Here is a 41,836-nt window from a genome sequence, read left to right as displayed (position 1 = left end):
GAGGGATCACTTAAAGACAAGCAAAAGTCTTTCAAATAAAATCAGCAACGATTCCTTAGCTCAGCTGGTAGAGCACATCACTTTTAATGATGGGGTCCTGGGTTCGAACCCCAGAGGGATCACTTAAAGACAAGCRAAAGTCTTTCAAATAAAATYAGCAAYGATTCCTTAGCTCAGCTGGTAGAGCACATCACTTTTAATGATGGGGTCCTGGGTTCGAACCCCAGAGGGATCACTTAAAGACAAGCGAAAGTCTTTCAAATAAAATTAGCAACGATTCCTTAGCTCAGCTGGTAGAGCACATCACTTTTAATGATGGGGTCCTGGGTTCGAACCCCAGAGGGATCACAAAAGACAAGCGAAAGTCTTTCAAATAAAATTAGCAACGATTCCTTAGCTCAGCTGGTAGAGCACATCACTTTTAATGATGGGGTCCTGGGTTCGAACCCCAGAGGGATCACATAAAGACAAGCAAAAGTCTTTCAAATAAAATTAGCAATGATTCCTTAGCTCAGCTGGTAGAGCACATCACTTTTAATGATGGGGTCCTGGGTTCGAACCCCAGAGGGATCACAAAAAGACAAGCAAAAGTCTTTTAAATAAAATTAGCAACGATTCCTTAGCTCAGCTGGTAGAGCACATCACTTTTAATGATGGGGTCCTGGGTTCGAACCCCAGAGGGATCACTAAAAGAACCATCAAATTATTTTGGTGTTTTTTTTTATATCCTATAATAAATCTCCCCAGATCTCATTTTATGTTCAGAATTAGATTTTAAACAAGAGATTGCAAAATGTTTAAACTAAGCTCTTTTTAAAGCGGGAACCCAAAAGGTATTTTTTGAAATTAGGTTCAAGTGGTGATTCCATTCGTTTACTTTTTCAATATTCTATCTGACTCTAATCTTCTTTTCAACATTTCTAAATAAACGTCCTCAACATGTGCTCGAGCCCAAGGTGTTCGTCTTAAAAATCCGAGACTCGATTTCATTGTAGGGTTGTATTTAAAACAGCGAATATTGACACGATCTCCAAGATATTCCCAACCATAATTTTCTACCAAACGTTCTAGAATTTCAACTAATTTCACGCCATGCAAAGGATTACTCAATTCTTCTTCGGTAGCTTGTCTCCTATTTCGTCTAGCAGGCCTCTTTTCATTTAGCTCTTCGTTTGTCTTGGGCTTGAACTCTATATCTGATTGCTCCTGTGATTTCTTCTGTTTATCAGTCGACTCGTTCTTGTTATTATTTTCTATGTCCATTGTTGGTAAATGTGTTCTTGTATTCGTTTATAAAATGATGCACTAGTTTATAATATTGACATTAATAGGGAAATTTTGAACATGTATAATTCCACACTTAAAACACCTACAGTGGTCTAAATATAAGGTGTTTGCTTTTCACAACACCAACTTTTCAAGTTTCTATAATGTATATAAATTACTATCATCAACAAAATTAGTACTATCTGCCAAATGCACTATAATTTTTGTTGAGAGTAGTTATTCATTAAATGTATCAAATATCATTTGCAATAATTCACGCATTTCTTTCCAATCTGCATCATTAATTTTACTTCTATCATTTCTACACTCTTTTATTTTCTTCTTAAAATCCTTTTGTACTTTAATTTTATCTATAATCTCGCCCTGGTACTTTTTAAGCTTAGAATCATATCCTTTCCACTGAATTGGAATAAAACTATCCTCGTGTAGAAGAATATCTGTCCCCAAATACATTTCAATACTACCAGCTAATCCATTTATATCCATATTAGTTATTCCAGTCGGTCCAATTGTTGGATAATCATTAGCAATTTCGATTTTAGGATATTGCTTAATTTTAATATTAGGTGGAATTTTTGTTCTAGCTAAGCCACCTATCGCTGACTCAGCTGCTGTATCATTATCAAATAAAGCAATAATTTTATTCCTAATGTCAGCACCAACAAAAGATTTTATACTTGCAACTAAAGCACTTGCACTCCCAGAAGCATTTGAAGCACCAAAATCCATAAAAGAATAATAACCTGTCAAATGTGGATATAATAATTCCAATGAATCTCTTATTATATTAATATCGGTAGTGCCCTCTGTGAGAATTAAAAATTTATCTCCAAGTTCATAATCAAATGATAAATTTCCAATTACTTCATCATAAACCTCTTTGGGCTCTTCTTTGTAATATCCATGTTCAATCAATTCAGTAATGTCATAAGTAATCAAAACATCAGGTGGTGTCACTTCTAATAAAGCTCTTAAAAGAGTTCTTTGGTCATAACTATACGGAAACCTATCAAGTCCATTACCATACTCTATTAAATAAGGAATAATTGGGTTGATGTCTTTGGGTAAATTTTCTTTTTTTACATCGTAGCCATAATTATGCTCAAATATCTCTTTAACAGCCTCAATAAAATCATCAAATGAATTATTTTGAAGAATTTGAATTTCATTAGTTATTGTTGCATTCATTTCGGAAGAATCATTGAACCTATCAGTTTCAAGCCATTCTTTAAACTGACTTAACGATTCCTCTTTTGACTCTTCAAATCTTTCTTTCGTATAATCCAAAGTAAAACCCATGACATTTAATCTGTCACGTATGTTTCTTGCTGAATTTATATATTGTACTGCTTGTTCTTTCTCATCTTCTTCATCTTCTCTTCCAAACAATACTTGAATTCTTTCTCCAACCTTTCTCTCGTAAACCTTTAAATCCTCTGATTGAAATAAAGAAAGTAAAAATGGATCTATTTCATTCTTGGTTGTTGCTATTGGATAATCTTTAATATATAATTCGCAATATGAACCCATTTTTTTATATTATTTAGTAATGTTGCATTTTAACTGCCCCGACTAATTTATAACAACTATATGGCTCTTATTTCTTGTCTATCTTTTGAAAAGATGTAGTTATCCTACCCTATTAAAAGCTAACAACAATAAAAGTTTAAGTTCGCTAAAATTAAAGATAAATTCGACTAAATAAGATTCAAAAACCAAATAAATATTCTACATAATATATACTTTGGCATAATTTGAATTGCTATCAGTATATATTCTCTTCTTATAAAAAAGAGATTAGCTTTGTGTTTATACATTTCTTAAACGCATATCATATATTAATGGAAGTTTTTATCAACCATACATCAGTCCAAATATTCAAAGGTGCACGTCTTAAGCATGCTATTTTAAAGTATTCTAAAGAAAGTTATAAGCAGCTCATGAATAAACAAATTGAGTTCGAAGATGAAAAAGGCAACCTAATGGATGAAGATGGGCAAGTTTGGAAAGGCATAAAACTATTTACAAAAATAAAGCAAAATGATTAAATCGATTAAAAGCCTATTATTACTCTCTCTTCTACTTATACTTGCGTCGTGTAGTAACGATTCATCCAATACAATTCCACAAGAAGTAGAAAAGGTAAGTGAAAATATTATCATTCTACATATGAATGATATACATGCAGACATTAGTCATTTCCCTAAAATAGCAGCATATGTTAATGAGCTAAGAGAAACAAATGATAATGTTTTCTTATTCTCAGCTGGAGATTTATTTAGTGGCAATCCTATTGTAGATCAACACAGTAAACCTGGATATCCCATGATTGATTTAATGAACAAACTTCAGTTCGATGTCTCAACAATTGGGAACCATGAGTTCGATTATGGACAAGAAACTTTGAATGATCGAATAGACCAAGCTAATTTTCCATTTATATGTGCCAATATAGATGCTGAAAATGCAGAATTAAATCAACCTGATGCATACACAACAATCACAAGCAGCGAAGGATTTAAACTTATAGTTTTAGGTCTTATAGAAACAGGAACTAAGATTGGTGATCGCTATATTCCGTCCACACATCCTAATAAAGTAGAAGGAATCAATTTTCCATATTATAAAACGGAGATCAAGAATTATACAAATCTAAAAAAGAATGATAATCTATTTATTGTATTATCACATTTAGGTGAAGGTTCTGATGTTAAATTAGCTAATGATAACGATGAGATTGACCTTATAATTGGTGGACATTCACACACGGCTATCAAAACGCCTTATGAAGAGAATAATGCTTTAATCTGCCAAGCTGGATCTAAGGGAAGATATATAGGTCGTATAGATATAGAAATTAAAGATGGACTTGTACTTTCAAAATCAGCTAAACTAATAGAAGTAGAAAAACTGACTGAAACAGATTCAGAAATTGCTTCATTAGTTAGCAAATACAATAACAATCCTGATCTAGACAAAGTAATCGTTCAAAATTTAGCCAAATTCAATAATAAAGATGAGATAGGTGCACTAATGACTGATGCAGTTAATTGGAAATTGAATACAGATATTGCTTTTCAAAATTCAGGTGGAATTAGATCGTGGCTACCTCTTGGTGATATTACGGTTAAGCATATTTACGAATTAGATCCCTTTAATAATGAGATTATCATTTATGAAATGACCTGTGATGAAATTCGTTCACTAATTAGTGGCACAGGAAGCGGTGATTTAAAAGTAGCTGGGATAAATTATCGCTACATGGACCAAAATACAATTCAACTTGAAAACTATAATGGAACTAAATTGGATGAAAGCAAAACCTACAAAGTTGGCCTAAGTTCTTATATCGCAAGTGCATATACTTTTGATCATACCGATGAAGGACAAAATTCATTTATAACAAGTGCTAATTGCTTAATTGATTTTCTTAAAAATGAAAAAGAGATTAATTATTCAGGCGTAAAACGAATTTTTGGTACGAAGTAAATTTCCACTGAGGCCTCTATAATTAACCCTTTGGGATAAAAAATATGAACGAGACAAAGACATATGAAAAGGGGATAAACTAAACAGCTTATCCCCTTCTCTTATAATTAGGTCATTATTGTTTTTAAGACAAACCTGTAATTACACCATTTTCGTCAATATCCATTCCTTCGGAAGCTGGTACAGAAGGTAAACCAGGCATACGCATCATTTTACCTAAAATTGGAATAATGAAACCGGCTCCTGCTGCTATCTCAAATTCACGCACTGTCACCACAAAACCTTTAGGACGACCAATTAGCTTTGCGTCATCAGAAAAAGATTTCTGAGTTTTAGCCATACAAATCGGTAATTTATCCAAGTTTAGTTTTTCAATCTTTTTGATATCTATCAAAGCTTGTTTTGAAAAATCAACACCATCTGCGCCATATATTTCACGTGCAATTGTTTCGATTTTCACTTTAATACCATCGCTGTGCTTATATAGAGGCTTAAAATTATTCTTATTGGCTTCCACTTCATCAACAACAGCTTGTGCTAGAATTAAAACACCATCTCCCCCCATTGCCCAAGCTTTGGTAGGAACGGCATTCACGCACACTTCGGCACAAAGTGCTTTTACCAATTCGACTTCTTCTTCAGTATCTGAGATAAAATTATTAATTGATACAATTGGGTTTAAACCAAATTTCCGTGCATTTTCAATATGCTTTTCAAGATTAACAAAACCTTTTTTCAAACGATCTAAGCTTGGGGTATTCAATTCATCCAACTTAGCGCCACCATGATAACGTAGAGCTCTAATCGTAGCAACAATAACCATCGCCTTTGGCTTTATATCGCCTGCGACACATTTAATGTTCAAGAATTTCTCAGCGCCAAGATCTGCACCAAAACCAGCTTCAGTAACAACATATTCTGATAATGAGAGTCCCATTTTTGTCGCAATTATAGTGTTAGTTCCTTGAGCAATATTTGCAAATGGACCGCCATGAATAATAGCTGGATTTCCCTCAAGTGTTTGAACAAGATTAGGCATAATAGCATCCTTTAAAAGTAGAGCCATTGCTCCTTCTGCCTTTAAATCACGTGCATAAATGGGCTTTTTATCGTAAGTATATCCAATAAATATATTAGCTAATCTGGTTTTAAGATCAGTAATACTTGTTGCCATACATAAAATTGCCATCACTTCGGAAGCAGCGGTAATATTGAAGCCATCCTGACGAGGAACACCATTAGCCGTCCCTCCCAATCCGATCACTATATCGCGAAGTGTTCGATCATTCATATCAATCACTCTTTTCCAAACAACCGTACGCGGATCAATATCTAGATTTCTAGTTTTGCTATGAATATTATTATCGATTAGGGCTGCTAACAGATTATTTGACTTCTCAATAGCAGAAAAGTCACCTGTAAAATGCAGATTGATATCTTCCATTGGTACAACCTGAGAATTACCACCACCAGTAGCTCCTCCTTTTATACCAAAAACAGGACCTAAAGAAGGTTCACGCAACACAACAGTCGCTTGTTTCCCAATTTTATTAAGACCTTCGGTTAAGCCAATAGAAACAGTTGTTTTTCCTTCTCCTGCTGGCGTTGGAGTAAGCGCCGTAACCAATATTAGATTACTATCATTAGCCTTCTTATTATCTATTAAATGCAAAGGCAACTTAGCTTTATACTTTCCATAAAGCTCTAAATCATCTTCATTAATATTTAATTTATGTGCAATTTTAGTTATTAGCTTCATTTGAGATGCTTGAGCAATTTCCAAATCACTTTTCGCTGCAATTGAATTATCTAGAACTGTCCTCATATGTGAAATTTTAACTTTACAATTAGTATTTACTTTATTAGCATATTACTTGCTAATTGTCTTTGTGACACAAAATGCCGAATTTAAGAAATTAATAAATGAGCACAGCCATGATATCTAATCTAAAAAGATTTAAAATAAGCTAAAAATATCCTCAACAAGGATAAGATAAATGTGAAAATTTATTTGATTATTCACTTCCTTAAGAATTATGAAGTACATTCAAAAAACAGAGGATTAATTAAGAATAATATCATACAAAAAAAGGGATAAACATCATACGTTTATCCCTTACTATACTTAACAAATATTCTTATTTCTTGAATAATGGATCAGCACCAATGGTTCCAACCAAACTCTTAAGATAAGCTTCTGTTTTCACATGAGCTAGGTTCTGTTTACCTTTCTCTAAACGAGTCTCAAGATCCATTTTAGCATTCCATTCGATATTCTTTTTATCAGTAATAAACTGATTTAAATACTCAATTTGATTTGTATAATATTGAATATCGATCTCTTGCTTACGCTTCAATCGAGCCTTATACCAATCAGAATTAAGAACCACATCTCGATCGAACATCTTACGCAATTCCGGATCACTAATATCCTTACCATCATACTGACCAAAAGCCATAATGCTTAATAAGACTTGTAATGGTGGAATTGCAGCAGAAACACTATCATCTTTAAAATAATTGATAGCTACTTTTTCTTGAGCTTCAACAATATTATTGATACCATCAGCAAAATCATCCATATCCTGAAGTTCTGGTTTCAACATTTTTTCGTTGAATACATTCTGAGGCTCAACAAAAATTCTATTCAAATAACGGAATAAAAAAGCTTCAGTAATACGATAACCTAAACGACTAGCTTGAATTGTTTTTCCTTTATATTCAAAATCATCTATCTTCTCAAGAGAACCTTCTTCAATTAAACGTTTTGGATCTCTACTTTCTTCACTCAAACGACACCACAATTCTGGAATCAATAAAGAAACATCATGATCGAAACGGTTTTCGTTTCCAACGTAGCCTGCTGCTGAAGAAAAGCCCTGATATCCTGTAATGATATAAGATAATAAAGCATTATTCAAGTCGGTAGTAGGACTCAACATGTTAAAAGGTCCTTTGGTTAAGGCTCCCTCGGTTCCAGCTCCTGTAGTTGATGGAGATTTACCTGTTAAAGAACAAATAAAATCCATAAATAACTCAGGTAACTCTTGGTAATGAATTGGATTGTAAACACTCAAAGCACGAATCCCAGCCTTCTTATCAGCAGGATTATTACGACGTCCTGGTAAAACGGCATTTACAGGATGATGAACAGGCTGATCCATTGGAATCTTTCTAGCCAAACGAACACCAATTTCGGCCAATTTATCATCAATAGGATTTACCAAATCAGGACGAATTTGAAGATAACGTGGATTCTGAGATGGTTTTCCATCTACAATTCGAGTATGAGATGGTGTTATAAAATAATTATCCTTCTCGCTTGTTGCACCCTTTTTAATTAGCTCTTGAATTGGCTTGGTGTACATATCGAAATTAATAGCATCAGACATTAAATTCTGACCATCTTTTTTGGTCATAGGCTCGTAATTCGAAGTAAAGTTACCTCTCATCGATAAATCAGACTCTGCTTCCTTATCGTAACCTCTATTAACCGCTTCATCGGGACGTTGGAAAAAACGACGTTCACAATTCGTTGTAATCTTAACCGACTTATTATCGTAAGCCTTATTCAAATTAGGCAAACTGCTTACAGGCAACACAATGGAAGCTGTAATATCATCTTCCATCTGAATTTTAGCCGAAGCAATAAAATCTTGACGAAGCTTATGTAGAAACCATGAATTGTCAGTAGCAAAACCAATACGTAAATAACTGGCTACAATCTTACGGTTATTATAAAGTAATTCGTGACCTTTTTTACCATTAACCATATCAACCGAGAAATAATCTCTCCAATTGTTTCCCATACGTCCTTCACGATAAAAACGTTTAATAAACAAAACCAATCCTTTTACATGATCAGGAATAGATGTTAAATAATCGTTGTAATCATCAGTATAATATTTGGATGGTGTTAGAAGTTTTACAACCGAACCTAAAGATCTTTTTGAATCTAATACAGAACGAGATGGCTCTACACGTTCAGCATGATTTATCCATCTATGTGTGTAATCGTATCCAAAAACCTTATCAGCCATATCGAAATCCTTATCCATATCTTGAATAAAGAATGAACTATAAATAATAGCATTCAATAAAGATTTTGAAATTTCGGATTTACCTCCTCCAGAAACAGTACATGGTTTATGACAGAATGTACCTTCAGCATAAGTACTTACCAATCGCCACGATGGAGCAGCTGGATGTTTCTCCATAAGTAACTTATAGCCTGATGGATGAACGTAATGATGATCAGGCATTAATCGGATAGACTGGTCTTGACCGTCTTTTACCCAACTTATAGTACTCTTATATAAATCAATTTTGGCATTTTCATCGATATAAATAATATTACTATACTCCTTATCGATAGCATATCCTTCTGATTTTACAATAAGACTTTCACCAAATTGTTCAACGACATCTTTTAAACAAAACTGTTTTTTAAGAATATTCTTCATAAAAAGAGCTCCATCGAAACTATCTCCTAAATTCTTACGTGGAAATGCAATGGCTCCTCCAGAATGCTCCTCTTCTGCCAAACCATAAAGATTTGCAGAGAAACTAATCTGAGTTTTAATCTCTTTCTTAGAATATCCAAAGTAATTATCAGCAATAAGCGTAATAACAAGCCCCTCTTCACTCCTACAAGTTACTTTAAAAGGTTGTCCTCCATTATAAAGTTCACTTTCTTCTTTCCAACAAACACCATCAGTACGTTGTCGCTCTGTAGCATCATCATAATGAGGTAAACCAATCTCCTTTTTAGTGAGTTGTAAAAGCTGCGGTGCTAAAACAACACAACCCGAATGACCTGTCCAATGTTCAATATCTAAACCAGCATCATTCGATGGAAGAGATGGATCGCCAGCATTACCAAAAATAGATTCAACAAAATCAAGATTACTAACTAAAGATCCAGGCGCAAAAAAACGAACTTCCATTGCCTTCTCAGAGATGACACCTTTAACCTCAGGGCAAACTACTGGACGCAATAAAAGAGAAACCATGATTTTAGCTTTCTCATTCTGTGCCGAAGTAAACGGAAGTGTATTTAAGTCATCTGGTGGGTTAAATGCAGATTCTAAGAATTTTACAAATGCGGCCTTAGGTAATTCTATTTTATCAAGCGGTGCAGGTAAATTACCCTCTACAATATGAAAAGAACCTTTAGTTGTTCTTCTATCATGTTTCGGATTATGCAAAACACCTTGTGCTATACGATATGAACTTAAATATTCAGTTATATATTCATTTTTATTAGGTGGCAAACTTAGTTCGCGAGCAATTCCCTCTTTATCCAAAGTAAACGTAGATGTAGGAATCTGAGGTATTTTTTGATCTATATCCTTAAAATAGTTATTCAAAAAATTCTGAATTCTTTGATCTGAAGGACAAAGATGATCAGAAAGCAAACGTGACTTAGCTCGATAGCTTTGAATCAAACTATCTGTTAATTCAATAAAATTATCATCGCACAATCCTTCTTCTTTATGAGTAAAGATTGGTTCTCCCATTGCTGCCAATTGCAGATTAATGTAACGAATCATATTTTTCTGATCTTCCTCTCCATTATGAGATTGAATTTCACGATAAGTAGTTTTAATATTATCCATATATTGAATTTTAATTCTTTTTTAATATGTGTCCGTACCAAATTTACAGAATTTTAAGCTCTAATAAAATGCATATAGAAATTCTTTAACTCAGTTTATCATTTTAAAATTCAATATATTTTATTATATTATAAGGAATTGAATCGAAAACGATTTAATAGAAAGAAATAATTCTAGATTTTATATTCTTTTATATCAAAAAAGGAGTTTACCCATCTAAAACGATGAATAAACTCCTTATTTATAATATTAAATTTGATATTTTAAATCAAATTAAGACTTTTTTCCCTTTTTTAAAAGCTTGATTAAGCCAACAAATAAAGTATATGTAGCAAAAATTACGATCAATAATCGTAATATCAATTTCAAATCGTAATTGCCTTCAGCTACCAAAATATCACGAGATAATGCAGGAATCATAAATACAATTATAAGGAATAAGACTACAACTTGAAGCCAAAGAAAAAAACTTTTTATTTTAGGATATTTGGACTGTTTTTCCTGTGGTAACTCTTGTGCTTGTTTAGCAAATTTAGATCGTTGAGATTTATGAATTTTAGGTGCTTCAACTTTTTTCTTAGAGAATTTCTTTTTTAACTGTATTCCAAGTAAAAAAGCAAAAATACTCATTCCAACTACGATATAAATTTCCTTATTCATTCTGAATTTATTTTAACATATTTCACTTAAAAATGTGTTGTATAAGATTTCATTTCTTTACGCTTAGAACTTACATTATCACAAACCTTATCCAGTAAATTCCAAAACGATTTCGAATGGTTTTTCTCAATAGTATGGCACAACTCATGAAGCAATACCATATCAATTAAATGTTCAGGTAAACGCATTAAATGGAGATTTAAACTAATATTATTGTCTCCTGAACATGAGCCCCAACGTGTACTTGCATTTCGAATTGACACCTTCTTGTATTTAAAACCACATCGCTGTGCCAATTCTTCTAATCTTTTGGGTAAAACATCCTTAGCTTCCCTACGTAAAGTTTCAATTATAATTTTCTTAACAAACTCCTGAAACCCTTTGGTCTTCATATCAAAGTTCTCAGGATAGTTGATATGAATTATGCCTTGTTTCACACTTGCTTTCACTCCATTTACCCGAGTAGGATTCATCTTTAATTCATGGTACTTTGTCTTAAATACAGTATTAGAATCAAAAAATACATCTTGCTTTTCTTTATCTTTAATTCTTATACTTTGTTTTAATATCCAATCTTTATGTTTAAGAGCAAAATCTATAGCCGTTTGCCAATCAATTTGAGGTGGAACATTAAGCCAAATACCCTTATTAGGTGCCATTCTTATGGATAAACGTTTAAATCGTGTATCTTTTTTAAGGCTTAATTCACCTAATCCTTCTATTTGAATTTTCTTCTCAATTTTCATGTGTTCATTATTTGATCTTAAAGTATCACATAGAAGTTGTAATATAAAATCGCTAGACTGTTTTAAATTAACAACAAGCTTGTCTCATACATATAAAAAAATAGCTTTACCAAAAAGGCAAAGCTATTAGAATTATTTTGTTTCAAAAAAAGCTTATGCTTTAATCAATTCACTTAAATTAGTGAATGATGTATCAATATTCGAAATTAAATCATTGAATATTGACTTATAATAAGCTTTCACCAATTTTGGATTATTCTTACCATCAGGATGGTTCACACGAGCAACAAGGCTATTGCGATTTGCAACCGTTTCTTTAATGATATCTATTACTTTTTCTTCATTTTCTGAATGTAGGTATATATGATTGTAGCAATCAGAAATAACTTCAAAAGTCAAAAAATCAATATCTTTTTTTAATTTTCTTCTACTCGCCATAGCTTATTTATTTATGTTCTTATTCTAAATTCTCTGCAAATATACTAAAATTGATAAAATAAGCATCACCTAAATTAGCTATATAAATATAGAATATTTGAAAAAGATTATTATAAATTTCATAAAAAAAACGCTACACAAAGCCTATGTTTACTGCTATTACAATACTATGCCTAGTTCTAATTAAAAATAAATTAGTCAATCACATTTGTTTTTGTAAATATTATTTTAATCTTTGTGACAGAATAAAACACAAAAACATGCTATTTTCAATTTTACATCGTCATCATCATTTTTACTTACCTCAGGTGAGCCGATGATGTTATGTGAAAATTTTAAATCATAAATTTATAACTATCAACGCCAACCTGACATCAGGTTGGCGTTTTTGTTTTGTCAACTTTTATAATTAAACAAAAATAAAACACAAAATTAAAATCACATAATAATGACTTTCATAACACGACATCATCGCCATCATCATTTATACTTACTTCAGGTGAGCCGATAATGTTATGTGAAAATATTAATTCATAAATTCATAACTATTAACGCCAACCTGACTTCAGGTTGGCGTTCTTGTTTATAGCTATTTCTGAATTCAGGTTTTATAACAAAAAAGACAAAATGACTACAAAATTAAAAATTGCCATTCAGAAATCAGGTAGACTTCAAGACGATTCTCTTAAAATTCTTAAAGAATGTGGCATCTCAATTGATAACGGTAAAGACCAATTAAGAGCACAAGCACAAAACTTCCCATTAGAAGTTCTTTATTTGAGAAATTCAGACATTCCTCAATATGTAAAAGACGGCGTAGCTGACATTGCCATTATTGGTGAAAATGTTGTTATTGAAAAACAAAAACAAGTTGAAGTTATACAGAAGCTTGGTTTCTCGAAATGCCGATTAAAAATGGCTATTCCAAAAGATGAAGATTACACTGGATTAGATTATTTTAATGGTAAAAAAATTGCGACTTCCTATCCAAATTCACTGCAAGCCTTCTTAGATGCTAATAATCTAGATTCAGAAATCCACGTTATTTCAGGTTCTGTAGAAATTGCTCCAAATATTGGACTTTCGGATGCTATTTGCGATATTGTAAGTTCTGGAAGTACATTATTCAAAAATGGACTTAAAGAAGTTGAAGAAATTCTCTCATCAGAAGCTTGTTTGGTAAAAAATGCAGACATTTCAGATGAAAAGAATGCAATTCTCACTGACTTACTATTTAGAATGCGTGCTGTATTAGCTGCAAAAAACAACAAGTATTTACTACTTAATGCACCTAACGATAAAATTGAAGCCATTAATAAGATTTTACCAGGAATGAAAAGTCCGACAGTAATGCCTCTTATGGATAAAGGTTGGAGCTCTATTCACACTGTGATTAACGATAAAGATTTTTGGGAAGTTATTGAAAAACTTAAAGCCAACGGTGCTGAAGGTATTTTAACCATTCCAATCGGAAAAATGATTCTTTAATTCTAAAATTTCAAGACAATGCAAACTATAAAATACCCAAAGAAAACCGATTGGAATACAATTTTAGCTCGTCCAAATATAGAGTTAGAGGAAATGGATGAAGTTGTAAATCAAATTTTCAAAGAAGTTAAAGCTGACGGTGATGCAGCTTTAAAAAAATACACCTGGTTTTACGATAGAATAAGGATTAATGAGTTAGTTGTAAGCCAAGAAGAAATTGAGGAATCAGAACAATTAATTTCAGAAGAACTAAAGAATGCAATTCAATTTGCGGCTAAAAATATTGAAAAATTTCACAAAGCTCAAAAAGTAGAATCAAAAGTTATTGAAACGACTGAAGGTGTGACTTGTTGGAGGAAATTTACACCAATCGACAAGGTGGGTTTGTATATCCCTGGAGGATCTGCTCCCCTATTCTCTACAGTACTCATGTTAGGTATTCCTGCACGCATTGCAAATTGTAAAGAAGTCATTTTATGTACACCTCCAAATAAAGATGGTAAAATTAACCCCGCAATTCTTTATGCCTGTAAATTGGTTGGTATTAAACAAGTTTTCAGACTAGGAGGTATTCAAGCTATTGGTGCTATGGCTCTAGGAACAGAATCTGTACCTAATGTATATAAAATTTTTGGTCCGGGAAATCAGTTTGTGACAGCTGCGAAACAAACTGCCAGCAAATTAGGTGTTGCCATCGATATGCCAGCTGGTCCTTCTGAGGTTCTTGTAATGGCTGATGAAAGTGCCGTTCCTGAATTTGTAGCTGCCGATCTTTTATCACAAGCAGAACACGGTCCTGATAGCCAAGTTGTATTGCTTAGTTGGGATGAACAACTTTTGGATTCAGTTCAACTTGAATTAGCCAAACAGCTAAAAAACATTTCGAGAGTAGCTATTGCAACAAGAGCTTTAGATAATTCTAAGATGATACTTGTTAAATCATCACAAGAGGCTCTTGAAATCAGCAATCAATATGCGCCAGAACACTTAATCATTTCGGTTAAGAATGAAGATGAGATTATAAATGGCATTCAAAATGCAGGTTCAGTCTTTATTGGTAACTACACACCAGAAAGTGCCGGAGATTATGCATCTGGAACCAATCATACACTACCAACTAATGGATACGCCAAATCATTTTCAGGTGTGGGACTTGGCTCATTTATGAAGAGTATAACTTTTCAGAAAATTACGCGTAAAGGTTTAGAAAACTTAGGCCCTAGTATCGAAATTATGGCAGAAGCAGAACAATTGGAAGCTCACAAAAATGCCGTTAGTGTTCGTCTAAATAAAATTTGTCAAGAATAAGCTTAAAATTAAAACAAGATGAATTCAAATTTCAAACTAGAAGATCTAATTAGAAAGAACTTAAGAACACTCACTCCCTACTCTTCTGCGAGGGATGAATTTTCAGGTACAAGTTCTGTTTTTCTAGATGCAAACGAAAATCCTTTTAACAATGGTGTTAATCGTTACCCCGATCCTCAGCAATGGAAACTGAAAGAACGTTTGGCTGAGATTAAAACCATTTCTGCCAAGCAAATGATTTTGGGTAATGGTAGCGATGAGATTATTGATTTATTGATGCGCGTTTTTTGTCAACCATCTAAGGATAAGGTTATTTTATGCAAGCCCAGTTATGGTATGTATAAAGTAGCCGCACAAATAAATGATCTAAAAATAATAGAACTTGAGTTAGATGCCAATTTTCAACCTGATGTTGAAAAAATACTACAAAACAATGATAGTAAGCTCCTATTTCTTTGCTCGCCAAATAATCCAACGGGCAATCTAATTGACAAAGAAGTATTCGCAAAATTATTATCCGAATTTAAGGGTCTTATTGTTTTAGATGAAGCCTATATCGATTTTGCTGGTGATGCTAGTATGGTCAAAGATCTTAGTAAATATCCAAACCTAGTTATCCTACAAACTCTATCAAAAGCTTGGGGAATGGCTGGTATTCGTTTGGGTATTGGCTTAGCATCAGTTGAGATTATCCAGATCTTAAACAAAATTAAACCACCTTATAATGTTAACGTTCTTACTCAGAATAAGGCACTTGAGCTCTTGAGTAACGAAGAAACTTATACAGAAAAAATAGATACATTGCTTGAAGAACGGAATTCAATGCTAAATGAAATGAAAACCCTTTCATTCGTTAAAAAAGTATTCCCATCTCAAGCAAATTTTATTCTTATTAAAGTTGAAAATGCCAATAAACTTTATAATTACCTTATTGAAAATGGAATTGTGATTCGAAATAGAACAACAGTTGCCCTTCTCGAAAATTGTTTACGAATCAGCATAGGGACACCTGCAGAGAATCAACAATTATTTGAGGTACTGAAAAAATTCCAAGAACAATAAAACGCTAACTATTCAACCAAAAAATAAATCAATTCATGCAAAATACATCACAAAAAACGAAAGTTCTTTTTATCGATAGAGATGGTACGCTTATTATAGAGCCACCAGTCGATTTTCAAGTGGATAGTCTAGAAAAGCTGGAATTTTACCCTGGTGTTTTTCAAAACTTAAGCAAAATTGCTTCTCAGCTCAATTTCGAATTGGTTATGGTTACCAATCAAGACGGTTTGGGAACAGATTCTTTCCCGGAAGCTGACTTTTGGCCTGCTCAAAATAAAATGATGCAAGCTCTAGAAAATGAAGGAATCTCATTCAATGATATTATTATAGACAAAACATTCCCAAAAGACAATGCTCCAACTCGTAAACCAGGAACTGCCCTTTTAGAACAATACTTTTCGGATGAGTATGATTTAGAAAACTCATTTGTAATTGGCGATAGATGGACAGATGTTGAGTTAGCTAAAAATCTAAATTCTAAAGCTATTTTCGTCGATGCAAATGACAGTACTTTGAACGATGATAAAGAATTAGCTGACAGAATTGCACTTAGAACAACATCGTGGGCAGATATTTATAAATTTTTACGCTTAAGTGAACGAACCGCTGTAGTAGAAAGAAATACACTGGAAACACAGATTAAGGTAGAATTAGATTTGGATGGAACTAGCCAAGGAAAAATCAGTACAGGATTAGGCTTCTTTGATCACATGCTTGAACAAATTTTAAAACATTCTGGTATTAACTTATCTGTAACCACTGTAGGTGATTTAAACGTTGATGAACACCACTGCATCGAAGATACAGGTATTGCCTTAGGCGAAGCCTTCAAAATAGCATTGGGAGATAAACTTGGTTTAGAACGTTACGGATTTTGTTTACCTATGGATGATTGTTTAGCGCAGGTTGCTCTCGATTTTGGAGGCAGAAACGAACTCGTTTGGGAAGCAGATTTTAAACGAGAAATGGTTGGAGATATGCCAACTGAAATGTTCTCTCACTTTTTTAAATCGTTCAGTAATGCAGCCTTATGTAATCTAAACATTAAGGCAGAAGGCTCAAATGAACACCACAAGATAGAAGGTATTTTTAAAGCCTTTGCACGAGCCATTCGTATGGCCATAAAACGTGATGTGAACAATTTACAACTACCCTCGACCAAGGGACTTTTATAAAATATAGACATGACCAAACAAAATATAGTTATCATCAACTACGAAGCTGGTAACATTCAGTCTGTAAAGTATGCACTTGAGCGACTAGGCGTATCAGCAGAAATTTCAAATTGTGAGGCTACAATTAAACATGCAGACAAAGTCATATTTCCAGGAGTTGGTGAAGCTGCTTGGGCAATGAATGCGCTTAAGAAAAATGGTTTGGATAAATTGATTCCTCAATTAAAACAGCCTGTATTAGGTGTTTGCTTAGGCATGCAATTAATGTGTGCCAGTTCAGAAGAAGGTAATACAAAAGGATTGGACATATTTCCTGTTGAAACCTTAAAATTTCCAGCTGAAGACAAGGTGCCTCATATGGGGTGGAATCAGTTAAATCAACTAAACGGAGATTTATTTAAAGGTATTAAAAACAATGACTTCGTCTATTTTGTCCACTCCTATTATGTTCCTGTAAACAAATACACAACTTCTGAGACCAACTATATCAGACCATTTTCAGCAAGTCTTCAGAAAGATAATTTTTATGCCTGCCAGTTTCACCCAGAAAAATCAGGAGATATTGGTCAGGAAATTTTAAGCAATTTTATAAATCTATAAGGATGACAAATATAGAAATTATTCCAGCTATCGATACCATTGGAGGCCAATGTGTACGGTTGAGTAAGGGAGATTACGATACGAAAATTATATACGATTCCAATCCTTTAAATGTGGCGAAAGCATTTGAGAAAGCAGGTATCAAACTATTACACTTAGTCGATTTGGAGGGTGCCAGATCAAAACATATTTGCAATGCACCTGTTTTAAATGAAATAAGTAAAAACACAAATCTTAAAATAGATTTTGGTGGCGGATTAAAATCTAAGGACGATATTGATTTAGCATTTAAATCGGGAGCTGACCAAATTACACTGGGCAGTTTAGCCGTATCAGATCCTGAACTTTTTGATATTTGTTTAGAAAAATATGGTCCAGAACAAATTATTTTGGGTGCCGATGTTAAAAATGGCTTTATTGCCACCTCTGGATGGGAAAAAGATTCAGGTATTGAACTCTTCGCTTTTCTTAAAAAGTATATGAAAAAAGGAATCAGAAGAGTAATTTGCACTGATATTTCGAAAGATGGCATGTTACAAGGTCCTGCAATTGAGCTTTATAAATCTATATTGAAACAATTTCCAGAAATTGAGCTTATTGCTAGTGGTGGCGTTTCTTGCATAGAAGATGTTAGAGCTTTAAACCAAAAAAATTGCACTGGAGTTATTATTGGAAAGGCTATCTACGAAAATAGAATTAAAGTAGAAGATTTAGTTAACGAATTTATAAAATAGCCATGCTAGCAAAACGAATTATTCCATGCTTGGATATTAAAGATGGTCGCACCGTAAAAGGCATCAACTTTGTAGACCTGAAAGATGCTGGCGATCCTGTTGAGTTGGCTAAAGCTTATGCAGAAAAAGGTGCAGATGAATTGGTTTTTTTAGATATCACTGCGACTCACGAAAAACGTAAAACCCTACTCGATATGGTTGGGAAAGTGGCTCAAGTTCTAAATATTCCTTTCACCGTTGGTGGCGGAATCAGTAGCAGCGAAGATGTTGCTCAAGTTTTAAAAGCTGGAGCAGATAAAATTGCCATTAACTCATCAGCGGTAAGAAATCCAGAATTAATTACTGAACTTGCCAATCGATTTGGCTCACAATGCGTCGTTTTAGCTGTAGATGCACGTGAAACTGAAAAAGGTTGGGAAGTTTATTTAAATGGCGGACGAATACCAACAGGTATTATGCTTTTCGATTGGCTAAAGGAAGCTGAAAAACGTGGTGCTGGCGAGATTTTATTTACATCGATGAATCACGATGGAACAAAAAATGGATTTGCCAATGAAGCACTTGCTGAAATTTCGCAGATGATTAACATTCCTCTAATTGCTTCGGGAGGTGCTGGAAACATGCAAGATTTTGCAGACACATTCGTTAATGGTAAAGCCGATGCTGCATTAGCAGCCAGTGTATTTCACTATAAGGAGATAGAAATTCATGAACTCAAGCAATTTTTAAAGGAGAAGAATATTCCTGTCAGATTATAAACAAAAGAGAAAGAGTGAAAAAGTAAATGTGTGAGATTTTAATGGCACATTTAATTTGCTTGTTCACAATTAAAATCACGTAAAGAATAAAAAATAAATCCAATTATGAATTATACAGAATTAATCAATCAAATAGATTTTAAAAAAGGCAATGGACTAGCTCCTGCCATTATTCAAGATGTTCAAACTCAAAAAGTTTTGATGTTAGGTTATGTGAACAAAGAATCCTTAGAGAAAACTCTTGAAGAAAAACGCGTATGCTTTTATTCTCGTGGTAAAGAACGTTTATGGACCAAGGGAGAAACTAGCGGCAACTTTCTAAACTTTGTTAGTATGAGTTTAGATTGTGACCAAGACAGCTTACTTATTAAGGTTAATCCTGTTGGACCAGTTTGTCACAAAGGAACCGATACATGTTGGGGCGACACAAATAGAAGAACAAATATTGACTTTCTATTGGAATTGCAGGATGTTATTGAAGAAAGAAAGAAAAATCTGTCGGATAAATCATACACAGCAAGTCTGTTTAAAAAAGGCATAAACAAAGTTGCTCAAAAAGTTGGTGAAGAAGCTGTTGAATTAGTCATTGAAGCCAAAGACGATGATAAGGATCTATTTATGGGCGAAGCAGCAGATTTAATGTTTCACTATTTAGTTCTATTATCTGCTAAAAATTATAAACTTGAAGAGGTTGTTGACGTTTTAGTAAATAGACACAAGTAATACCAAACGAATAGAATCATGACGCTGATCAAAAATGATCTCATTATGATGTTTTTATTTCAATCATATTCTTATCATTAAAATCTGCGTCGAATCTTTATTTTGCAATATAAATAGACAACAAGAATAAATAAATTTCTGACGTTGATTAAAAGTGATTTCGTAATTATACTAGTATAAAAAAAACTTGACAAATATGTCTACTCTAATGTAGAACATGCTTGTCAGGTTTATTTATTTAAAGTCCTAAATTTATAATTTTAAAGGCTTATCTCCTACTTTTTCACCTCAACGGTTTGTGGAACAAGTTTAGGATTGTAGTTCAATTTGCCTTCAGATTGGGCAACAATTGCAGCGACGGTTGTATCGCCAGTTACATTCACGACTGTTCGCAACATATCCAAAGGTCTATCGATACCCAAAATCAATGCAAGACCTTCAATGGGTATACCTACCGATGAGAGAACAATAATCAACATAACAATACTTCCTCCGGGTATTCCAGGCGTTCCAATAGAAGACAAAGTGGCAGTCATCACAATCAATAATTGATCGTAAATATCTAAAGGTACTCCAAAAACTTGTGCTATAAATACTGCAGCTATGGCTTGATAACAACTTGTTCCATCCATATTAATAGTTACACCTACAGGTAAAACAAAACTCGCAACTTCGTTGGCAATTCCCAAATGATTTTCAGCTCTATCAAGCGTAACTGGAAGAGTTGCTGCTGACGAAGAGGTTGAAAAAGCTAAAAGTTGAGCTGGGCTAATCTTTTTATAAAAATCACGATACGAAATAGGTGTAAACAAACGCAAGAAAAGCGGATAGATTATAAAAATCATCACCAATAAACCCAAAATAACTGTAATAGCATATAAACCTAAAGCGGCAAACAAATCAATATCGCCAGAGAAATCTACAATTAAACCTGCTATAAGAGCAAAGACACCATAGGGTGCAAAAGCCATTATCAAATCGATAATCTTAAGAATAATAGCATCTATCCCATCAAAAAAATCTCGAACCACAGCAACCTGCTTCTTCTCCAATAAGACCATTGCAATTCCAAAAAGAATGGCAAAGAAGATAATCTGCAACATCTTAGTATTATCGCTGGCTGCTGCAAAAAAGTTAGAAGGAACCATATCGACTATAAATCGAAGTGGCGATTCATCTTTAACTTGTGCCGCTTGATCCTTTTTAATATCTACCGTGCTATGGTATTTTTCTTGAAGTTCGATCTTCTTTTCTTCGGGAAAAGTATTACCAGGTTGAATTGTATTCACTAATATTAAACCCGAAGTCACTGCAATTACAGTTGAAATCACATATAGAGAAATCGTCTTGAATCCAATACGAGAAAGCTTAGTTATATTAGAAAGACTAGAAATACCTTTAACCAACGACACAAAAATCAATGGAACAGCAATCAGTTTAAGAAGATTAAGAAAAATAGCTCCCCAAGGCTTTATCCAATTATAAGTAAACTCATCCCAACCAAATTGAACTGCAACAAGACCAGCAATTGCGCCTAATCCCATACCAATTAATATTTTTACATAGAGTGGCATCTTCTTCTTTGTCATATTCTATTTTTTTTATTAAGGTTTAAATATACAATAATTTACTTTTTTAGAATGATGAATTAAAAATTATGAGAATCTATGTCATATGTCGTTAAGTCCTTCAAAAATCAAATCCAACCAGTATCTTATTTAAATTTAGGCAAAAGAAAGCCCGAAAGTCAGTGACTTCCGGGCTTATATCTTTATAGAGTAAAAACTCTATTATTTCTTAACGAACTAGCAAGAACATCCGTTACCACATCCACCAGGAGCACATCCGTTAGCTTCAGCTTTAAGAGCATCCATTTCTTCTTTAGTTGCATCACGAACTTCAATAACTTCACCTTTAAAGAACAAATCGTCACCAGCTAATGGGTGATTAAAGTCCATTTTAATAGTTTCTTCACCAAGCTCAAGTACGATACCGTTCATACGACGACCTGAATTATCTTGCATAGGAACAACGTTTCCTACTTTAATTACTTCAGCATCAAACTCACCTTCTACTTCGAAGATGTTCTTTGGTAAATCAATAACAGCCTCTTCTGAAGCAGCACCATAAGCTTCTTCTGTAGCCAACTTGAAATCGAAAGCAGAACCTACAGATAATCCCATAAGATTTGTTTCGAATTTTTCTAACATTTGTCCAGCACCACAATGAAATGTTAATGGAGTTTCAGCAACTGCTTTCTCAACAATCTTACCATCAAGCTCAGTTCTTAGCTCATATATAACTGATACAACTTTATCTTTAGCAATAGTCATAACTTAAATCTTTTAATAATTGATAAATTTTTGCACAAAGAAAAGCTTTTTATTTTGCCTGACAAATAAAAAAAAGAGTTTTTGGTCTATTATTAAGACTTTATTAACACAAAATCCAGATATACTCTCGAAATGAACAATAATCTGATGATAGATTTACCTAGTTTTTATAAACTAAATTTCTTTTGCCAATCTTGATAATTATAAATTTAAACCGAACCTCACAGCTTGTATGCTGCAATTTACTAGTTGTATTATAACGAATACTACATTTAAAAAGCAAGTCAAAATTCTCGAAACAATAACAATTCCCTTTTTCGATTTCCGTAACTCTATCCCACATATTATCTCTTATCCTAAAACATTTTACAAAATATTTTCTCCAATATTTCAATTGATTTTATTTATACTCATTCAATTTAGCCTTTCTCGACCTTATTATTAAAAATTCCATCAATCATTCTTGTAAATATTAAACTGAATAAGCAATCTTTGTAAAAGATAACATTACAACAAAAAAAGTCAGCGATCAAATACCCATAATGGAAGAAATTAAGAAAAAAACTAAAAAACCATCGACGAAACACCAACCCAAAGGGCTTACCATTCTTTACGAAGATCAGGATATTATTGTCGTAAATAAGATTAGTGGACTATTGACCATGGCTAGTGCCCGTGAAAGAGAAAAAACAGCCTATTTCATATTAACTAAGTACGTGAAAAAAGGAAGTTTAAAATCTAAAAATAGAGTTTTTATTATACATCGTTTAGACAAAGACACATCTGGTCTCCTAGTTTTTGCAAAAACAGAGAAAGCAAAATTCTTCCTTCAGGATGAATGGCAAAGCTTTAGCAAAAAATATGTGGCAGTAGTAGAAGGTAAAATGCGTGAAAAAGAAGGCATTATAACTTCCTATTTGGCCGAAAATAGTATTCATCGTGTATTTTCGGTTAGAAATGCAGACAAGGGTAAATTTGCAAAAACAGGTTATAAGGTAATTAAGGAGTCTGAACGATTCAGCTTAATTGATATTCATTTATTTACAGGTCGAAAAAATCAGATTCGGGTCCATTTTTATGAACAAGGTTGTCCTGTTGCTGGAGACAAGGTTTATGGCGAAAAAAGTGTAGGCATAAAACGCCTTGCCCTTCATTCAGCCAAATTAACAATCAGACACCCACATACTAATAAAGAAATGACCTTTGAAGCCAGCACACCTAGTTATTTCAAACAACTCATAAAATAAAGAAATCACAACACATTTTAGTTATTAACAAATGATAACCCAATTCACGCTTGTGACTTGGGTTATTTATTTATCGATATTGTACATTCTATTTAGATATTTATTCCTACCTTTTGTTCAACATAAAGAGAAAATCATTGATTTTATCACCAAGTAATTATAACTGAATTGGTTGTAAATTACATTTAATAATGGAAGGTAATGTAAAAAAAATCAACCGATAAAAAACAAGAAATCGGATTAGGATTAATTCTTTATATGAAATTCATTCCTTAGATATGAGTTAAAAGTGAATTAAAATAGAGGGAAATGGTTGTATCAGAGTTTAACCAACAGACAGGTATCCTAGAATCTAGATTTGAAGGAGAACTAAAAATTCAAGACGCTTTAGATTACATTGAGTCTACAAAAAATAATAAAACATACCCTCGTGATCTAAAAATCATAACAGATACAAGGCAATCTTTCTTCAACGTATCCATTCTCGATTTACAAACCATAACTATCGAAAATGAAAGAACTCTAGAAAATTACAACTCAATAACAGAAGCTATTATTGTAACCGATCCTAATTCAACGGCTACTTCGATGTTTTACAAAGGGTTAAAAAGGTCTGCGAATTTCAAATTCAATCTTTTCTCAACAAAAGAAGCCGCATTAGAATGGTTAAACCAAATTAGATACTAACTATAAAACAATTCTATATTTCAATAAATTGTAGGGATCTTTCAATTTATACTACAATTTTTTATGGATTATCAATTTTTAAAAAAAACAATCCATTAATACTATAAAACACATTATGGTTATTACTTCCTGACAATTAATGATAATTGCAAGAATATTAATCACCTATACACTCCACATAATTGGAATTACCTATCGAAAAACCGATTATAGTATAACGATCTACTTACCAAATCAAAGCTTTATTGTATCCATAAATAATTTGTGCTACACCACATGAAAACATAATAAAAAAAAACTAGACTAAGAATTAAAAATTAATTCAAACTATGTCTATTTTGGAAGTGAAGATATATTTCAAAATATCAGAATTAAAACTTCGTAAACAACCCACAACACCCTCTAAAAATGAACGATACAGCTCGATTTACAAAATTTATTAACCTGAATTAATATTTTCCCATCCCAAGCCCTTCAATAATTATTGTTAGACAACAATAAAAATACAATTAAACAAAATATGCTTAAAACGAATAAAATATAAATATTATTTCGACCTTTGAACAAAACAAATAACATGGTAATAGATAAAATTGAAAATTCTCACCTTTACACAGGATTAAGTGATCGAATAGCGAAAGCGCTTGCATACATCAACAATACCGATTTAGAAAATACCAACATAGGGAAATATGAAATTGATGGCGAATTTGTATTTGCATTAGTTCAAGAATATAACTCAAAAAAACCTGAAGATTGTAGACTCGAAAGTCATTTTAAACACATCGACATTCAGTACGTTATATCAGGAACCGAATTGATGGGTATAGATATTCTAAAAGGACAAGTTCCTCATACAGTATACAAGGAAAAAGATGTTGCTTTCTATCCAAATGAGTCCACCCAGGTTGAGCTTTCACAAGGAGATTTTGCAATCTTATTCCCTTCCGATCTTCATCGCCCTTGCATTCAAAATAAAGAAAGCTCAAAAGTGAAAAAGCTAGTTATTAAAATCCTCTGTTAATTTTCAACAAGGTTATTATATAAATAGGTCAGGATCGTTTCTTTTAACATCCTGGCTTTTTTAGTATCTGTATATTTCTAAATCTATAGATAAGTTAGGTATCTATTTTTAGACAGAGATTATCATTATACTGCGTTCTTTACGGGATTGATTTGTCATTGTTGTTGTTGCTGAGAAAATTCATGAATTTTCTTTACAATATTGATATCAATACCATTATCGTTTACGGCATAGATATTAATCTCCAATATTCCATTATCAAAAAAATAATCGCCCAACGAAACAACAAGATGTATATGATTGTGTATAACAGACCAAACATTTATAATGACACCAAGCCGCAATGAAATTCACGAAATGTTCTTGGCTAAAATTTCTACTAAATCTTCAAAACTTCTTTCATCCCAAAAAATATCATTATCAGCATTTAAAAATTTAGTGATATCTTTGTAAAAATTTTAAGATAATTACTAAGCTATTATTGGTAATACCCTTATACGCAAGGCATTTTACCTATCAAAACATGCAGCTCTCTATTAACGAAATAATATTAAGGTGGAACTTACACGAGAATTTATAAAAAGCTTACCAAAAGCTGAACTTCATTGCCACTTAGATGGATCAATGCGAGTTGAAACCATTATTGATCTTGCCAACAAAAATGAGATTGAATTACCCGAAAAAGATCCTGAAAAATTAAAAAAAATATTAGAAGTTGGTAAGAATTGTAAGAGCTTAACAGAATACCTACGTCCATTTGATATTACGTGCTCTGTTCTCCAAACCAAAGGCGCTTTAGAACGAGCTACCTACGAGTTGGCTGAAGATTGTGCCGAAGAAAACATCAGGTATTTAGAAATTCGATTCTCCCCTATTCTTCATGTAAATGGAGGCTTATCCTTAAGCAAGGTTGTTGATGCCGTATTGGATGGTAAAAGCAGAGCTGAAAAAGATTTCAATATCACTATTGGTATTATAATTTGCGGGTTACGTCATTTAAGTCCTGAAACAACCAATATACTAGCCGAACTTTGCGTGGCCTATAAAAACTACGGTGTTGTAGGTTTCGACTTAGCTGGTGCAGAACGAAATTTCCCTGCAAAAGATCATAAAGAAGCATTTTATCTTATTATAAATAACAATATTAACACCACAGTACACGCCGGTGAAGCATACGGTCCTGAGTCAATACACCAAGCTCTGCACCATGTTAGAGCCAATAGAATTGGACATGGCACAAGATTAAAAGAAGATGGCGATTTGCTCAACTATGTCAACGATCATCGTATTCCACTTGAAATGTGTATCACTTCGAACCTTCAAACTAAAGCAATTGAATCATACTCACGTCATCCTATAAGATTTTATTTTGATATGGGATTAAGAGTTACCATAAATACAGATAACCGATTAATATCTAAAACAACACTCACTGACGAATATATGTTGGCGATAAAAGAATTTAATTTCAGTCCTAAAGAGATTAAATATTTAATCACAAACGGTTTTAAATCAGCCTTTTTACCTTTAAATCAGAAAGTAAAACTACTTAAAAAAGTCAGTCAAGAACTCAGAGAAAAAGGTTTAGAAATCCATAGAGATTATATTTAATCACAGGTCTGCAAAATACAAAGCACAAAATCTATCAAAATAGTCCGATCAATTGGTCGGACTATTTTGTGCAATAATACAATATTCTTATACTTTTGTATGCAATTTTAAAATAACTCATGAGATATTTCTTAATGATATTAGCTCTTGTAGCTGGCTGTTTATTACCTATACAAGCAAGTATTAATGCAAAACTGGGTACTTTTTTAAAAGCACCAGTTATGGCGGCACTTGTTAACTTTATTGTGGGTTTCTTTATTTTACTTATCGTGATTATAGGAATTCGTACTCCCAATAATATTATGCTAGCTATTAAAGAGGCTCCTGCATACGCTTGGATAGGTGGTCTTCTGGGCTGTATTTATGTAACATCCATCATTTTTCTAGTTCCTCGATTGGGAGCTGCTCTTAGTTTTGGTCTAATAATAGCCGGACAAATGATTTTCTCATTGGCTCTAGATCATTTTGGTATGTTTGGCGTACCGGTACAACCTGTAAATTGGGCTCGTATTGCAGGTGTTCTTTTAATTTTTGCAGGTATTTTACTGATTCAAAAATTCTAATACAACTTTTTAGCACTGATCAAAAAAGATAACAACTATCATACTTATTTAGGTCATAACCTATTTACAATAACTAAATTTGCTTTTTAATATCTACAAATGCATTATTTCATACACTTAGGATTCGATGGTAGCAAATACAGTGGCTGGCAGAGACAAAAGAACACTAGAAACACGATTCAAGAAATTATAGAGCGAGCACTCACGCGAATATGTAAGAAAAGTGTGAGCGTATATGGTTGCGGCCGTACCGATGCTGGTGTTCACGCTAGTCAATACGTCATTCAAATCTATCTAGATGAAGCTCCCCAATTCGATCTAAAATTTCTACTGAATAAAAATTTACCCACTAGTATCGCAGTTTTTGAGATATTCGAAGTAAATCAAGATCGACATTGTCGTTATGATGCCGTAGCACGCACCTACGACTATTTTATTCATTGGAACAAAACCCCAATACTTTTCCCTAACAGTTCACTTTATGAAGATTTGGAAGTTGACTTTGATTTGATGAAAAAAGCTGCAGCTCTTATTCTTGAAACCAAAGATTTTAGAGCGCTTTGCAAGCAACCAGACTTATACAAGAATACCTTGTGCCAAATAAGTAATTGTGAGTTGTTTATTAACGAGGAACAAGGACGCATGCGATTCACTATCACCAGTAATCGCTTTCTACGAGGCATGATTCGAATTTGCGTTTTCTTTTTGTTGGAAGTAGGTCGTGGTAAAATAACGTTGGATGAGTTTAGTGCAATTTTGAAGCAGGAAATGGATTATAAAGAAAAACACCCTGCACATCCCAATGGGCTTTTTCTCAGCAAAATTGAATATCCTTTTTTAAAACTGGATGATTCATATAATCAGGTTAAAATATTATGCACTGGTCTAGAATAATTTTAGCCTAAAAATTAACAAGCATAACGTAATTAGGCGCAGATTTTTATGATACAAATATGATTGATGTCCAAATTATAAAAAGATCAGCCTTATAATCCTGAAATTTAACAGAAATCTATTTTCCTACGTTCTTTACTGTAGTGTTTTATTTCATCGATGTTGGGTTGGTATAATGGATCGATCCACCATTTTTGTTGTGTTGGTTGTTGTTGTTGTTGTTTGCCTTGCAGAGAAAATTCATGAATTTTCTTTACGGTATTGGCATCATTATCAATCGTCGATATCCCATTGTCGAAACCATAGTCACCCAATGAAACAATAAGATGTATATGGTTGGGCATAACAGACCAAACATTCATAATGACACGTTTATGGTATTTTGGTATTTTTTTTATTTCCCTTTCAACAATTTCACCCAATATTCAGCAATAATCTATTCTTGTTTATTACATCCTGAATTTATCATCCTTCCAATTTTTGGGATTATTGATAATATATTTCTTTATCCGTTGGTATTCGCCATCATTACGTATGATGTGATCATGATAATTGGCTTGCCAATTTTTTATGCCTGATGTGTTTTGTACACAATTAATTTGTTTTGATGTTTGCTGTTTGAATTTCCCCATTATTTTAGGGATTATCATTCTTCTACGTTCTTTACGATATTGTTTTATTTCATCGATATTTGGTTGGTATAATGGATCGAGCCACCATTTTTGTTGTTTTGATTGTTGTTTGTCTTGCAGAGAAAATTCATGAATTTTCTTTACGATATTGGCATCAGTTTCCATTTCGTTATCAATCACCAACATTCCATTATCAAAACCATAATCACCCAATGAAACAATAAGATGTATATGATTGGGCATAACAGTCCAAACATTCATAATGACACGTTTATGGTATTCTGGTATTTTTTTTATTTCCCTTTCAACGATTTCACCATATTCCGATAAAATCATTTTACCATCAACAATCTCACCCAAAATACATTCACGCCCCGCAATGAAAACAAGGCAATAAGTACTTAAAATAAACAAATCAAGTGCATTGTTATTTAAATAGAAATCATAGCTTTGCTTATTAGTAAAAAATAATATCATTATTGTTTATAACATACGTTGAAAATAAACGAAATAGAAATTTTAATAATGGCCCGAATACCAATTGAAATAGAGAAAATAAAAAAAGTATCACGGAGATATAGAGGTACGGATTCAGAGACTATTGAGATTACAGAATACCTTGTTTCTGTTTCCGAAAAAGGACAAAGTTGGAAAAAAACAATCCATTGCGATTTAAAGGAATTGACAAAATTTCGTGACGCCATTTCAAATATAATAGAAACGACATCAACAGCTGAAAAAATGAACATAAGCATTGAAAATGCTAATATTCTTGACAAACATTACGCTGAGGATAAGCTCTGCCAAAATTGTAAATATCAATTAACAAATAACTGCTTGACTTGTCTTTTTGATTTACAAAGTCCACTCGAAAGAAAATTATTTATTGCGTTAAATGAAGAATACATCCGATTTGAGGCTCAATATCCTCTCAATTGGAAAGGAGAAAAAATATCGATAGAGGGAAAATCATATAATAATCCAAAGAATAATTTTAAAGAAGTTCTAACTGTTGCTGATTTTTATATTGAGAAAAAAGATGTGAAATTATGTGTTTATACTGATGGACACACCTATCACGAAAGAACTGAGGAACAAGCTCAACGAGACAAAAGAATTGACCGTAAACTTCAGGAATTAGGATTTCAAGTGTTGAGATATACAGGAAAAGATGTGAATGAAAATACGGGTTTTATCATGGCTGAAATTAAAAAGTGGATTGAATAAATAAAACTCCAATAGTTCTTAAAATTCTGAAGAGGAAAAATCAACCAAAATTACAAATCAGATTGAATTATAAAATAGCGTCCCCAAAAAAGCTTTAGAAATAACATTAGGGGCATTTTTAGTCCGAAAACAAAAATACAATTTTGTTGTATTTAGAGAACAATTTATTTTCATCATTATAAATCATCTTTAATCAGCGTCCATTTTTTTTGCATAAAAAATGGGTTCAGAACTTATCTGAACCCATTTCACTATTTTATGCTAAAACTAATTTTTAGAAAAGATCAGTCAATAAATTATCATCAACCAAATTAGGTAATGTTACCTTTAGGTCTGGGCGACGTGCCATTTCGCGTTCGGCAGTAAATATAGCTCCATCGTTTCTGGCCCATGAACGACGTGCAATACCATTATTTACATCGTAGAACAACATGCTTTTAAGACGCGCATCAGCTTCTGGAGTTCCGTCAAGTAACATACCAAAACCACCGTTCATCACTTCACCCCATCCTACACCACCACCATTGTGGATTGATACCCAAGTTGCACCTCTAAAACTATCTCCAATTACATTTTGAATAGACATATCGGCTGTGAACTTAGAACCATCATAAATATTCGATGTCTCACGGAATGGTGAATCTGTACCACTTACATCGTGATGATCACGCCCTAATACAACAGGTCCAATTTTACCAGCAGCAATCGCATTATTGAAACCTTCAGCAATTTTAGCACGTCCTTCAGCATCGGCATATAAGATACGAGCCTGAGAACCAACAACTAATTTATTTTGTTTTGCACCTTTAATCCAAGTAATATTATCTTGCATCTGCAATTGAATCTCCTTTGGAGAATTCTCTTTAATTTCTTGAAGAACTTGCATTGCAATCTCATCAGTCATATCCAAATCTTCAGGTTTACCCGATGCACAAACCCAACGGAATGGACCAAAACCATAGTCGAAACACATAGGACCTACAATATCCTGAACGTATGATTTATATCTGAAATCGATACCATTCTCAGCCATAATATCAGCACCAGCACGAGACGATTGTAATAGGAAAGCATTTCCATAATCGAAGAAATAAGTTCCTTTTGCAGTGTGCTTATTTATTGAAGCGACATGACGACGAAGTGAAGCTTGTACTTTCTCTTTAAATTCATCAGGGTTTTCACTGATTAAATGATTAGACTCTTCATAAGATGTATCAACTGGATAGTAACCACCAGTCCATGGAATATGTAGCGAAGTTTGGTCAGAACCAATGTGGATATAGATATTCTCCTTATCGAAACGCTCCCAAACATCAACGATATTACCAATAAAGGCAATAGAAACCACTTCCTTATTTTCTTGAGCTTGTTTTACACGAACAATTAAATCATCCATGTTATTAATCAATACGTCAACCCAACCTTGATCGTAACGTTTCGTTGCGGCCTTAGCATTTACCTCGGCTACAATTGAAATACATCCAGCAATATTTCCCGCTTTTGGCTGAGCACCACTCATGCCACCTAAACCAGAAGTTAAAAATATTTTTCCAGCAGGCGTTTCACCCTTTTTCAAAATTTTACGGAATGCATTCATCACTGTAATCGTTGTTCCATGAACAATACCTTGTGGGCCAATGTACATAAAAGAACCCGCAGTCATTTGCCCATATTGAGAAACGCCTAAAGCATTAAATTTCTCCCAATCGTCAGCCTTAGAATAGTTAGGTATAACTAAGCCATTGGTAACAACGACTCTAGGCGCTCCTGGGTGCGATGGAAAAAGGCCCATAGGGTGGCCTGAGTATAAGTTTAAGGTTTGCTCATCAGTCATTATCGCTAAATACCTCATCGTAAGCAAGTATTGCGCCCAGTTTTGAAACACAGCACCATTACCACCGTAAGTAATCAACTCTTCAGGATGTTGGGCAACTGCAGGATTCAGGTTGTTTTGCATCATCATCATAATACCTGCAGCCTGCAACGATTTAGCAGGATACTCTTGAATTGGACGAGCGTAAATTTTATATTCAGGTTTGAATCGGTACATATAAATACGACCAAAATCTAATAATTCTTGAGCAAATTCACTTGCCAATTCCTTATGCCAAGGCTTTGGAAAATAACGAAGTGCATTGCGGATTGCTAATTGCTTCTCCTCAACTGAAAGAATATCTTTTCTTATTGGAGCTCTGTTAGCATCCTTTGGATAAGCCTTCTTAGCAGGTAATTCCGATGGAATTCCTTGTAAAATTTGTTCTTGGAATGTCATAAACTTTCAATTTAATGATTCAAACTAAATATTTTTATCCTTAAAAAGCACTTTTACTTAAAAAGGTAAGTCTTTAAAATTTTATTATTACAAAGATATCCTTAGTTTTGATACCTAACAAGATCAGTTTTGTCAATATTTAATAACTATGAGTAATCAAATTGAGTTAAGGCATTATAGATACTTCCTTGCTCTAGCTAAGGATTTACATTTTAGAAAGGCTGCAGAACGTTTATATATCTCACAACCAGGTTTAAGTCGTCAGATTAAACAGATGGAGGAAGATTTAGGCATTTGTCTTTTTGAACGTCACAACAGAAAAGTTGAATTAACAAAAGCGGGCATCTATCTTCAAAAGGAGATAAAAGATGTCTTTAAACAATTAGATGATATCACTGAACACGCTAAACTATTGAATGATGGCTTGGATGGTAATCTTAAACTTGGCTTTGTGGGCTCGGCTATGCAAAACGTTATTCCAGATTTACTTTTAAAATATAAAAGCAAACACCCACAAGTTCTGTTTAGTTTAAACGAGATGGATAACGAAAAACAAATTCAGGCTTTACTAAATAGAGAAATTGATGTTGGCTTTGTAAGAATGGGACGTGTACCTCGTGGCATTAATGCTCAATCTATTTTTGAAGATACGTTTTCACTTGTACTACCCAAAGATCATCCTTTAGATGAGAGCAATTTTGAAAGTTTATCTCAATTTAAAGAAGAAGCATTTATTCTTTTCGAGTCATCCTTTAACGAATCGTACCACGAAAAGGTGATGCAAATTTTCGATCATAGTCATTTTTCACCTATCATATCGCATCAAACGGTTAATGCCAGTTCGATATTTCGCTTGGTAGAGAAAAAATTTGGAGTAGCCATTGTTCCCACATCACTTAAGTTGGGCTACAATATGAATATCAAATTTATAGAATTGAATAATATTCCTCAACGAACTACCCTACAAGTCGTTTGGAACAACATGAATATTAACCCAGTACTTAATAGTCTGATCAATACACTCGTTCCTGAAAAGAATTAGTTTAAATTTAAATTCCTAAATTCACAATAATGAGACTAAGAGAAAACAAGCCTGCCCTTTTATTAATCGATCTTCAGAAAGGCTTTGAAGATGAAGCCTATTGGGGTGGTAATCGAAATAATAAGGATACGGAAGAGAAAGCTGCACAAATACTATCTAAGTGGCGTAGTTTAAACCTACCTGTCTACCATATTATTCATAGTTCACAAGATCCAAAATCTCTACTACATCAATCTCACGCTGGTTTCGAGATATGCGATCAGGTTAAACCGATAGATGGAGAACCTGTTATTATCAAAAATGTAAATAGCGGTTTCATAGGTACAAATCTTAAAGAACAGCTTGACAATAAAGGCATTACACACCTAGTTATTATTGGATTAACAACAAACCATTGCATATCAACCACAACACGTATGGCTGGCAACTATGGTTACGAAACGATTGTAATAGAAGATGCTACAGCGACTTTTGATCGTATTGGTTTACATGGAGAAAAGTACGCTTCTGAGATTATTCATCAAATTTCACTGAGTAATTTAAAGGATGAATTCGCCACAATAATGAATACTACACAACTTCTTAAATCAATTTAAGATACGTGAAACTATAAAACGGACCTATATAATAACTCACTAAAAAAAAGAGTTATTATAGGCAAGTCCCACATGACAAGAATATAAAATTATAAAAAGATGAAAGTAAATATTGAAATAATAAACGACCATTTCCTAATGGAAGCTAAAGGAGCAAGTGGTGTTCCGGTATTAATGGATAATTCAACAGTTGAAAATGTACAAGGAACAAGTCCTATGGAAATGTTACTTATGGGTGTAGGCGGTTGTTCTGCCATCGACATTGTTCATATTCTAAAGAAACAACGCCAGGTTGTCACTTCATATAAGGTAGATGTTCAAGGTGAAACTGAAGCTACTGAAGGTGCTAAACCATTTAAATCTATACATTTAAACATCTCCTTGGAAGGTGATATTCCTGCTGATAAAGTAATTAAAGCTGCTGCTTTAAGTTTCGAGAAATATTGCTCAGTATCAATAACACTGCAAGAATCAGTAACAATCAAGTACAATCTCTTTCTTAACGGAGAAAATATTTTGTAATTCGTAACAAGAAAATATGATTTAAAAATGAAGCTTAAGATAATCTCTAAAGCTTCATTTTTGCTTTAAAATCAGATCATACTCCCAAAATGCTAAGGTCCTGTTCTAAAATTGAGGACTCAATATATATTCAAAAAAGGATTCAATAATTTGTTTGACAAACTCCTTATTAAAGTCTTTCAATACAAACACAGAGATATTTTATTATAAAGCACTTTAGTGTTCCGTACGAAAGAAATCAAAATTAGAAAATAGCTACAAATTAGTTGTTCCTAAAAAATCAACTCTCAGTTCTATTCCTTTTTATTCAATTACATCCCGTCAATTCCATTTCTTATCGAAAATTGAATTTTTATTCATGCTTATGCCAACGAGTTGCTTATTTTAGAGGTCTTAAATAAGAATCTCTCACTTTAAGGGAGATTGGACAACTCAATAAACCAATAAACATGAAACGAGCCGTTAGTAATTCTTTCTGAACAAAAGACAATGACTATTCAGGCGACTTCCATGTGGCAACTAAAAATCAAATTTCATACACATGAAAAAAAACCTATTCACACTCCTATTAATCATGATAGGATTTGGTGTCTTTGCACAAGAAACACCTGTAACAAAGGCAAATTTCGAGTTGGCGGCTAAATTTTCGCCAAACCGATTAAAAAATATCGTATTCTCATCAGAAGTTCGACCAAACTGGTTAAAAAGTGGCGAAAAATTCTGGTACACTTACCGCAATTCAGAAGGCACCTTCTACTACCTTGTAGATCCTGTAAAGAATACAAAAAGTAAATTATTCGATGCTGTAAAAATGGCTTCAGATATGAGTCGTCTTACTGGCGATCCTTTTGATGCACAACACATGTACATCAGCAAACTTAAATTCATCAATAAAGAAAAAACACTTCAGTTTCAAGTAAAAAGTAAACTTGTAGAGGAAGAAGAAAAGGATGAAGATGGCGACAGTCAGGAAGAAAAGAAAGATGATGAAAAGGAAAAGGACGCTAAAAAGAAAATGGTAGACAAAGTATGGCATTTTGAATACACATTAGCTTCAAAAACGCTGAATCTTCTTGATGACTTCGAAAAACAATTGGAACAAAAAAAATGGGCATCGGTTGCTCCTAACCAAGAATATGTAATTTTTGCAAAACAGTATAACCTATGGTGGATGGATGCTGAGAATTACGAGAAAGTACAGAAAAATGAAAAGGATTCGACCATTGTTGAACATCAACTAACAAAAGACGGTGTTGAGCATTATTGCTATGGTGATAATTCATACGGTAAAACCAACAGAGAAAAAAAGAAAGAAATTGATGATAGAAAAGAAGCTTATGTATGTTTCTCATCTGACTCAAAGAAATTTGCTTTAACTCGTGAAGACGAACGTGAAGTGAAAGACTTATGGGTAATTAACTCAGTAGCTGAAGGACGTCCAACTCTTGAAAGTTATAAATACGCAATGCCTGGCGACAAAGAAATTGCACAAACAGAACTTATCGTTTTTGATTGGGAAACCAAAGAACCCGTAAAAGTTAAAGCCAATGCGTTTAAAGACCAGACTATTTCAATTTTGAGAGCTCCTAGAAAAAAACGTAACGCAGCTGATGATGTGAAATTTTCGAAATGGATAAATGAAGGCAGCAACTTGCTATATTTCAAACGCTCTAGCCGAGATTTAAAACGTGTAGATATTTGTACAGCAAACACCACAACTGGTGAAGTAAATATCCTTATCGAAGAACGATTAAACACTTATATAGAAGGAGAAGCTCCATTTGCATTGGTCAATAATGGGAATGAGATGATTCATTGGTCTGAACGTGATGGTTGGGCACATTTCTATCTTTACGACAAAGCTGGAAAACTGAAGAATCAAATCACATCAGGAGCTTGGCATTGTGATAAAATACAAGGCGTTGATGAAAAGAATAGAGTACTTTATTTCACTGCTAATGCTCGTGAAAAAGGTGAAGATCCTTATTACTCACACCTTTACCGTGTAAACTTTGATGGAACAGGTTTAAAACTTCTTAATAAAGGTGATTTTGATCACAAGGTTAACATGAATGATCAAACTCATTATTTCATAAATAATTCTTCAAGAGTTGATTCGGCTCCCGTATCGGAACTATACAATTCTAGAGGAATTAAGTTGATGAAACTTGAAGAAATGGATTTGACTCGTTTATTCGAAACGGGTTATAAATTTCCTGAAACATTTAAGGTTAAAGCTGGCGACGGTATTACAGATATCTATGGCGTGATGTATAAGCCATTCGATTTTGATCCGAATAAGAAGTATCCAATTTTGACTTACGTTTATCCAGGACCTCAAACCGAGGCTGTTTACAAGAGTTTTTCTACTCGTATGGATAGAGCTGACCGAATGGCTCAACTAGGATTCATTGTTGTTACAATAGGTAACAGAGGTGGTCACCCAGCTCGTTCAAAATGGTATCACAACTACGGTTATGGTAACCTTAGAGATTATGGTTTGGAAGACAAAAAAGTAGGAATCGAGCAATTGGCTGACAGATATAGCTTTATCGACATAAACAAAGTAGGTATTTTCGGTCACTCTGGTGGTGGATTTATGTCTACAGCAGCTATGTTGGTTTATCCTGACTTCTTTAAAGTAGCTGTATCAGCAGCAGGAAACCACGATAACAATATTTATAACCGTTGGTGGAGCGAAACGCACCATGGTGTAAAAGAAGTTGTAAGTGAAAAAGGAGACACAACATTCCAATATAAAATTGATACGAACCCTAGCTTAGCTAAAAACCTAAAAGGAAAGCTAATGATTGTAACTGGTGATATAGATAATAATGTACATCCTGGTAACAGTATTAGAATGGCTAATGCCCTAATTAAAGCTAACAAGCGATTCGACTTCTTTATGTATCCTGGCCAGCGTCATGGCTTCGGAAATATGAGCGAATATTCTTTTTGGGTACGTGGTGAGTATTTCTGTAAATATTTGCTGGACGATTTCAGATCCTCAGCCGATTATGTAGAAATGCAAAAAGATAAACCTCGTAAATAATAACATCATTTCAAGGAAAATTCTAATCCCGATTTACTCAAAGTAAATCGGGATTTTTCATGAAATTCCAATGTGTTTTGTTCAATAATAAAAAAATAGACTTATTATCAATATAAAACAAAAACTAATTATAATTATTTTACAATAAAAAATATAAAACAAGTATAACTATTTAAAATAGAATAATTTACTTACCTTCGTGATTCTACATTCAGATTCAACCTCACAAAGACAGATAAAGCAGATTTTAATAGTAATTCCCCCCTTCTCTTTATTTTATGCACAATGCATATATGTCATGATAATGTACGAAAGTGTGTGGTTTAGATACCATATGAAACAGATTTAGATTTTTATATCTGTAATCAAAAAACACAATATGTCAGAACTTTTAACTGTCGGCATCGTCGGTAGCTCCCTAAAAGAAAACGAAGAACGAGTTGCAATTCATCCAAAACATATCGAACGTATTCCTTCGATACTACGTAAACAAATGACTTTTGAAGAAAGTTATGGCTTAAAATTTGGTGTAAATGATCAAACAATTGCTCAACTCACGTCAGGAAGAGTTGCTCCAAGAAAAGAGATTCTGAACAGTTTTGATTGTGTACTTATACCTAAACCATTGGTGTCCGATTTAGCTCAAATACGAGAAGGTACTATTGTATGGGCTTGGACACACTGTGTGCAACAAAAAGAAATTACTCAAATATCAATCGATCGAAAATTAACTATTATAGCTTGGGAAGAAATGTTTACTTGGACCAATTCAGGTGACAAAAATATGCATATTTTCTATAAAAATAACGAAATGGCAGGCTATGCAGGTGTCAACCACGCATTAAGTCTTATTGGAGTTGCAGGCCACTATGGTAAATCAAGAAAGGCAGTTGTACTAAGCTTTGGTTCAGTTAGCCGAGGTGCTATATATGCCTTACAAGGGCAGGGTATTCAAGACATAACTATTTATACCAATAGAGTATCAACTGATGTAAGCAATCAATTACCTGGAATTACATTCAAACAAATGAAGAATAACGCTTCAGGTGAATTGTGTTCTGTTGAATCAGACGGAACGACACTTCCTTTTTCTGAAGTTTTGGTTGATGTGGATATTATTGTTAATGGTATTCTTCAAAATACGGAACATCCCATCACGTTTGTTCTTAAAAAAGATGAAGCTAAATTAAAAAAAGGAGCCTTAATTATCGATATCAGCTGCGACGAAGGTATGGGCTTTTGGTGTGCAAAACCTACAACTTTTAAGCATCCAATAATAGAGTCTGAAGGTAAATTCTACTATTCTGTCGATCACAGTCCTAGTTATTATTGGCAATCTGCATCATGGGAAATTTCAGAAGCTATACTCCCTTTTCTACCTATCGTTATCGGAGGACCAAAGACTTGGGCAAAAAATGCCCCAATTTCAAGGGCAATTGAAATAAAACAAGGCATCATTCAGAATTCAAAAATATTGTCCTTCCAACACAGAAATAAAAACTATCCACATCTTGTAATAAATCGTGGAATAATTAAAAACCCCAAAATGGTAAGCTTCCAACAAAAAAATGAAAGCTATCCAAACTTATCACAAAATTAAATTTTAGCTTACCTATTTAAAATATACTAATCCCTATTTGCAAAAAGTAAATAGGGATTTTCTTTTATACATAAGTTTTTAGAGCTAGAATTAACATTTTTTCGTACCTTTAAGGTAATAACCTATTGTAAATAAGTACAAAACACATTTTATTATGAAAAAAATTATTTTGATTTTAGCTGTTTCAGCCATGTTTTTAGTAAGCTGTACTGAAAGCAAAACAAAGAAGGAAACAACTGATGCTCCCAAAGTTGAAAATCAAGAAATGGAAGTTAGTAAAGCTGATTCTCTAACCAATAAAATAGAGAACGCTAAAGTTGAAGTTGAGAAAGCAGCTGAAGAAGTTGACAAAGCATTAGACGAGTTATAAATACTAAATAAACTAAAATGAAAAAATATTTTATTATACTAGTATCCTTTTGCCTATTAACAACATACAATGTTCAGGCTCAAAAGGAACTACAAACAAATGGGAAAGCTCAAGTTGAAAAACTTTATAAAGCTAAAAAAGACACGCTTATAAAAAAAGGTGAAGCCAAAAAAGACGAGCTAAAGAAAAAAGAAGCTAAATTAAACAAGAAAAAAGAAGATGTTAAGAGTGATATAGAAGAAAAAGGCAATGCTTATGGTAAAGATAAAGTCATAAAAGGCAAAGAATTTAGTCAAGAAATGACTGGCAAAGCGAAACTTAAAAAAGAGGAAAAATTAAAAGAACTTAACGAGACGCTTAAAGGTAAAAATGACAAAATAACAAATGCCGAAGCAAAACTTAAGGAAGTAAAAGAAAAACTTGAAAAAAGTAAAAAAGAAGGTACTATAAACGAAGATCAATACTTAGAAAAGAAATCTAAAATTGAAAAGGCTGAGGCAAAAGTAAAAGCTCTTGTCGAAAAAGTAAAAATGGCTGAACAATTTTAAAAATAGAGATTAAAAAATTTCTTAAAGATCCCAACTTACTTATTATGTTGGGATCTTTTCATTTTATAGATTTGTAAACTTTTTAAAGAATTCATACAATATTTCAATCATCAAATAGTTTATGTATTGAGGTTTATTTTAAGTAATTTTAGAATTATTAAATCACAACATATATTAACTGAAAATTATGAAAAAACTGTTATTAATTGCTTGTCTATTCAGTATGGGTTTATTAGCTCAAGCACAAGATTACGATACAGCAATTGGAATTAGAGCTGGTTCTGCAAATGGATTAACGATTAAGCACTTTATAAAGAACGATGTTGCCTTAGAAGGAATCATATCTAGCAGATGGCAGGGATTAAACCTTACAGGCCTTTACGAGATTCACGCTAAAGCATTCAACGAACCTGGTTTTAATTGGTATTATGGCTTTGGTGCACACCTTGGTTTTTGGGATGGTGATGATGCTCATTGGGGTGATGATGACAAAAACTACACTGTTTTAGGATTAGATGGTATAGTGGGTTTAGAATATAACATTAGCGAAATTCCAATTAACTTAAGTGTGGATTGGAAACCAGCACTAAACTTAATTGGCTACACAGGACTTTGGGGCGATGGTTTTGCACTTTCAGTTAGATATGTCTTCTGAAATGAAGATATAATTCTATAGATTCATTGTATGAATCCTAGCTTGAATATTCTGGTTAGGATTTTTTTCATTTAGAGGTTTATTGATAGAGAATTTTATTTTTCATAAATTCATGCAAAATTCATTTTGAAACCTTATGATTTTAAACTTCATCAACTGGGATATAGATCCTGAAATTGTCAATTTATTCGGCTTTTCAATACGCTACTACGGTTTGCTTTTTGTAACAGGCTTACTTCTATGCACATTTATTCTAGGGTGGATTTTTAAAAAGGAAAATATACCTCAAAAAGATCTTGATAAACTATGGATATATGCCATAATTGGAATCTTTGTTGGAGCCAGATTGGGACATTGTTTGTTCTACCAACCCTCCTATTTTTTAGCTCACCCGCTTGAAGCTATTCTACCCGTTGAATTTCCTCCCGAAGGCGGCTTTAAATTTATCGGATATAGAGGTCTTGCTAGTCATGGTGGTGCATTAGGCTTAATTTTCGCAATAATTCTATACGCACGTAAAACAAAACATTCAATTATAGACACGATCGACCTTATTGCTGTTGTAGCGGCCTTGGGCGGCTGTTTTATCCGACTTGCTAACCTCATGAATTCGGAAATAATAGGCATGCCAACAACAAAGCCTTGGGGTTTTGTATTTAAAAGAGTCGATATGATTCCTCGCCACCCAGCACAACTGTACGAAGCCCTAGCCTATCTAATCATTTTTGGTTCTACTACCCTTTTAGTGGAAATGTGTAAATTGGTGTATGAATTTCACCAAAGATTTTTTCAATTTGGTTTTAGATTTTGGCGACCAATGGGTTATCACAAAAATAGAAACCGATCATAGTAAGCTTCATGTTTATCTTTATTTG

38 protein-coding genes and 6 tRNA genes are annotated in these 41,836 nt (G+C 33.3%); 32 read left to right on the top strand and 12 right to left on the bottom strand.

Annotation, left to right across the window (positions count from 1 at the left end):
- Positions 1-49 precede the first annotated feature (49 nt).
- From EMN46_RS17005 to EMN46_RS16980, 6 genes are all read left to right on the top strand, one after another.
- Positions 50-122: transfer RNA gene (locus tag EMN46_RS17005), tRNA-Lys, on the top strand.
- A 40-nt stretch (positions 123-162) separates the two neighbouring features.
- Positions 163-235, top strand: a tRNA-Lys gene (locus tag EMN46_RS17000).
- Between the two features lie 40 nt (positions 236-275).
- Positions 276-348: transfer RNA gene (locus EMN46_RS16995), tRNA-Lys, on the top strand.
- A gap of 39 nt (positions 349-387) precedes the next feature.
- A tRNA-Lys gene (locus EMN46_RS16990) sits at positions 388-460 on the top strand.
- A gap of 40 nt (positions 461-500) precedes the next feature.
- A tRNA-Lys gene (locus EMN46_RS16985) sits at positions 501-573 on the top strand.
- A gap of 40 nt (positions 574-613) precedes the next feature.
- Positions 614-686, top strand: a tRNA-Lys gene (locus EMN46_RS16980).
- A gap of 187 nt (positions 687-873) precedes the next feature.
- Here EMN46_RS16980 and EMN46_RS16975 read toward each other — a convergent pair.
- Both EMN46_RS16975 and EMN46_RS16970 read right to left on the bottom strand, forming a co-directional pair.
- Positions 874-1,263, bottom strand: coding sequence for a VF530 family DNA-binding protein (locus EMN46_RS16975; protein WP_154202015.1), 390 nt, complete (start codon positions 1,261-1,263; stop codon positions 874-876).
- A 240-nt stretch (positions 1,264-1,503) separates the two neighbouring features.
- Positions 1,504-2,817: a HEPN/Toprim-associated domain-containing protein gene (locus EMN46_RS16970; protein ID WP_154202014.1), complete on the bottom strand. Its 1,314-nt coding sequence runs from the start codon at positions 2,815-2,817 to the stop codon at positions 1,504-1,506.
- A 311-nt stretch (positions 2,818-3,128) separates the two neighbouring features.
- Between EMN46_RS16970 and EMN46_RS16965 the strand changes: the two genes are divergently transcribed.
- Complete coding sequence (locus tag EMN46_RS16965; protein ID WP_154202013.1) at positions 3,129-3,335, top strand: hypothetical protein; 207 nt, start codon at positions 3,129-3,131, stop codon at positions 3,333-3,335.
- Entirely contained in the window at positions 3,328-4,776 is a 1,449-nt protein-coding gene (locus tag EMN46_RS16960; RefSeq protein ID WP_154202012.1) for a bifunctional UDP-sugar hydrolase/5'-nucleotidase, read from the top strand. Before EMN46_RS16965 ends, EMN46_RS16960 begins: the two co-directional genes overlap by 8 nt.
- 124 nt (positions 4,777-4,900) lie before the next feature.
- Here the strand turns inward: EMN46_RS16960 and EMN46_RS16955 are convergent, their stop codons facing one another.
- The 5 genes from EMN46_RS16955 to EMN46_RS16935 form a co-directional block, all read right to left on the bottom strand.
- Entirely contained in the window at positions 4,901-6,601 is a 1,701-nt protein-coding gene (locus EMN46_RS16955) for a formate--tetrahydrofolate ligase (protein ID WP_154202011.1), read from the bottom strand.
- A gap of 313 nt (positions 6,602-6,914) precedes the next feature.
- A complete protein-coding gene (locus EMN46_RS16950; RefSeq protein WP_154202010.1) occupies positions 6,915-10,394 on the bottom strand; it encodes a hypothetical protein in 3,480 nt (1,159 codons plus the stop codon).
- A 273-nt stretch (positions 10,395-10,667) separates the two neighbouring features.
- The gene (locus EMN46_RS16945) at positions 10,668-11,054 is read right to left on the bottom strand and encodes a hypothetical protein (protein ID WP_154202009.1); all 387 of its coding nucleotides are present in this window, start codon (positions 11,052-11,054) and stop codon (positions 10,668-10,670) included.
- 26 nt (positions 11,055-11,080) lie between these two features.
- Positions 11,081-11,800 (bottom strand): M48 family metallopeptidase, encoded by a 720-nt coding sequence (locus EMN46_RS16940; protein WP_154202008.1) that lies wholly within the window; start codon positions 11,798-11,800, stop codon positions 11,081-11,083.
- A 153-nt stretch (positions 11,801-11,953) separates the two neighbouring features.
- Entirely contained in the window at positions 11,954-12,238 is a 285-nt protein-coding gene (locus EMN46_RS16935; protein ID WP_154202007.1) for a hypothetical protein, read from the bottom strand.
- Positions 12,239-12,865: 627 nt separating this feature from the next.
- On the opposite strand from EMN46_RS16935, the gene hisG reads away from it, so the two are divergent.
- From hisG to hisIE, 8 genes are all read left to right on the top strand, one after another.
- A complete protein-coding gene (gene hisG / locus EMN46_RS16930; protein WP_154202006.1) occupies positions 12,866-13,726 on the top strand; it encodes an ATP phosphoribosyltransferase in 861 nt (286 codons plus the stop codon).
- An 18-nt stretch (positions 13,727-13,744) separates the two neighbouring features.
- On the top strand, positions 13,745-15,034 hold the full coding sequence (gene hisD, locus EMN46_RS16925; RefSeq protein ID WP_154202005.1) for a histidinol dehydrogenase: 1,290 nt from the start codon (positions 13,745-13,747) through the stop codon (positions 15,032-15,034).
- 18 nt (positions 15,035-15,052) lie between these two features.
- On the top strand, positions 15,053-16,096 hold the full coding sequence (gene hisC / locus EMN46_RS16920; protein ID WP_154202004.1) for a histidinol-phosphate transaminase: 1,044 nt from the start codon (positions 15,053-15,055) through the stop codon (positions 16,094-16,096).
- Between the two features lie 35 nt (positions 16,097-16,131).
- The gene (hisB, locus tag EMN46_RS16915; protein ID WP_154202003.1) at positions 16,132-17,271 is read left to right on the top strand and encodes a bifunctional histidinol-phosphatase/imidazoleglycerol-phosphate dehydratase HisB; all 1,140 of its coding nucleotides are present in this window, start codon (positions 16,132-16,134) and stop codon (positions 17,269-17,271) included.
- 9 nt (positions 17,272-17,280) lie between these two features.
- The gene (gene hisH, locus EMN46_RS16910; RefSeq protein ID WP_154202002.1) at positions 17,281-17,871 is read left to right on the top strand and encodes an imidazole glycerol phosphate synthase subunit HisH; all 591 of its coding nucleotides are present in this window, start codon (positions 17,281-17,283) and stop codon (positions 17,869-17,871) included.
- 2 nt (positions 17,872-17,873) lie between these two features.
- Positions 17,874-18,605, top strand: coding sequence for a 1-(5-phosphoribosyl)-5-[(5-phosphoribosylamino)methylideneamino]imidazole-4-carboxamide isomerase (hisA, locus tag EMN46_RS16905; RefSeq protein WP_154202001.1), 732 nt, complete (start codon positions 17,874-17,876; stop codon positions 18,603-18,605).
- 2 nt (positions 18,606-18,607) lie between these two features.
- The gene (gene hisF, locus EMN46_RS16900) at positions 18,608-19,363 is read left to right on the top strand and encodes an imidazole glycerol phosphate synthase subunit HisF (RefSeq protein WP_154202000.1); all 756 of its coding nucleotides are present in this window, start codon (positions 18,608-18,610) and stop codon (positions 19,361-19,363) included.
- A 105-nt stretch (positions 19,364-19,468) separates the two neighbouring features.
- Positions 19,469-20,086 (top strand): bifunctional phosphoribosyl-AMP cyclohydrolase/phosphoribosyl-ATP diphosphatase HisIE, encoded by a 618-nt coding sequence (gene hisIE / locus EMN46_RS16895; protein WP_154201999.1) that lies wholly within the window; start codon positions 19,469-19,471, stop codon positions 20,084-20,086.
- A 275-nt stretch (positions 20,087-20,361) separates the two neighbouring features.
- On the opposite strand, the gene EMN46_RS16890 is transcribed toward hisIE, so the two are convergent.
- Positions 20,362-21,675 carry a dicarboxylate/amino acid:cation symporter gene (locus EMN46_RS16890; protein ID WP_154201998.1) on the bottom strand — a complete coding sequence of 438 codons (1,314 nt, stop codon included), beginning with the start codon at positions 21,673-21,675 and terminating at the stop codon, positions 20,362-20,364.
- A 216-nt stretch (positions 21,676-21,891) separates the two neighbouring features.
- On the bottom strand, positions 21,892-22,419 hold the full coding sequence (locus EMN46_RS16885) for a peptidylprolyl isomerase (protein WP_154201997.1): 528 nt from the start codon (positions 22,417-22,419) through the stop codon (positions 21,892-21,894).
- Between the two features lie 542 nt (positions 22,420-22,961).
- Between EMN46_RS16885 and EMN46_RS16880 the strand changes: the two genes are divergently transcribed.
- From EMN46_RS16880 to truA, 6 genes are all read left to right on the top strand, one after another.
- The gene (locus tag EMN46_RS16880) at positions 22,962-23,666 is read left to right on the top strand and encodes an RluA family pseudouridine synthase (RefSeq protein ID WP_154201996.1); all 705 of its coding nucleotides are present in this window, start codon (positions 22,962-22,964) and stop codon (positions 23,664-23,666) included.
- Positions 23,667-23,975: 309 nt separating this feature from the next.
- A complete protein-coding gene (locus EMN46_RS16875; protein WP_154201995.1) occupies positions 23,976-24,353 on the top strand; it encodes a hypothetical protein in 378 nt (125 codons plus the stop codon).
- A 577-nt stretch (positions 24,354-24,930) separates the two neighbouring features.
- A complete protein-coding gene (locus EMN46_RS16870) occupies positions 24,931-25,377 on the top strand; it encodes a YhcH/YjgK/YiaL family protein (RefSeq protein ID WP_154201994.1) in 447 nt (148 codons plus the stop codon).
- A 555-nt stretch (positions 25,378-25,932) separates the two neighbouring features.
- Entirely contained in the window at positions 25,933-26,988 is a 1,056-nt protein-coding gene (add, locus tag EMN46_RS16865; RefSeq protein WP_368667568.1) for an adenosine deaminase, read from the top strand.
- Between the two features lie 119 nt (positions 26,989-27,107).
- A complete protein-coding gene (locus EMN46_RS16860; RefSeq protein ID WP_154201993.1) occupies positions 27,108-27,551 on the top strand; it encodes a DMT family transporter in 444 nt (147 codons plus the stop codon).
- Between the two features lie 99 nt (positions 27,552-27,650).
- The gene (gene truA / locus EMN46_RS16855) at positions 27,651-28,445 is read left to right on the top strand and encodes a tRNA pseudouridine(38-40) synthase TruA (RefSeq protein ID WP_154201992.1); all 795 of its coding nucleotides are present in this window, start codon (positions 27,651-27,653) and stop codon (positions 28,443-28,445) included.
- 107 nt (positions 28,446-28,552) lie between these two features.
- On the opposite strand, the gene EMN46_RS16850 is transcribed toward truA, so the two are convergent.
- On the bottom strand, positions 28,553-28,807 hold the full coding sequence (locus EMN46_RS16850; protein WP_154201991.1) for a hypothetical protein: 255 nt from the start codon (positions 28,805-28,807) through the stop codon (positions 28,553-28,555).
- Positions 28,808-28,894: 87 nt separating this feature from the next.
- Positions 28,895-29,554, bottom strand: a complete 660-nt coding sequence (locus tag EMN46_RS16845; protein ID WP_154201990.1) for a transposase — start codon at positions 29,552-29,554, stop codon at positions 28,895-28,897.
- 48 nt (positions 29,555-29,602) lie between these two features.
- Here EMN46_RS16845 and EMN46_RS16840 point away from each other — a divergent pair, with 48 nt between their 5' ends.
- Positions 29,603-30,304, top strand: a complete 702-nt coding sequence (locus EMN46_RS16840) for an endonuclease domain-containing protein (RefSeq protein WP_154201989.1) — start codon at positions 29,603-29,605, stop codon at positions 30,302-30,304.
- A 274-nt stretch (positions 30,305-30,578) separates the two neighbouring features.
- On the opposite strand, the gene EMN46_RS16835 is transcribed toward EMN46_RS16840, so the two are convergent.
- Positions 30,579-32,576 carry a urocanate hydratase gene (locus tag EMN46_RS16835; protein WP_154201988.1) on the bottom strand — a complete coding sequence of 666 codons (1,998 nt, stop codon included), beginning with the start codon at positions 32,574-32,576 and terminating at the stop codon, positions 30,579-30,581.
- Between the two features lie 148 nt (positions 32,577-32,724).
- Between EMN46_RS16835 and EMN46_RS16830 the strand changes: the two genes are divergently transcribed.
- From EMN46_RS16830 to EMN46_RS16790, 9 genes are all read left to right on the top strand, one after another.
- Positions 32,725-33,618 (top strand): LysR family transcriptional regulator, encoded by an 894-nt coding sequence (locus EMN46_RS16830; protein ID WP_154201987.1) that lies wholly within the window; start codon positions 32,725-32,727, stop codon positions 33,616-33,618.
- A gap of 29 nt (positions 33,619-33,647) precedes the next feature.
- Complete coding sequence (locus tag EMN46_RS16825) at positions 33,648-34,214, top strand: cysteine hydrolase family protein (protein WP_154201986.1); 567 nt, start codon at positions 33,648-33,650, stop codon at positions 34,212-34,214.
- Positions 34,215-34,313: 99 nt separating this feature from the next.
- Positions 34,314-34,736, top strand: a complete 423-nt coding sequence (locus tag EMN46_RS16820) for an OsmC family protein (RefSeq protein ID WP_154201985.1) — start codon at positions 34,314-34,316, stop codon at positions 34,734-34,736.
- A 541-nt stretch (positions 34,737-35,277) separates the two neighbouring features.
- Positions 35,278-37,788: a DPP IV N-terminal domain-containing protein gene (locus EMN46_RS16815; protein ID WP_154201984.1), complete on the top strand. Its 2,511-nt coding sequence runs from the start codon at positions 35,278-35,280 to the stop codon at positions 37,786-37,788.
- 379 nt (positions 37,789-38,167) lie between these two features.
- Positions 38,168-39,388, top strand: coding sequence for a N(5)-(carboxyethyl)ornithine synthase (locus EMN46_RS16810; protein WP_154201983.1), 1,221 nt, complete (start codon positions 38,168-38,170; stop codon positions 39,386-39,388).
- A 154-nt stretch (positions 39,389-39,542) separates the two neighbouring features.
- A complete protein-coding gene (locus EMN46_RS16805; RefSeq protein ID WP_154201982.1) occupies positions 39,543-39,758 on the top strand; it encodes a hypothetical protein in 216 nt (71 codons plus the stop codon).
- 17 nt (positions 39,759-39,775) lie between these two features.
- Complete coding sequence (locus EMN46_RS16800) at positions 39,776-40,306, top strand: hypothetical protein (protein ID WP_154201981.1); 531 nt, start codon at positions 39,776-39,778, stop codon at positions 40,304-40,306.
- A 187-nt stretch (positions 40,307-40,493) separates the two neighbouring features.
- The gene (locus EMN46_RS16795; RefSeq protein ID WP_154201980.1) at positions 40,494-40,961 is read left to right on the top strand and encodes a hypothetical protein; all 468 of its coding nucleotides are present in this window, start codon (positions 40,494-40,496) and stop codon (positions 40,959-40,961) included.
- Between the two features lie 136 nt (positions 40,962-41,097).
- Positions 41,098-41,811 carry a prolipoprotein diacylglyceryl transferase gene (locus tag EMN46_RS16790; RefSeq protein WP_154201979.1) on the top strand — a complete coding sequence of 238 codons (714 nt, stop codon included), beginning with the start codon at positions 41,098-41,100 and terminating at the stop codon, positions 41,809-41,811.
- The last annotated feature ends 25 nt before the right edge of the window (positions 41,812-41,836 follow it).

It is taken from the genome of Ancylomarina sp. 16SWW S1-10-2 (assembly GCF_009669305.1).
In the GTDB taxonomy this organism is placed as follows: domain Bacteria; phylum Bacteroidota; class Bacteroidia; order Bacteroidales; family Marinifilaceae; genus Ancylomarina.
This window is presented reverse-complemented; position numbering and strand designations above follow the sequence as displayed.

Excerpts from the sequence above, each read along its gene's own strand:
- EMN46_RS16975 (WP_154202015.1), bottom strand. The coding sequence starts at position 1,263 with ATGGACATAGAAAATAATAACAAGAACGAGTCGACTGATAAACAGAAG.
- EMN46_RS16970 (WP_154202014.1), bottom strand. The coding sequence starts at position 2,817 with ATGGGTTCATATTGCGAATTATATATTAAAGATTATCCAATAGCAACA.
- EMN46_RS16965 (WP_154202013.1), top strand. The coding sequence starts at position 3,129 with ATGGAAGTTTTTATCAACCATACATCAGTCCAAATATTCAAAGGTGCA.
- EMN46_RS16960 (WP_154202012.1), top strand. The coding sequence starts at position 3,328 with ATGATTAAATCGATTAAAAGCCTATTATTACTCTCTCTTCTACTTATA.
- EMN46_RS16955 (WP_154202011.1), bottom strand. The coding sequence starts at position 6,601 with ATGAGGACAGTTCTAGATAATTCAATTGCAGCGAAAAGTGATTTGGAA.
- EMN46_RS16950 (WP_154202010.1), bottom strand. The coding sequence starts at position 10,394 with ATGGATAATATTAAAACTACTTATCGTGAAATTCAATCTCATAATGGA.
- EMN46_RS16945 (WP_154202009.1), bottom strand. The coding sequence starts at position 11,054 with ATGAATAAGGAAATTTATATCGTAGTTGGAATGAGTATTTTTGCTTTT.
- EMN46_RS16940 (WP_154202008.1), bottom strand. The coding sequence starts at position 11,800 with ATGAAAATTGAGAAGAAAATTCAAATAGAAGGATTAGGTGAATTAAGC.
- EMN46_RS16935 (WP_154202007.1), bottom strand. The coding sequence starts at position 12,238 with ATGGCGAGTAGAAGAAAATTAAAAAAAGATATTGATTTTTTGACTTTT.
- hisG (WP_154202006.1), top strand. The coding sequence starts at position 12,866 with ATGACTACAAAATTAAAAATTGCCATTCAGAAATCAGGTAGACTTCAA.
- hisD (WP_154202005.1), top strand. The coding sequence starts at position 13,745 with ATGCAAACTATAAAATACCCAAAGAAAACCGATTGGAATACAATTTTA.
- hisC (WP_154202004.1), top strand. The coding sequence starts at position 15,053 with ATGAATTCAAATTTCAAACTAGAAGATCTAATTAGAAAGAACTTAAGA.
- hisB (WP_154202003.1), top strand. The coding sequence starts at position 16,132 with ATGCAAAATACATCACAAAAAACGAAAGTTCTTTTTATCGATAGAGAT.
- hisH (WP_154202002.1), top strand. The coding sequence starts at position 17,281 with ATGACCAAACAAAATATAGTTATCATCAACTACGAAGCTGGTAACATT.
- hisA (WP_154202001.1), top strand. The coding sequence starts at position 17,874 with ATGACAAATATAGAAATTATTCCAGCTATCGATACCATTGGAGGCCAA.
- hisF (WP_154202000.1), top strand. The coding sequence starts at position 18,608 with ATGCTAGCAAAACGAATTATTCCATGCTTGGATATTAAAGATGGTCGC.
- hisIE (WP_154201999.1), top strand. The coding sequence starts at position 19,469 with ATGAATTATACAGAATTAATCAATCAAATAGATTTTAAAAAAGGCAAT.
- EMN46_RS16890 (WP_154201998.1), bottom strand. The coding sequence starts at position 21,675 with ATGACAAAGAAGAAGATGCCACTCTATGTAAAAATATTAATTGGTATG.
- EMN46_RS16885 (WP_154201997.1), bottom strand. The coding sequence starts at position 22,419 with ATGACTATTGCTAAAGATAAAGTTGTATCAGTTATATATGAGCTAAGA.
- EMN46_RS16880 (WP_154201996.1), top strand. The coding sequence starts at position 22,962 with ATGGAAGAAATTAAGAAAAAAACTAAAAAACCATCGACGAAACACCAA.
- EMN46_RS16875 (WP_154201995.1), top strand. The coding sequence starts at position 23,976 with ATGGTTGTATCAGAGTTTAACCAACAGACAGGTATCCTAGAATCTAGA.
- EMN46_RS16870 (WP_154201994.1), top strand. The coding sequence starts at position 24,931 with ATGGTAATAGATAAAATTGAAAATTCTCACCTTTACACAGGATTAAGT.
- EMN46_RS16860 (WP_154201993.1), top strand. The coding sequence starts at position 27,108 with ATGAGATATTTCTTAATGATATTAGCTCTTGTAGCTGGCTGTTTATTA.
- truA (WP_154201992.1), top strand. The coding sequence starts at position 27,651 with ATGCATTATTTCATACACTTAGGATTCGATGGTAGCAAATACAGTGGC.
- EMN46_RS16850 (WP_154201991.1), bottom strand. The coding sequence starts at position 28,807 with ATGAATGTTTGGTCTGTTATGCCCAACCATATACATCTTATTGTTTCA.
- EMN46_RS16845 (WP_154201990.1), bottom strand. The coding sequence starts at position 29,554 with ATGATATTATTTTTTACTAATAAGCAAAGCTATGATTTCTATTTAAAT.
- EMN46_RS16840 (WP_154201989.1), top strand. The coding sequence starts at position 29,603 with ATGGCCCGAATACCAATTGAAATAGAGAAAATAAAAAAAGTATCACGG.
- EMN46_RS16835 (WP_154201988.1), bottom strand. The coding sequence starts at position 32,576 with ATGACATTCCAAGAACAAATTTTACAAGGAATTCCATCGGAATTACCT.
- EMN46_RS16830 (WP_154201987.1), top strand. The coding sequence starts at position 32,725 with ATGAGTAATCAAATTGAGTTAAGGCATTATAGATACTTCCTTGCTCTA.
- EMN46_RS16825 (WP_154201986.1), top strand. The coding sequence starts at position 33,648 with ATGAGACTAAGAGAAAACAAGCCTGCCCTTTTATTAATCGATCTTCAG.
- EMN46_RS16820 (WP_154201985.1), top strand. The coding sequence starts at position 34,314 with ATGAAAGTAAATATTGAAATAATAAACGACCATTTCCTAATGGAAGCT.
- EMN46_RS16815 (WP_154201984.1), top strand. The coding sequence starts at position 35,278 with ATGAAAAAAAACCTATTCACACTCCTATTAATCATGATAGGATTTGGT.
- EMN46_RS16810 (WP_154201983.1), top strand. The coding sequence starts at position 38,168 with ATGTCAGAACTTTTAACTGTCGGCATCGTCGGTAGCTCCCTAAAAGAA.
- EMN46_RS16805 (WP_154201982.1), top strand. The coding sequence starts at position 39,543 with ATGAAAAAAATTATTTTGATTTTAGCTGTTTCAGCCATGTTTTTAGTA.
- EMN46_RS16800 (WP_154201981.1), top strand. The coding sequence starts at position 39,776 with ATGAAAAAATATTTTATTATACTAGTATCCTTTTGCCTATTAACAACA.
- EMN46_RS16795 (WP_154201980.1), top strand. The coding sequence starts at position 40,494 with ATGAAAAAACTGTTATTAATTGCTTGTCTATTCAGTATGGGTTTATTA.
- EMN46_RS16790 (WP_154201979.1), top strand. The coding sequence starts at position 41,098 with ATGATTTTAAACTTCATCAACTGGGATATAGATCCTGAAATTGTCAAT.